We start from the raw sequence: 57,671 nt of genomic DNA on the forward strand, positions 1-57,671 counted from the left end.
AAAAACAATGATATTTGCCGTTTTAAGATAGGAAGTCACACGGTCTGTGTTCCTTAAGAACTAAGCTATGAATATCGACTAACAAACACTTCGCCTTAAAATTACTAGTATTAAGACGAAGTGCACACCCCTAATTAATCTAATGTAAAATTAGATTAGAGATAGATTTAATCATTGTGTTATTACGTTATAAGGGTAAATATTTTCGCGGTTTTGGAATGCCAAAATTGCCGTATTTTTAATTATTCCTTGCTCAATGTTTATTGCACGGCGAATGGTTTCATCTTTTTGCCACTGCAAAGCACCTTTGAGTATCGTTTGTAAATATACAATGAGCGCCGCAGAGATTGAACGCGTCGCGCTTTCCCATAAATAACTCGGTGTATGATCAACGCCATAATAATCCGTGTTGTTATATCGAAATAAAGGGTTTTTAAACGTTGTCGGCTTTGCAAAAAAGAATCCCATCCCCTCATCACAGCTAACATCAATAATTAAGCTGTTTGGTTTTAAGCACTCGGCTTCTGATTCAATGACAAAGTTAACCGGATGAGCTGTTTCTTGATAAGTCCCGTTCACTATAATATCGGCTTCGCTAATAAGATCGCTAAGTGGCCGATTAGTCCCATCATGCTCAACAACCATCATGCGAGACTCTCCTTCAATACCTTCTCGTACCTTAACATAGTGACAATCTAATATTTCTTCACGCACTTCGTGATCAGGACGCTGAATACAAATTGTAATATCTCTAAAGCCATGCGCTTTAAGAGCGTAAATAGCGCCTCTACTCACTGCACCAAAACTAAATATAATCGTTTTACGTTGATCGCCATAATGACCATCAATACCCTTAAGTTGCAAAGCATGTATTACTGCGCAATACCCTGCCATTTCATTGTTTTTATAAAAAGTATGGCGCCCTACATTTCCGTTTGGTGACCACACATACATATCTTCAAAAGCAATTAAGGTAAGTTTACGTTCAATTGCCGCTTGTGTTATTTCATGCTGTTGAACGCAGTGGGCATAACCCCAAATAGTGCCTCCTTCGCGCATTTCTTCTAAATCAGCAAGTACAGGCTTTGCAATAATGGCCGTTCCAATATGGGTAAGTATTTCGCTGCGCGATGCAATGCCACCCGTTAACGTTGCAATATATTCATCGCTAACATTAAAAGCGGTGCCATAGCCTTGTTCAAACACCATTTGTTTTCTAAGGTTTTCTGGAATTCGTAATAAGTGCTCTGGGTGAATAGGATACCGTCTTTCATCTGTCTTGCGGGATGTTCCGATAACGCCGATAGTTAATTCACTCATGCTAAGTCCTGTTTATAAAGTAAGTACGCTTGAGTTCACCAACGAATCATCATACTTCGCCAATAAACTTAGGCGGTGTTTTTATGTACGTTTTTGGCTCGGATGAACCAACTCTATTTTACAAAGGTGTAATTTTGGCAATAAATAATGAAGAGCAGTGAGTTAACTTGCATTAAGTTGCAAGCTGAAGACTATTACCTTTTGAGTAAAAGTGCTGACTGAGTATATCAGAAATAAATACTACTAACTTGAGTATCTCAAAATGAAATATAGAGAGTACTAGCCTGTAGAGCAGATTTAATCCACTTTAAATTGGGCTAGCTGAACGTTCAGCTTTTATATCAACTTCGGCTATGCCCATGAGCGAACGGTGGCACCAAAGTCACTTGTTATGTGATTTTTATCTTATATCATTGCTCTTCTTAAATTTTTTTACTTTAGCGCGCATATTTTTCATTGGTGATGAGGTATTAAGCTGGATCATTCTACCTAATGTATATTTTTTATACCAAGCAACACCGTAAAGATCATGCTCACTTAATGAACTAACTAGCGACAAAATATTATTTGTTGTTATTTTAAACTCAGAGATTAAGTCATTGTAGCTCCAATCACGATACTCAAAATAAAAACTTTGAGCTAGCCTTCCTAGTTCATTCCATTTATAACCAGTTGCAGGAAGCTCCACACATTGCTTAGCTGACGTAAGTTTATTCCACTGAATTACTAGCTTTCCCCAACCAATTAGATAAGCAAGCGTATCACTAACACTTATTTCTGTTCCTTTAACATTCCCTTCTACTCTAACAGTTCTAGATAGCTCTTCAGGAATGCTTGAGTAGTCCGCTAGAATTTTATCAAATATTAGTTGAATTGCTTGTTCCAATTCTTGTTTATTTTGGGGGACAGATGACAAGGGTGACTCCATTAACATAACGAGGCCGTAGAATAACTCCAACAGCCAAAATTAATTAAAAAACGAGCCCCAGCAATTAACTCTAAGCATTTTTAGAGCATTAGGTAATCCATTTGGATCCCATAAAACAGGCTGTTTTACTTCCATTTAAGTGCCTTGTTAACTGCTTTTTACTACGATTGCTAACGCAGCCACAATTAACGACGCAATAGCTGTAATCCAAGGGCCTAATTGCGCAATTTTATTGCGCCGTTCTTCGGCGGCCTTAAATATTACAAAGTCTAAAAGCTTAGTTAAATACTCCACTTCAAGCGGAGGTTTTTTAGAGTCTTCATTCTCATCGTCAGTTTCGTTTAGCCACTATTTAGCATGCCGAATTTGTAAGCTATAAAAATAGTCAGCAGTTTTTTTGCTTTTATTCTTCGATTTCCTAAATAGACCTTTAAAAGAACTAAGAACTACTTCAATTTCATCTTTATCTATTGATAGTGCTTTTGCTAAATTTGATGGAGTGCGTGCAGACCAACTGCTCATTGATAAATGTGTAACCAAAGCAATTAATGATTCTTGATGTTCTGAATATTTGGGATTCTGACTCATGGCTACCCTTGGCAGTTAACGAGCCTGTAGATTAACTCGTTTTTTATTTATTTTTATTGATAAATCAACCATAGCTGAGTTCCTATTTTGGTTCAATCGATTACTGTATTTTTCATAGAATATAAAAGCTGGTTTGGTATTGTTTTAACTGGCGTTTTGGAAGGGTTTACGGGTGTTTCAGTGGCTTTATTTTAAGTTAAAAGGGCTTACCCTTCTCAATGCATCGTGTTTTTCAGCTTTTCTATATTATGAACAAGGCAATACAGTTGCCGCAGCGTAAACTAAAGGCATTCACTTTCATTTTGTCTACATAGCTCAGCTTTTTACGTGATTCATTATTTATAACAATGCACTCTTCATACTGTTTTTGTTGGCTTTTTAGTAATAATTAGGATGAGTGTCATCCAAATTGAGCTTTAGCGCTTGCTGTCCACCTCAGGGCGTATTGTTATAAGTTTACTTTATATCCTGTCGGCTAATCTTAGGCACCAATGATTCAAACAATACGCTATCTGAATAAGCGATATATTCCGTGTGCCGTGAATAACTAAAACCTGGAATATTTGATTCTCTTGAAAAATAATGCATCATTGCACTTTCACATAGAACACCCAAGCATTTATTACTCATTCCTGCTTTAAGTTTTTCAAGTTTCTGCCTTATAAAGTTATTTGAAGCCCCTCGATGGATCGCTATTGTTGCTGACATTGAATCTGGGAAAAGCATATTCGTTTTTGGCAATAGATCTGTCACATTGATTGCAACCAAACCTTTTACTTTACTTGATTTGTGTAATTGAACTCTTTTAATAATTTGTTTGTTCGCTTTTTTTACATTTTTATCTATTCTGTTTTCAGATTTAATACGTTTACATTCAACAAACAATGTACCATCAATACCAAGATCTACGACTACATCACAAACCCCTGTTAATGAGACAGGAAAACCTGCTTTAATAAAGCGACACGCCACTGATAGTTCAAATAAAAAATCTCTAGCTTGATCATTATCACTGTTAGCTCGAAACTCTTGACCAGAAACAATTATTTTTATTTGTTCTATGAATTCTGAAGAGTTGATTGATTTTAAGTTATTGTAAATTCTTATTATTTCATTAACTTCAATGTATGCATTATCGAATTTTCTTTTAAATTTTATTAACTCATCTTTATCGTCTGGAACTGATGATGTTTTTGCCATTTCAATGAACTTATCAAAATGTCTTTTATACAAGCCATATCTATTTTTTGAATAAGAAAAACCCAATTCATTAAACCAGTCACATACTTCACCGTACATATCAATTACGTCTTCGAATTGATGTACAAAATTATCAGGGCGATTATCCACGAACCTTTCCTAAACTTATAACGAGCCTGTAGATTAACTCGTTTTTTTATTTATTTTTATTGATAAATAAACCATAGCTGAGTTCCTATTTTGATTCAATCGATTACTGTATTTTTCATAGAATATAAAAAGCTGGTTTAGTATTGTTTTAACTGATGTTTTGGAAGGAATTACGGGGATTTCAGTGGCTTTTATTTAGGATAAAAGGGCTTACCCTTCTCAATGCATCGTGTTTTTCAGCTTTTCTATATTATGAACAAGGCAATACAGTTGCCGCAGCGTAAACTAAAGGCATTCACTTTCATTTTGTCTACATAGCTCAGCTTTTTACGTGATTCATTATTTATAACAATGCACTCTTCATACTGTTTTTGTTGGCTTTTTAGTAATAATTAGGATGAGTGTCATCCTAATTGGTGATTTTGTTCAAAATTTAGGATAGGTGTCTTGTTAATTTTTATACATGTTGAATAAAAGCTTGATATCCTGACAGAGGGAGCCAAGCTTTTAAGATTACTTTGGTGAGTACAATTTATTTCTTGGCGTGATAGGCTTTTGAGATTGCGTAGCTATCCTCGAGCCAGTTCCAACTTTTAACCTTGCCATCCTCAACCTGAACGCGTACCGCCCAGCTGAATTTGCCAGTATCTACACCGGAATGGTTAAGAATTGCGCTCATGGTGCCCATAAATACGGCTTGGTTATCGTATGCAAAGCTGTAATCAGTCGTCCAGCTAGTGGTTTTAAGGGCTGCTCCAAATTCGGGAAAAAATTTATTTAGAACTGTGTCTTTTCCTTCCCAATTACCAATCCATGGCAATGACTTGTCGCCTTCGTTATGCCAAACAAAGTCATCGCTCATTAACGACTTAATTTTTTCCATATCACCAGAGCCCGCAGCCCATAAAAATGCTTGGGCCGTTTCAAGGGTTTTTGTTGAGTCAACAGTCTTTGCATCGCCTGCCTGTACAGCTGTTAGTTGGAACAAAGCAAAGAGGCTAGCGAGGCCAATGAGTAGTGTTTTTTTAGTCATTCTCTTTCTCCTGGTTGTCAGTATTCGAAGTCGAATGCATGAGAAGCAGGAACTTTTCGTCGCGTATGCTTAGGTTTCGCTCTCGCTCATTGCATTTGTCTAATAACTATACCTGTGCTAAATTTTAATAAAACTCGCTAATTAAACACATTAAGTATGCAAAAATGCACAACATAAGGTGGGGGGACCTTCAATACCTTCTCTCAGTTGCAAATGAGGGGTCGTTGTCTGCTGCTGCCCGGTCACTTGGGGTAAATCACAGCACCGTTTTGCGCCGGCTCGACACTTTTGAGCATCGCCACAAGTTAAGGGTATTTCATAAGCTTCCTACTGGATACAAATTAACGGTTGAGGGACAGAAACTCTTGGAGTCAGCAGTTGCGTTAGAGTCGACCGTGAAGGAGTTGGAGCGCAAGATTTTTGGACAAGAAATGAAGCTGGAAGGCTTGCTGCGCATAACCACAACAGACGCACTTTTCCGCTTAGTATTGGGTAATCATTTGGCTGCTTTTCACCAGCTTTACCCAAAAATTCAGTTAGATCTGAGTCTGACGTCACGTCGATTAGATATAGCCCATTTGGATGCAGATGTAGCGATACGCCCAGCTAGCGAGCTGCCAGATCCCTTAGCTGGTATGAAGTTGTGTGAGATTGCCTTTGGTGTATATGGAACTCCAAATTACATAAACAGCCTTCACGGTAAGCATCTGCTCGACTCAGCATCGTGGTTAGTCATGCACCAAAGTAAAGCATCGCTGCAGTTTTTTGAGCGCATATCGGAAGAAAAGATAGTGATGAAAACGGACTCTTTCGAGCCTCTGCTAATCGCGGCGGAGCAAGAGATGGGACTGGCGTTCCTGCCCCGATTTATTGGTGATAGTTCTGGCACTCTGCAAAAAGTTGATGTGGAAATAAAACAGCAAAGTATAGATCTTTGGATTATGACGCATCGCGATCTTAAGAAGTCTGCCAGAGTAGAAGCATTTTTTGATTTTATGAAAGAAGCAATTAAGCCAGATCATACTCGTTTGGCGGGTTTCGGCACTTAAACTCCGAGATTTCGGCACTCGATAATTTTTAACGTGTGCCTGCCCTACTTATTCAAGATTCGACGTCTCCCCGTCTTCAGTAGCAGATGGCTTTAGAGTCCTGGGTCAATGTAGCGGCTTTCGAGGCCAGTAGCTCTGTATAAGCCGATGGGATCATTTTAAAGCTCCTGTAAGTGTGCCACTCATCACTTGCGGCCTAACGAGGCTGTAGAATAACTCCAACAGCAAAATCCAATTAAAAATCGAGTTCCTGTAATTAACGCTAAGCGCTTTTAAAGCATTAGGTAATGCATCTGAAAACCATAAAATAAACAAGACAGCCACTTTAATTAAGCAACAAGATTGCACCATTAAATTTAATTTTTAGGTTAATAATTTATCTTTTATTACGGTAAAAATGGTCAAAAATAACATTAATACCTATTGACAGAGTTAAGGCTCATATATGATGTGAGTTTAGTTAGCAGTAGCCCCTAGTTTTGACATATCATTAATCCATTTAATTCTAGACTCTTTAGTAGAGCTTATAATAGGGCCAATCATTTTACTTTTCACAGAACCAAAACCAACGAATTTGAGTGTTGTTGTCTTTAATTGTTTGATAGCTGGGGCACCTTGAATCCAAAAGTAATACCATGGTGGGGTATCCATCGTCATCACAATTCGGGCTGTTTTCCCTTCCAGTAATTTTTTGGGAATAGATTTACCTTTCTCGTATTCAAATGCAAAACCAGGCAGAAATGTTCGATCAATAAGTCCTTTTAATTTTGCAGGTACTGCCCCCCACCAAATGGGTGTAAAAATAACTAAATGATCGCACCACTCAATATAGGCCTGAAATGACTTTAACGTATCTTCTAAGGAGGCTTTTTCATCATATCCGCTGGAAAGATCGATGTTGAACTCCATATCTGATATTTTTATCAGCTGGACCTCGTGTTTATTTTTAGCTGAATCTAAGTAAGCCTCAGCTAAAGAACTTACAAAACTATCTTTCTTAGGATTTCCCACCAGAACTAATACCCGCTTACTCATCTCATTATCCAATAATTAATTATGTGAGATGGAGTTTACCGTCTCCCCATTAGGGGAGAGTCAAATGTTTATTTAGGGATTTATCTGGTTATAGCATTTATCAATATTATTGACTTGCTTATTTATATCCTCAATTTTGCTAATTAATTCTTTTCTTATCTCGCTTAAAAATTGTTTAATTTTTTTCCAGTCAACTTTGTTATCATTGTAAACGATAACGCCTCTAAGTTTAGACAGCGTTATTCCTAAATCCTTTGCCTCTTTAATTAATATGAGAAGCTCTATATCTGTTTCATCATATACTCTATAGCGGCCTTTTCTTTCCGGCTGCCTTATCAATCCTTTTTCTTCATAGAATCGAATTGCCTTAATAGATAATCCTGTTTTTTTTGATGCTTCACCAATGTACATATAATACCGACTTATAACGAGGCAGTAGAATAACTTCAACAGCCAGATTCAATTAAAAAATGAGTCCTATAATCAACTTTGAGCATTTTTATTGACGTAATGCCGACTATCTATAAGACCTACTAGAAGCACTACTAGCCTCTATTTATTCTTTCACTTTACCTTTAGGAGGCCAAAAATGGAGGACACCTTCCCTATTTTAGCGCGAAAATATCCTTATTTTATAAGTTTTTATTAATACCAAAAAGTATAAGCTATTGCTATTAATAAATATTATGCTTGGGCTAGATTGTTTTATCATGTAAAGGTGAGTAAAGTTTCATTTAGCTAATGACAACTAATCCTCAATGACCGCTATTCGCTGAAGTACTGCTGGGTGCCATTAATGGCCATAAAAATCTTAGCCACTGGTTAGTTACCTTTGCTTTATTTAGAAATAGCTTTTTGAAGACCATAGGTTAATAACACTGCAAAAGCACTGCGGTGAGACAACCCTGCTAATACTTTGGATTGGATACTTAACCCTCGACAATTTCGTGACTTTAACTGAGTCTCAAATGCTAGCATTTCTTCAACCATGCTGCCCTCCTCACTACCAATGTATATAAACACTTGTGCTTTCATGGCCTTATTGCTTTTTGCATAGTTACTTTCCAGCCGAAACATCGCTTTATTGTCATACCAGAACGATGGACTACCTAAAATGTAATACTCAAACAATTCAGGATGAGTGATCAAAATGTTGGCGCCAAGCAACCCGCCATATGAGTAAACAACAAATATCTTTTTGTCCGGCTTAATTCGGTACATATGGTTAATAAGAGGTAAAACTTCATCTGAAATGAAACTTATGTACTGGTTGGCTTGACCAGAATGCTTTTGAGGTTGGAGCGAGTACCCCCTTCATTTGAGGCATATGTTGGTGTGTAGTCACTTGTACGACTAATCAAAGGGTCATGTCCTTTGGAGTATGAAATCCCGACTATAATGACATCCTTAAAATATCTGCCCCCATTAGATGTACAATGCCACTCGCCGCTGCAACGAAGTAGCCCGTGTCTTTCAATAATACCAGAGGGTACTTTTTATTGCTTTGTGAATAATTGTTGGGCAAGCGTATATAAAGCTCATATTCTAATCCACTTTTTTCAGATTTGATTCAAGGTATGCGTATTTCGAATTTTAACTTCTGTATTCTTCTTCGCACTTAACGCTATAGAGCAAAAAACAACAGCAAAGGCCAGCTTAAAAACATTCTTTCTTTTCCTTAAATGTGTAAGAACTAAATTTTTTGCTGCTTTTTATTCGAAAGATTTCTAATTTTATTTGCAATAGGCCTTTCGAAGAAAACATACGATACATACGCAAAAAACACACTTAAGCTCAGTGATAACAACAGCTTAAGTTCATTGTTTAAATTTAATTTATTAACTATTCCGATAATAGGCATATGCAATAAATAGAATGAGTAAGACACCTTCCCTAAAAAGTCACCAATTTTATTTGCTAAAACAATATTTTTATTTGGTACTAAAAAAACAACACAAAAGAATACTGTGCTCATAACAAATAAAACTTCATAACTAAGCCACATCTTTTTTTTGTCGCCCTCGTTAATAGGTGAAAACTCAGGATACAATAGAGGTATTAAACATAAAGCTAATATAAACCAGTTACTTTTCATATAACTTGTCACTTTAAGTGATTTGTAATGCAAACCAAATATAACGCCAATAAAAAAATACGGAAACGTTCTTAAAGTACTAAAAAAGTTGTAAGGAATACTTTCAATTTCACCAAATAACCTTGGGAAATCAGCTAAATACCAAAACATCATAAAGGCTACGATTAATAAATATATATACCCTTTCCTTTCGCCTGCTAAAGACCAGAAAGCTACAAATATAATATAAAATTGTATTTCTGGTGGAATTGACCAAAGCACACTTTCGCCATGTATAAACAAAAGGTGCCCTATTAACGAATTAAGATCAGTTATGTTGTATAAAATATCATAGTTATTTTGTGTTAATAAGTAAGAGCTAAATACAATTACAAGGTATAGGGGTAAAACTCGGCCAGCTCTGGCTAATAAGTATCGTTCAATATTTGCTCTGCTAAACTTAGTGTCTAAATAAAGAAGTGACATTAAAAACCCACTAAGAAGGAAAAATAACATTACACCATAGGCTCCAGAACCACCCCCTAGAGAGCCATTTAACCAATGAGTTATATCTGAAAAGTGGGTAACAAATACAATAAGGGCGGCTAAAGCTCTTAAAGAGTTTAATTTTCTAATTTCCATGAAGTTGATTTAATCCTTAGCTTATTACTTTTTAAGTTGTTCAAATTGAATTATCGGCTGTATGATCTTAGATCTTATACAATACTACTGAGGCTTTTTACGTTTTAACCAGGCTTTAACGGGTACTATCCATTCTTTTCTGGGGATAAAAAAAGCGCCATGTTCTTTACCCGTTGAAATCGAAACTTCTTTATAAGAACTAACAGTGCCAAGATTCCTAGCAACTACATTGTCACACGAACCAACAGAATCAGATGTTTCATATACTGATAATAAATGACCATAAATAGCGATTTCTGCTCTTTTAGCTAATCCGCTTGTACAAGCCGCTAAGATTACAAAGTTAATATCCATGTTTTTTAAATTACTCGATGCAATTGCCGTGATAAGCCCACCACGGGAAAAGCCAACTAAGGTTATGTTACTTGCAAGTACGCCATTTTTTAGTAATTTAGTTACTTGTTTAGATAGCTGTTCAGCATATTTAAAAGGATGGGTTTTCGCTGGTCGATGAGTAGCAATTAAATGATAGCTTGAGTCACCAAGTTCCTTTTTAATAGCTGGAAAATTATATTGCCCCCAGCGCTCATGGACAGGTTTAGGATCTATGCCCTCTACAATGAATCCGTGAGAATAAAAAACATATTTATCAGATGAATTTATTGTGTCTGGGAGGCTATCAAATATTTCACTGCCATAGCTAAATGAACTAAAAAGAATAGTAAAAATAATAAAACATTTTTCTTTAAACATATCATACCTTTATAAAGCTATAAGTGCCTGAAATAGAAGCTATTACCTTGTAGTTTTAGCGCCGAGCACTAAACTAGGATCAACTCTTTGATTGTCTTTAATTACTTCAAAATGAAGATGAACCCCTGTCGCTTTACCTGTATCACCAATAACGCCAATAACCTGCCCAGCTTTAACCCAAGAACCGACTTTGGCCTTACTCGATTCTAGATGTGCATATAACGTTTGGTAGCCATTCTTATGTTGAATTAATACAGTATTTCCATAGTTCGAATGCAAGGTTTTGTTATCTGAAATAACTATTATTCCATCAGCAGCAGACAGCACAGGGCTACCTCTTTCTCCAACATAGTCAACACCACGATGTGGCTTATAATCTCTAACCTTGCTGATGCTACGAAATGTTGAGCTTATCGTATGGTTATCTAGTGGGTGCTGCCAAGTTAGATTGCCTGTCATTGCGGAATCTTTTAAAAATATATGCAGACTAAAAATAACAAGTAACATTAAAAAGAACTTTAAAGTTAAAGTAAGTCGGCTTTTATTCGTTGGATAAGCAATGTGTGTAAGCCTCGCTTTGTAATCATCAGCGCAAAGCGCACCAGAATTAAATTGAGCGACTGGATTGTTGTTATCAAATTGAACGCTTTTTTTTAATGATTGCAACAGTGCCTTGGCATAATCATGTTTGTTAAAATTAAAGCGACATATTGTCAGCCTGTCACACTTGTGTTCCATAGCGCGAATAAACTGCCATTCCATCTTTTTAACAAATGGGTTTATCCATAAAAGGGTGCTTAAGACCCTCCATAAAAGAATTGTAATATGATCTTTGTTTGTAATATGCGTTAGCTCATGTTGGATCAAAATGTTTTGTTGATCCTTTTTTAGCGATGAAAAATAGTTAGGTAGCACGATATAGGGCGCCGCTATGCCAATGACAAAAGGGCTATGGTTTAGCGAGGAAATTACAACCTTCACTTTACTAGTCGACAGCTCATTTATTAACTCAGATGCTCTTGATAAGCTTTTGAGGTTTTGCCAAACAGCTAATAGTTTAATTAATTTTAAGCAGGTAAAACCAAAGTAACCAACAATTAGCGCTGTTGCGATTAAATCTACTTTCTGCAAACTTGCATGAGTAATACTGGCTTGTTTTACTATTTGTACACTTTCTAAGCTTGAGTTTATATAATCCAAATCAGCAATAGGTATATTAAGAGTGCCAAGAGACAAAGAGATAAAGGGTAAAAAGCTAGCTAAAAGCGCTGACCACCAAATACTTGGCGAGGTATTATCGTACTTGGTTATATAAGATGAGCAAGCATAAGCAAAGCCAGAAAATATAAGCCAAGGAAAAATACTATTTACTATGAATTGAATAATGAAAGAGTCCACTACTTTTGTTTTTCATCCTTTGAGAGTTGATTTAATAGTTCCTCTAATTCATCGATTTCTGCTTTATTTATTAAACGGCTATCAGCGAACATAGTGACAGGTAGAGGTTCATCTAACTCTAAGACATTGGTTGCGAACTCCTGCATGTAGGATGCAAGCGTCGGTATTTTCTCAATTAATGCCTTAAAGGTTTTTTTGTTGCCTGAGGAACCTACTTCTAAAATTCCCTTATTGCCCATTCTTTCCAAGGTTTTACGTGTAGATGAGTATGACCATCCATACTTTAATGCCAAGTGTTCATGGATTTCTTTGGCTGTGCGTGGCTGCTTTTTCCAAAGTAATTTCAGTATTTCTAACTCTGTTGAATTTGGCTTCATATAAAAACTTAAAAAGTGTGACTTGTGTCGCACTTTAACATTCGGTATGTTACAAAGCAACTTTGTGACACATGTCACACTTTGATTTTGGAAATTTATGAAAATTTATTTTAAAAATGTGATTTATAGCTTCCGTTTGAATTTTTGTAACCCTTCACTCGGAAGAATCAACTTCGAACAAGTTTTTGCAGACTGATTTAACTACTTTTTTAATCGCTAGATATACGGCTAAAAATTCCAATATTAAACTTATAAAGCAAAATTAAGGAAAAATATCAGATGAAACTGTTTTTTGTAAAATGCTTAACTTTTATTATTATGTTTAACGTAAGCTGCGACAATGCAGCAGTTGCTGAAGATCGTAGTTTTGAAATTGCTAGCAGCAAGGTTGTGACGATTGACTCTGAAGTACTGGGCAAGAAATATGATTTATTTATCAAAGTGCCCCGTAGTTACTTCTTGGAAGGAAATAAATCATTTAAGTATCCTGTACTTTACTTAAATGATGGTCCTTATACCTTCAAAGTTGCTGCTGGTGCAACTCATATGCGAAACATGGATAACGTCATTGTGGTTGGTATTTCATTTGCTCATGGAGAAAATGGCCAATTCAGTCGAGTTAGGGATTTAACCCCTGTAGTTAACAAGAGCTGGACACAATACACAACCGGTGGAGCAAACAAGTATTTAGAGTTTATTGAAAAAGAAGTCTTTCAATACATTGATCACAATTACCGAGTTAACGCTAAACAACGAATATTGTCTGGGCAATCATTGGGAGGTTTATTTGGTGCTTGGGTACTGTTAACTAGGCCGGAGCTGTTTTCTGCTTACATCTTAACTAGCCCTTCGCTTTGGTTTAAAAATGATTGGATATTTGAATTAGAAGATAAGTATGCCAAGAAGAATAAGTCCTTGAAGGCCAATGTGTTTATGGCAACTGGCGCATTAGAGACTTTAGATAATGGTATGAAAGAAGATATGGTCGCAGGTCATATGAAGTTTGCTAACCGTTTACGATCACGCAATTACCAAGGATTAAAACTAGAGGATGAAGTAGTAAAAGGAACAGATCACTACTCAACTTTTCCTGTTGGACTTTCAAAAGGGTTGGTACTATTTTACGAATCACAAAAATAACGCTAGTGCGATAGTCTGCTTTTCACTGCAGACTATTAGCTTTATGTGCTTTTTAGTTGCTTATTACACAAACTGCGCAACTACGTCTTTTTACAAAAACTACGTCACGTCTAATGTTATTCATTTTCACAACATGGCCGAAAGTTGATAACCCAGTTAACAACCAAAAACAATAAACAATAAACAAAGCAGTCACTCTAGTTACTAAAACCCTCACTTAACAAGCGAATTCAATTCTAAATTATGGTACGGAATGACAATTAAATCCCTACAAAAGTATTGATTCAGATCATGGTCGCATAAAAGAAAGGATAGTGACTTCATGCAACCAAATTGATTGGCTTATTGAATGGTAACGACTATATATCATAATTTATTCACTGCGATAAATTAAAAATCACTCTATTTTAGCTGTTTGTTAAACATCATGAAACGATTTAATGATAAGTATTAAGAAGGTGTTAGCAATTTGATTGCTAACACCTTTTATTTTTTCAGATTACAGACTAAGTAATAAACCTTTTTTTAATTACAAATTGTGCCCGTAACATTTATTGCTGGTGCTGCTGAACTACTCGTAGACTTAGAGTTCTGTGTACCAAACTCAATAGATTGTCCTGGTTGTATCGTGCTATCCCAGCTATTAGGTGTTGCTGTATATGGATTTGAACCTGTAACCCTTCCATTCCAGCTATTAGTAAGACCGTACCCTGAAGGATATGACCAGGTAACAGACCAATTGCCTGATACAGCAGTATCACCATTATTGGTTACTTTAATATTACCTGAAAAACCTGAATTCCAATCATCCCCTAATACAAATTCACAAGTCACACTGTTGCTTGGAGCTGGTGTAGGATCTGGATTAGGTGTAGTACCACCACCATTTTTAATGAACTTAAAGTAATTCACATTAAATAAGTAACCGCTACCCGTAAAATTAGTCCGAATAGTTTGATTACCCGCAGCTAAATCAACTGTTGTAGAAACCGTTTGATAGGTCTGCCATCCGCCAGTGTTTGATACGTTAATAGAACCAATACTGTTTGTTCCATTTAGTAAATACGTTAATGTACCACCATTAGAATCAGATGCTACACGCGCTTCAACGGTATAAGTACTCGCCTCTGCAACATTAACAGCAAAGTCTAAATAATCACCATTTTGAATATAGCCGACATTTAAACCACCACCTGAATCACCAGTATCTTCAGTTTTCGTACCACTTTCACGTACAAACGCTTCAGCTTGAACAGTTCCTGGAATAGAAAGGCGATCTGTTGGTGTAATGCCACCACCATCATCAGTAACACTAACCGTTACGGTTGCGTTGTTACTTGTTGTTGTACCATCGGTTATTGCATAGGTAAAGCTATCAGTACCGGTATATCCAGTATTTGGCGTATAAACTAAACTATTACCATTTTGGCTAACAGAGCCATTACCCGCTTGTGAGTAAGTAGTAATACTGATTGAATCACCATCTGCATCACTATCATTTGAAATCACATTTTTAGATACATTGGTATTTTTGGTTGTTGAAATTGAGTCGTTGTTGGCTACAGGTGCATTATTACCACCGTCTCCAGGTCCTGGATCAATTACGCTACCTTCACAGCCGTTATTTGGACAATAGATTCGGTAGTTACCACTCATCGCTAACATACCGAACATATATAGAGTTCCGTCATAATAACGATACTTTCCCTCCGGCACAGGTGTATTCCAAAATGCATCAACAAACTCCCAAGCATCTGACTTATTAGACGCTAAACTTGCTATCGCGTTCATAGCAACTAAACCGGGTGAATGGTCGGTATTATTTGGATCATATAATGAACCATTTAGGTTATATAAACCTGCGTAGGTATCAATCCCCTTGCCTTTAAAGAAAGATTGTAAACGTGTTGCCCACGTAACTTGCCACTCATCTTTTTTAAACCACGAATAATCCATTGCGGCATTGCTAATAGTACGCCATGCATCATATTGAAAAGTTTCTTTCCATTTTTGGAAACTGCCATGTGGACTACCATCAAAGTTGGCATAATCAGGTGATAAGCCGGTACTAGAATTTGCAGTTGTCTTAAAAAATTTACGACTTTCAACCGCCATTTCAGCCCATAAGTCATTATTATTATCAGCCCATCGAGCCCACAATTCATAAAAGGCAGGTAAATGATATGAAGGGTCGGTCCAGTTACGGTCAGTAGGGGTAGATGGCGAGAATACGATTTGTTTGTTCGCTTTATCAATTAAGGTATATTGTTCTAACTGCCCTTGATTGTTATAACGTGTTTCACCATTACCAACCATGTCTTTTAATATTTGGTTTGCGTGTGCTTCATAGTTATAAATACCTGAGCCATTACCCCATCGGTTAGCAGCAAAAAATAGTGCTGTTACAAAGTACTCTTCACCATCAGGCGCCGGCGCAGCATCTTGCACTTGGCCACTTGTACTTACTTTCCATGCAAAATAACCTTTATTGTTGCCTGATTTATTTAAAGAATAAGTATTGGCCCATTTCCATAATTTATTAAAGTCATCTTGGCGATCCATTTGAACAGCCGCCATCATACCGTATGACATACCTTCGGAGCGTACATCGTTATTACCCACATCCCAAATGTAAGCCATATCATTACCAGTAGGAATGAAAATCGCTTTATTAGCTGTATCGGTAGAATGGAATAATTGGTCATAAACTTTATTTAAACGCGCTGTTACTTCTGACGAAGAATAACCAAACTCTGGAACATACTACGATATTGACCAGAGTCGAATGCTCCTTGGCTTGGTAACGTAGGCGCTGCAGGCGCTGCAGGAATGTCGCCAACACGGTGTAATTCATAAAAATCTAAAAAGGTGTCATTGCCACCATTATCAGATTCTAAAACAAACTTAAGTTTTGTATTACTGGGTTGACTCGATAATTTAAAATCTATACTCGATACGCTAGCAGATGAACCACTAAAGCTGGTTGCGCCCACTTTTTTATCGCCAAGGTATACACTAATACCGGCAGCGCTGTTATCGGTACTTGCACCACGAATATCTAAACGAAATTTCCCCGGTATGCCACTCACTTGGGTATTTACTTCTACGCCATCATTGTTAGCAAATGCCGCGACACCGTTAAAAGGTGTATCTATAACACTAGAATAACCAGGTAGTAATGTACCGCCTTCTAATTCACCACTTGCCAATTGTTGAGCGTAAGCACTTGTTGTTAATATACTTATACCTAAAACCGGCAATAATAATTTATTAATTTTCATAACAATCCTATTTTTAATATTTGATTACTTTACGATCCATATTTTTTATTATTTAGAAATACATGAATGTAGAGCTACTTGCTAAACACTTGTAATAAACTCGTAAAACACTGCGTACAACAATCAACTCAAATATCACAACCAGCAAAACCAGATTTCACATATCACCTAGTTTATTTATGTTGTTTTTTTGAATAATTAACAATCAATGCACAGATGATTATAGATGTTAATGTCATTTTGACAATAACTTCTTAAATAAATAACATTTTTGTCATTAAATATTAACAATTAAGGGGGGACGGCGATGCAAGCAGATTAAATAGGAATAATAAAAATTGAAAAATGATGTTAAACGCTATTGCAAATCGTGATATTGGACAAGCGACTCACACTTTACTTAAGTGCATTAGTAATTTAACTATTGAGAAATGAGATAGTTGCTGCGAGTTTATAAAGTGTTTGGGTTTAGTAAAAAAAAAGCTTAACGAGTGAAGCAGTCAACAACGCCAAAACTATTGCTTTAGTTCTATTATTCTAGTTCTATTGCTTTAGTTTTGGCGCTTATTAAAGGGAGAATATTTACCCTTTCATTTGTTCAAGCTCTTTGCCTTTGGTTTCGTGTAAAAACTTAAATACAAATATAACTGAAACAAACGCGCAAAATGCGTAAAAACCATAAGCCCCAGCCAAACCTATACCGGTGAGCATAACAGGGAACGACCAAGTAATTAAAAAGTTAGCTATCCACTGGGCAAAGCCGGTAACTGCAAGGCCAGAGCCACGAATTTGGTTAGGGAACATTTCACCTAACATAACCCACATTACAGGGCCCCACGATAAGTTAAAAAAGAACACATAAGCATTAGCGGCTATTAAAGCAACTATGCCCTGCTCTCCTAGTTCTAAGTTACCTGTTGAGCCAATATCTGCGTTTAAAAAGGCATAAACAATAACCGAAAGCGTCACCGTCATACCAATTGAGCCGGTTAACAAAAAAGGTTTTCTGCCAATTTTGTCTATAAAATACATGGTAATAAACACCGCTAAAATACTTACAAAGCCGCTTATTATATTAATAAGTAACGCGTCAGATTCAGTAAAGCCTGCTGCTTGCCAAAGTACCGCGCCGTAGTAAAAAACAACGTTAATGCCGACTAATTGCTGAAATGTAGCTAAGCTAATTCCTATCCAAACAATGGGGCGTAAACGTTTTTTAGGTTTATCAATAAGATCAGATAATTTAGGTTGGTGTTTATCCCCAGCAAGAGACTCTGCTATTTCATTTAATTTAAGAGCGGCAGTTTCAGCACCATATAATGACGATAAAACACGTGCAGCAGCGTCTTTTTTACCAGCCATAATTAAGTATCGTGGGCTTTCAGGGATAAAAAATAAAGCGATTAAAAACAAGCATGCAGGTAATAACTCAACCCAAAACATCCAACGCCATGTTTCAAAGTCGAGCCAAAATATAGCCGTAGAGCCGCCAGCCGTATTTGCTAAAAAATAGTTACTCACAAATGCGCTAAATAAACCAAATATAATAGCCACTTGTTGCAGTGTAGAGAGCGTGCCTCTGTATCGTGCGGGGGCAATTTCGCTAATATAAGCTGGGGTCATAACCGATGCAGCCCCTACAGCTAAGCCGCCTAAAATGCGATAAATCACAAATTCAAACGATGTGACTGACACACCCGAGCCCCAAGCACTTATAATAAATAAAGCAGCGGCAAAAAGTAAAATTGGACGCCGACCAAATTTATCAGCCAATCGACCTGCGCAAAACGCACCAATGGCACAACCAATTAGCATGCTCGATACGTTAAATCCCGTACCCGCACTACTGGAGCCAAACGCCGTTTGTAATCCATCAACAGTGCCGTTAATTACGCCGCTGTCAAAACCAAATAAAAAACCGCCAATGGTCGCAACAAAGCAAACCAGTACTATTAAAAGTACATTTTCTTTCTCGTTCATAAGTATCCATATTGTGTGTTGTTGTTATTTTATATAGATTTTGAAGCTCAAAAGGGTGTGCTTATTTAGTTGTTTTTATTGGTTGAGCTTGATTCTCTTTCTATTAATTCAAAATCTAAAATATGTCTTAAGTCTAAGCTTTTTACATTGCTTAAATCGTTATACTGACCCGATGCAAGTAAAGTAATGGCAAGCTCAGCCATTTCATTAATAGGCTGTTTTACCGTAGAAATATTTGGCCAAACTATAGTTGCAAGTTGCGTGTCATCAAAGCCAACAACCGACAGTTCGCTTGGAATATTAATACCTTGTTTTTGAGCTATTGAGATTACAGCGGCCGCCATATCATCGTTAGCTGCAAAAATAGCTGTTGGTTTATCATCAAGCGAAAGTAATTTTATTGCCGCTTTCATACCCGATTGATAAGTAAAACTGCCCTGCTCTATATACTCAGGTGGCGTTATTATTTTATTAGAGCGCAGTGCATCTAAATAGCCTTGGTAACGCAAACGGCTAACACCTTGTTTAGTGTCGCCAATAATATGTGCAATTTTGCTATGCCCTTGATTTATTAAATGCTCTGTAACATCAAACGCCGCTTGATAATCGTCCATGCATATATAAGGGGAGCGATTTAATTTTGTATCTGGCGTTATTCTGACAAATGGCACTTGTGCTTTAGTAAGAACATCTAAAACCTGTTCGTTGTCGCACATAGGTGGCAGTAAAATCATGCCATCAACCTGTGTAACATCAATAAGTTGCTTTACCGATTCAATTGTTTTGTCAATATCGGTATGCGCTTCGTCAACAACAAGGTGGTAGCCCAATGCGCGGCATTTTTTAAGCGCTGCCAATAAAAATTGGCTTATGTAAGAGTCACTTGGGTTATCGTATAAAAGCCCTAAAAAGAATGACTTAGTACTAGCAAGGCGCCTAGCAGACACATTTGGCCTGTAATTTAATTGCTCAACAACCGCCATTACTTTTTCGCGGGTTTTGTCGCTTACTTTTTTGTCTTGATTGAGCACGCGCGAAACTGTCATCATTGATACACCAGCCTGCTCGGCTACATCTTGTATTCTTGCTCTTTTAGGATCGGCCATTACTGTTATTACCTACTCACAATCATGTGATTGTTATAATTAACTTTCTTAATTTTCATTATACATAATTGTAAAGCTTGATATTGTTTACAGCGCGTTTTATATGATTACTTATTGACAAAGTCTTATACTACACTGAAAATGTTAGCGCTAACAACAAATTTGTAATATTCATACCCAATAATATAAAAAACTTAAAAAGGCCTATATTATGAGCATGCTGCAAAACCCAATTCTAAGAGGCTTTAACCCAGACCCAAACATTGTCAGAGTTAATAACGACTACTACATAGCCACTTCAACATTTGAATGGTTTGGCGGTGTGCAAATTCACCACTCTACCGATTTAGTAAGTTGGCGAGTTATAGGCCAAGCACTTAACACCGTAGAGCAACTCGATATGCGAGGAGTGCCCGACTCTTGCGGCGTATGGGCACCGCAACTTAGTTACAATAATGGCCGTTTTTATTTGGTATATACCAATGTAAAAAGCTTTGATGGCCCTTACAAAGACACACCAAACTATTTTGTATCAACCACTGATATTACCGGTAACTGGTCACAAGCGACTTACTTAAATTCTAGCGGTTTTGATCCGTCTATTTTTCACGATGATGACGGTAAAAGCTATTTGCTAAACATGCTGGTTGATCACCGCAACAACGCACTATTTGGTGGCATAGTAATGCAAGAGCTTTGCCTAAAAACCAATAAATTAATAGGCGATGTTAAACCTATATTTTCAGGCACAAAACTTGGTTGCACTGAAGGTCCACATATTTTAAAACGCGGTGCTTACTATTATTTAATAACCGCTGAAGGTGGCACTGGGTATGAACACTGCATTAGTGTAGCGCGTGCTAAAAACGTATTTGGCCCTTACCAAGCACACCCACACAACCCCGTAATAACAGCAGTACATGAGCCGAGTAATGCGCTGCAAAAATGTGGCCATGGAGATTTTTTTCAAACGCAAACCGGTGATTGGTACACGGTATTTTTAACATCAAGACCACTGACTGAGCGTGGCCGCTGCATTACAGGGCGTGAAACAGGGATTGAGCAAATAATCTGGAAAGACGATGACTGGCCTTATGCCAAACACACAAATAAAGCCCCCAGAATACACGTACCCGTTGAAGGTTTAACGCTAAACCCACAGCCGCAACCCACAAAACATATTGATTTTAGTAACGATGATCTGACTGTTGATTTTCAGTCATTGCGTATACCCATGTGCAAAAGCTGGGTGTATAAAAATACTCAAAAAGCATCGCTTACCCTAGTAGGTAAAGAGTCTTTAAGCTCATTGCATCAGCAAAGTTTTATTGCCAGGCGTGTACAGGCTCATCATACTGTTAGCAGCACATGCGTTGATTTTGCACCAAGCAGTTTTCAACAAATGGCGGGGCTAGTATGTTATTACAATACCGCGCATTACTACTATTTGCATATAAGCGGCGGCGATGTAGGCGATGAAACCACACCGCGTTATTTAAATATAATAAGCTGCGATAAATACCAAACAAGCACGCCTATTGCACCGCTTTTGCTTAAAACAAACAAACCTGTTTACTTAAAAGCTGATTTTAATGGCGCGCAGCTACAGTTTTATTATGCCACCGAGAAAAACTGCTGGATAAAGTTTGGTCCAGTGCTCGATGGCAGTATTTTATCTGATGATTACGTGCAGCAATCACCACAAGGGTATCGCCCGTGTTTTACCGGTGCTTTTGTGGGGATGGCGTGCCAAGACTTATCGGGACAAAATAAAGAAGCTCACTATTCATTTTTTAATTATGACGAACCTAGCGGCGAATAAATCGCCGCCAGTTAAGTTTATTATTTGATTGAAAGCTTTTTGAAACTGCTTTAAAGCTCATTCAAAACTCTTTTAAAGCTCTATTAAAGTTCTCTTAAAACTATTTTAAAACAGGGCTTTAATACGCTCCATTTGCGATTGTAAAAGTAAACTCTGAGAGTGGCTCATAATGTCACTCTCTCGTTTGTTTTCGCTCAGTAAGCGCCCTACTTCTTGCGCTTCAAAGCTATAACCTTGTGACTGCCTGCCATCTTCAAAATGCTCAATTAAGTCATCAAGCTCATACAAAGAGCACTCGTAAGCCCTAAATGCATCGGGTATTTTTATATAACCTTTGTCGCCAATAATATACGCGCCATTTCCTAACCGGCATTGAAATGACGTTGCTAAGCTCACCATTACATCGCCACAATTAGCAGTAATAAGTACATCGTCTTCCACGCCTTTGTAGCGAATATTTGCTCTTACGTGTAAATTTTCTAAGTCGTTATTTAAAAAGTAATTAGCGATAGCCAGCGGATAAATTCCCATATCAAGTAAACAACCGCCCGCTAAATCTGGGTTGTATTCACGCCCATCGGGATTAAAAGGCACAGGATAGCCAAAGTCAGCTTTAACATGTTTAATAGTGCCAATTCGCCCTTGCTCTACCCATTGTTTTGCTTTTTGTATTGCAGGTAAAAAGTACGTCCACATGGCTTCCATTAAAAATACGTCGTGCTTTTTAGCCAGTAAAGACAACTGCTTGCACTCTTCAGCCGAAACCGTAATGGGCTTTTCGCACAATACATGCTTACCTGCTTTAATAGCATCGCTGGCATTTTTAAAGTGAAAGTTATGCGGGGTCGCAATGTAAACTACATCAACGTTTTTATCGTCAAATAATGCCTGATACCCTTCGTAGGCATTGGCCGCACCATACTTGCTCGCAAAAGCGGTTGTATCATCCCCATTTCTTGCTGCAACTGCGTACGCAACACCATTATTTGTATGTGCTAAGTCTTCACAAAATTGTGCGGCAATTCGGCCACAACCAACAATACCCCAGTTTATTTTTTTCATAGTGTTTCCTTATGATCTTAAAAAGAAATTTAAGTGAACTCCAACAACCAAGCAATAAACTTGCAAATTAATTGTTAAACATAGTTTAAAACTAGCTTGACTTAACAATATCAAATCATTAATGTTAGCGCTAACACTAAAACAACATTAAGTATCACATTTATGTTCCTTGGTATCGATTTAGGCACTTCAGGTGTAAAAGTAATTATTTTAGACGAGCAAGACCAATTGCTTGCTCAAGCAAGTGGCTCTTTAAGCGTTTCACGCCCAGCACCACTTTTTTCTGAGCAAAACCCTTCAGATTGGTGGCTTGCTACCTGTAGTGCAATCGAGGATCTTAAAAAGACTCACCCTGCATTACTAAAATCGGTAAAGGCTGTGGGCCTTTCTGGGCAAATGCATGGCGCAACGCTGCTTGATAAAAACAATAATATTATTCGCCCAGCCATTTTATGGAACGACGGGCGCAGTGCTGCACAATGTGTAGAGCTTGAAAAACGCGAACCAAATTCTCGTAATATTACCGGCAACATAGCAATGCCTGGTTTTACTGCACCTAAATTGGTGTGGTTAAAAGAGTTTGAACCAGAAAACTTTGCAAAAGTAGCCAAAGTATTATTACCAAAAGACTACCTACGCTTTTTAATGACCGGTGATTTTGCATCAGACATGTCTGACTCAGCAGGCACACTGTGGCTAGACGTAGAAAAAAGAGCATGGTCGCAAAAAATGCTTAGCGCTTGCGACTTAACAGAGCAACACATGCCTACCCTTTTTGAGGGCACACAAATTACTGGCAAATTAACAGCCCAAGTTGCTGCTAAATGGGGTATGGAGCAAGTGCCTGTTGTTGCAGGTGGTGGCGATAATGCCGCAGGCGCTGCTGGTGTTGGCGTAGTAAGGCCTAAACAAGCGTTTTTGTCATTAGGTACTTCGGGCGTTTACTTTGTTGCTAACGATAAATACCTGCCTAACCCAGAAGGTGCTGTACATACTTTTTGTCATTGCATTGAAAACACCTGGCACCAAATGTCAGTGGTGTTAAGCGCAGCAAGCTGTTTAACCTGGGTCACTAAATTAACCGGTTTTAAAAACGAAAGCGCATTGCTTGAACAAGTAAGTAAATGCGATTTTAGCAAACCAAGCTCAGTCATATTTTTACCTTATTTAACTGGCGAGCGTACGCCGCATAATAACCCCGATGCCAAAGGCGTATTTTTTGGTTTAGATAGCGATACCGATGCAGCAGCCCTTGGCCGCGCAGTACTCGAGGGCGTTGCTTTTGCCTTTGCCGATGGCCAACAAGTACTGCTTGATGCTGGTGCACAAATTGACGATGTAACCGTTATTGGTGGTGGCGCTAAAAGCCCACTGTGGGGAAAAATCATCGCAAGTGTACTCAACCGCCCCCTAATTTACCGAGAAGGCTCAGAAGTTGGCCCCGCATTTGGCGCAGCAAGGCTTGCCCGAATAGCAGTAACACAACTCCCTGCACAACAGGTGTGTGTTAACGGCAAAGTAACGCAAACAATTGAGCCAGACCCAGTCATGCAAAACTTTTACGCACAGCAATACACAACATACAAAGCACTTTACCAAAGTATAAAAACATACTTTTAATACACTATTATAAAATTAATGGAGCACATTATGAGCGAACAATTTTTTACAAACGTTGAAAAAATCAAATTTGAGGGTGAAAACTCTAAAAACCCATTTGCATTTCGTTATTACGACGAAAACCAAGTAGTGCTTGGCAAAACAATGAAAGAACATTTACGTTTTGCAGCCTGTTACTGGCATAACTTTTGTTCTACAGGGTTTGATATTTTTGGTGAAGGTACGTTTGACCGTCCTTGGATCCAACCTGTAGGCAATCAATTAGAACTTGCTGAACAAAAAGTAAAAGTAGCCTTTGAATTTTATGAAAAATTAGGCGTTCCTTACTTTTGTTTTCATGATGTTGATATTGCCCCTGAAGGCAAAACACTACAAGAAAGCCACGATAACGTAACGCACATAGCTAACATTATCGAAAAAGAAATGCAGCGCACAGGTGTAAAACTACTGTGGGGTACTGCTAACTTATTCTCAAATCAGCGTTTTTGTGCCGGTGGTGCAACAAACCCTAATCCTAATACGTATGCATATGCAGCAGCACAAGTTAAACATGCAATGGAAATTACGCATCGTTTAGGCGGCGAAAACTACGTACTTTGGGGTGGTCGTGAAGGTTACGACACGCTACTAAATACAGACCTTGCACAAGAAAGCGAACAGTACGCACGCTTTTTGAAAATGGTTGTAGAGCACAAGAAAAAAATTGGTTTTAAAGGCACATTATTAATTGAGCCAAAACCACAAGAGCCAACTAAGCACCAGTACGATTACGATACAGCAACGGTTGCAGGCTTTTTATACAAGCACGGCTTACAAGACGAAATTAAAGTAAACATTGAAGCAAACCACGCAACACTTGCGGGTCATAGCTTCCACCACGAAATTGCAGTTGCTTGCGCAGAAGGCATTATGGGTAGTATTGATGCTAACCGTGGCGACATGCAAAACGGTTGGGATACTGACCAATTTCCTAACGACGTAGCTGAGTGCACACTTGTTGTTTACGAAATTTTAAAAATGGGTGGTTTTACAACGGGCGGCTTTAACTTTGACACTAAACTTCGTCGTCAATCGTGTGAGCGTGATGACTTATTCATTGGTCACATTGGCGGTATGGATACGATGGCTAAAGCATTACTCAATGCAGCAGCAATGATTGAAGGCGGCGAGCTGACTGATTTTGTTGAAAAACGTTACGCTGGTTGGAAAGAAGACCTAGGTCAAAGCATTCTAAATGGTGAGCAATCACTTGAAAGCCTTTCAGCCTTAGTACACGAGAACAACATCGATCCTAAGCAAGTTTCTGGTCGCCAAGAACTGCTTGAGAATATTGTTAACCGCTACGTATAAGGACATCGCCTCGGTTTTAAAGCCGAGGCGTACATCATTATGAACTTGTTAGAACAACTCAAAAAAGTAACCACAGTCGTTGCCGACAGTGGCGATGTAGAGTCAATCAAAGCCCTACAACCGGTTGATGCAACAACCAATCCTTCGTTAATTTTACAAGCTGCAAAATTACCTCAATATAAACATTTAATTGAAGACGCTATACAAAAAGCTGGCAACAACGTTGACGCTATATGCGACCAACTTATTGTTAACTTTGGCTGTGAAATACTAAAAGTAATACCTGGGCGTATATCGAGCGAAGTAGATGCGCGTTTATCGTTTGATACCCAAGCAAGTATTGCCAAAGGGCGTAAGCTTATTTCACTTTACGAGCAAGCGGGTATTTCAAAAGACCGCGTACTTATTAAACTTGCTTCAACATGGGAAGGCATTAAAGCCGCCGAGCAGTTAGAAAAAGAAGGCATTAAGTGTAACTTAACGCTGCTTTTTTCGATGGCTCAAGCCATTGCGTGCGCACAAGCTAACGTAACGCTTATATCTCCGTTTGTTGGTCGTATTCTTGATTGGTACAAAGCCCGCGATAATAAAGAATACACCCCAAGCGAAGATCCTGGTGTGCAGTCGGTTACAGGTATTTATCAGTACTATAAAAAGTACGATTATAAAACCGTGGTAATGGGCGCAAGCTTTAGAAATACCCAGGAAATAATCGAACTTGCTGGCTGCGATTTACTGACTATCTCGCCATCATTACTTAATGATTTACAAAGCCAAGAAGGTGAACTGGTTACAAAGCTTGACGCTGCAAACATTGCCAAAGGACCGCAAAGCGACATAACCCCACTCACCCGCGAGCAATTTTTATGGCAGCACAACGAAGATCCAATGGCCAGCGAAAAGCTCGGTGAAGGTATTCGTAACTTTGCCAAAGATCAGCGTATTTTGGCTAAATTGGTTGAAGACTTACTAAACTAATTTCCCTCAAGCCTGCTACATAACGTGCGGGCTTTTTTAATTTTATTTGAGGTAATACATGACTCAACTTTCTTCTCGTGCGCCTTTTGCTAATGCCATTCGCGCACTCAGTATGGATGCGGTACAGCAAGCAAACTCAGGGCATCCGGGCGCACCTATGGGTATGGCCGATATAGCCGAAGTACTGTGGAACGATTTTTTAAACCACAATCCAACCGATCCAAATTGGCCAAACCGAGACCGCTTTGTACTTAGTAACGGTCACGGCTCTATGCTTATTTATTCTTTATTGCATTTAAGCGGGTACGAACTACCACTTAGCGAACTTAAACAATTTAGACAAATGCATTCAAAAACCCCAGGTCACCCTGAATACGGTTACACCCCAGGTGTTGAAACAACCACAGGTCCGCTTGGCGCAGGTTTATCAAATGCCGTAGGTATGGCTATTGCCGAAAAAGCCCTAGCAGCACAATTTAACAAAGAGAGTTTTGATATTGTAGATCATTACACTTACTGTTTTATGGGTGATGGCTGTTTAATGGAAGGCATATCGCACGAAGCATGTTCGCTTGCAGGCACATTAGGCCTGGGTAAACTTATTGCTTTTTGGGACGATAACGGCATATCTATCGACGGACACGTTGAGGGCTGGTTTACCGACGACACCGCTAAACGCTTTGAAGCGTACGGCTGGCATGTAATAAAAGATATAGACGGCCACGACCCAGAGCAAATTGCAAGCGCCATTGCACAAGCAAAACAAGTGAGCGATAAACCTACCCTACTGTGTTGTAAAACCGTGATTGGTTTTGGCTCGCCAAATAAATCAGGCTCGCACGACTGCCATGGCTCGCCATTAGGTAATGACGAAATAACTGCGGCGCGCAAATTTTTAAACCTACCAAATGAAGCATTTAGTATCAGTGATGATATTTACGCCCATTGGGACGCTAAACAAAGCGGTAATAAAAAACAAAAACAATGGCAACAACTGTTTAGCGACTACACCAAAAGCCACCCTGAGCTTGCTAAAGAATTTGAGCGACGCGTAATTAAACGCACCCTTCCTGACAACTTCGAAGCTATTGCAAACAACTATATTGCACAGTGCAACAATGACGCCGCTAACATTGCCAGCCGAAAAGCCTCGCAAAACACCATTGAAGCCTTTGCCCCGCATTTACCAGAGTTACTGGGTGGCTCTGCCGATTTAGCCGGTTCTAACTTAACGCTGTGGTCTGGCTCTAAAGGCATAAGCGCAGATGACGCCGGCGGTAATTACCTGTTTTATGGCGTGCGTGAGTTTGGTATGAGCGGCATTATGAATGGCATATCACTGCACAGTGGTTTTATTAATCACGGTGCTACATTTTTAATGTTTATGGAATACGCCCGTAACGCAGTAAGAATGTCGGCACTTATGGGTATTCAAAATATATTTGTGTATACCCACGACTCTATTGGTCAAGGTGAAGACGGTCCAACTCACCAACCTATTGAGCAACTAGCCAACCTACGTATGACGCCAAACCTAGTCACATGGCGCCCATGTGACGCAGTAGAAACTGCAGTATCGTGGAAAAACGCGATACAAAATCAGCAGCAACCTACGGCGCTTATTTTTAGTCGCCAAGGGCTCAACCACCAGCCACGTACCGCTCAGCAAATTAGCGACATAGAAAAAGGCGGCTATATTCTTAGCGATAGCAATAAAGCGCCTGAGCTTATTTTAATTGCAACGGGTTCTGAAGTTGATTTAGCAATGCAAGCCGCAAAAGAGCTTACAGCACAAGGCGTTGCAGTGCGTGTGGTATCAATGCCAAGCACCACATTGTTTGATCTACAATCAGACGATTACAAGCAAAGTGTATTGCCAAACTCGGTAGCAAACCGTATTGCAATTGAAACATCACACCAAGATTACTGGCTTAAATATGTTGGCTTACAAGGCAAAGTAATTGGTATGAGCACTTTTGGTGAGTCGGCGCCAGGTAACGTGTTATTAGAGCATTTTGGCTTTACCACCAAAAATGTAGTGAGCACCGCGCAGGCGTTAATTAAAGCCAACGCCTAATACATTTTGTACGCGTAATGCGCGCAATAATACAATTTTATCCAATTAATGCGCTAAGCCTTTCAAAGCTCGGCGCATTTTTATAATTAACTAACAAAGGTGAACTATGAAATACTTACTATTAATTATGCTTTTTAGTGCAAGTACTAGTTTTAACGCATGGGCAAGTGACGAGCAAAATGATGAACTAATGCTAACGATTTTTTTAAAGCACGACCAATCAAAAAACCTCTCTGAAATAAAAGAAATACTCAACAACGCTAACTTTTACAAGCACTTCCCGCCAGAAGGCGCTACAGTAGAATCTTGGAAAGTAATGATGGGTATAGGGCAAGTAGTTACCTTGCGCTTTCCGGCAGCGTTATTATCAAAAGTAAATTTATCGATTGAGCGCTATGGCTGGAAAGCCTACAGCACTGAGTTTTATCCAACATACGATCTGTACCCAATCGTAAAAGAAGAAATTAAAAAAGCTAGAGCGAACAATTAAAAGAGTAACCAACATGACAACTTCAATTGTTCAATACACACTAAGTAATGAAGCAAACGACACTATTTCTATTATTAACTACGGTGCCCGGCTTACCAGCTGGGTTACCCATGTTGATAGTAAAAAACGAAATATTATACTTGGCTATTCTAATATTAATGACTATTTAAATGACACATTTTACTTAGGCGCTGTAGCCGGCCCTTATGCAAACAGGCTAAGTAACGCCCAAATAAACATTGATGATAAAGCCTATGCACTTAATAAAAACGAAGGAGTAAACCAACTTCACGGCGGCCAAAAAGCATTAAGCGACTTATTTTGGCAGCTCGATTATCATCAAAAAAATGCGTTAAGTTTAAGTATTACTCTACCCGATGGATACAACGGCTACCCCGGTAAAACTATATTTAACGTGCTGTATACCTTTACCACTAACAGTAAAAACCAAAGTAATCTTGATATTAAATTTACGATTACCAGTAATAAAAAAACCATTGCTGGGCCTACAGCGCATCCGTACTTTAATTTAAATGGCATTACTAACAGCGCACAAGGGCATACATTAAAACTTGCCGCCGCGCATTATACCCCCATAGATACAAATGCCATTCCCACAGGTTTAATAGCCCCTGTAGCAAATACAACTTTTGACTACACAAATACGCGTGTACTTAATAAAACCGATAAACTCGATAAACTCGATCATAACTTTGTCACCGAACAAGTGCTTAATCTGCAAGCCAATAAGCAACACGCAGAGCTTACAAGCGCCGATGAAAAAGTAATGCTGAGTGTGCTTTCTAACTACCCTGCTATTCAAGTGTACACGGGGCAGCACTTAAAAAATCCGTTTAACCAATTTGACGGTATTTGCCTAGAGCCGCAATTTTGCCCCGACAGCCCTAATAACCCACACTTCCCATTTAGCTATTTAACACCACAAGTGCCTTTACAAACACTCATAAGTTATTGTTTAACTACTATGTAAACCAAAAAAGGATCGCTATTAAGCGATCCTTTGCGGGAGGTTAAATTTTTAGTGCGATTATAAATCGCTTACAAAGCTTTTAAGTTTTAGCTCACGGTCAATTAATAATGGGTAATCGGTGCGCCCTTGCATTGGCCAATCGTTGCGCCAAGTACGTGCATCGCTTATACCCCAAAAAGTAACACGGCTTACTTTATCGTCATGCTTTTTAAGTATGTCAAACACAGCTTTGTAGCGCTCGCCTAACTGGGTGTTTACTTCACTAGGTAAACCATTCGGGTATGGGTTAAATCGCTCTTGCAGCGCAATATCTAACGAAATATCAGCGCCTTGCTCTTCACCTTCAGGGAACGGTAATACCGAAATATCAAGCTCGGTTATCATCACATCAATACCCGTTGCAGCGTATGCCACAATAGAGTCTTCCATTAACGAAAGCTCTGGGTTATCAAGCGAATAATGCGCTTGCATACCAATACCATCTATTTCAATGCCTTTGCTTTGTAAATTTTTAATAAGCGCAATTGCACCGGCTCTTTTTTCTGGCTTATATAAGTTGTAATCGTTGTAGTATAGCTTGGCATTAGGCGCTGCCTGCTTAGCGTATTTAAAAGCATATTCTATAAAGTCGTCACCAATAATGGTGCTCCATTTAGATTCACGCAGTGTGCCGTCTTCGTTAAGTGCTTCGTTTACCACGTCCCATGCAAAAATGCGGTTTTTATAACGCCCTGCAACAGCATTAATATGGTTTTGCATGCGCATAAGTAATGCATCGCGGGTTAGCGGCTCGCCTTGTTCGTCTTCAAAAACCCAGTCAGGCGTTTGCGAGTGCCACACTAATGTGTGCCCAACTAATTCTTGGTTGTTCTCTTGTGCGTACTGAACTAACGCATCAGCGGCTTCAAAATCATAGGTTTCTAGCTCTGGGTGTATACGCTCCCACTTCATTGAGTTCTCTGGCGTAAAGGTATTAAATTGCGCTTTAGCCACATTTAAATCTTCAGGCAAAGCCCCTAATATTTGGTCGCGGCTAATCGCTGTGCCAATTTTAAAGTGCTCTTTAAATTGCGCTTTAAGCGTTAATTGCTCCGGCGCTTTTAATGTTGGTTTGCTTTGCTCTGCTGAGCCATTACAGCCAAGTGCGAGGCTCGACATTCCTAATAAAATAGCAATCGTAAATTTATTTTTATGCATGATGTACCTGTTGTGTGTTTTTTAGTGTGCAATCTAAACTTAACACCATATAGTCCTTTTGACAACAACGTTTTGTTAAAATAGACTGAACAAAAATAACACAGTACACATTCCTTAATCACACACTTTACTAGCAACAAAATTAGCAAGGACACACATGAAAAAAATAACAATAAAACGGCTTCTGTTAATTAGCGCATTTTTCGCCTCATTTATATTCAGCGCCCTAATTCGCGCGGAGCAAACCAGCACTCACGTGCCTATCTGGCATAAATTAAGCTTAACCCTTGAAGGCCCGCACACCAGCGAGCTTGCCACGCCTAACCCTTTTACCGATTACCGCTTAGACGCCACATTTACCAGCCCCACTAATAAGCAATATACAGTACCTGGATATTATGCAGCCGATGCAAACACTGCTCAAACACATGCAACAGCAGGCAACAAATGGCAGGTTTTGTTTTCGCCCAACGAGCTTGGCAAATGGCGCTATACACTCTCATTTGTTAAAGGCAGTAATATCGCAAGCGTGCCATTAAATACTGTTACAAATGAGCAATCAGCCGGATTTTTTGATAAACAAACAGGCGAGTTTAATGTTATCGCCGCCACTAAATCATCCAGCAGTAAAGACTTTAAAAGCAAAGGTAAGCTTGAATACGTTAATAAACCCTATTTGCAGTTTAATGGCTCAAAAGAGTACTTTTTAAAAGCCGGTGCTAACAGCCCCGAAGTGCTGCTTGGCTTTTCAGGGTTTGATGCCACTCCCACAAAGCGTAACTACCAAGCGCACATAAAGCATTGGCAAAATAGCGACCCTACATGGCAAACAACCAATACAGAGACTGATAATAGTAGTCATCAATCTTCTAAAGGCATTATTGGGCTAATAAATTATTTAGCGTCGCTTAACATTAACGCGTATTACTTTTTAACCATGAACGCCTACGGCGATGGCGACCAAGTTTGGCCATGGCTTAGCAAAACCCAAACCACACGCTACGATGTATCTAAATTAGCTCAGTGGGATATTGTATTTAGCCACATGCAGCAAAAAGGCATAATGACTCACTTTGTAATGAGCGAAACCGAAAACGAATCACTGTTTGAATGGAACGAAAGCCAGCTTAAAAACGACTTTGCTGTTAGTCGTAAAATTTACTATCGCGAGTTATTTGCCCGCTTTGGCTATCATTTAGCAACCACGTGGAATATAGGCGAAGAAAATGGCTGGCAAGATCCAAGCGGCGACAATAAACAACAAAAAGCTAATACCACAAAACAAAGAAAGCAATTTGCCGATTACTTTCAATCACTCACCTACTACCCTGAGCATATTGTGATACATAACGGCCCGTCGCTCGACTACCACATTTACGATAAACCAAACGACAACATTTTGGGCTACCCCGCCTACACAGGGGCAAGCTTACAAGGTGAACTTAAAACAAACACCACTTATAACGATGTTTCAAAGTACCGCCAGCTTACTCAAAGCAACCCTCACCCGTGGGTGATCACCATGGACGAAGCCTATATTTATGAGTATGCAAATAATGTAGATACGTGGCGTAAAAGTAACGTGTGGGCCACATTTATGGCAGGTGGCGCAGGTATTGAGTTTTATTTAGGCGGTGGCGGCGACCTTGTTGAACAAGATTTAACGCCTTATAAAAATTACTATTTAGCGATGACTAACGCTGTTGCGTTTTTTCAAAAATATGTGCCATTTACAAAGCTTACACCAGCACCTGAGCTTACAAAAACAGGCTGGTCGTTAAGTGATAACTCAGCGTTTTACTTATTTTATTTTAGTAACGCAAGCCAAGCTCAGGTCACATTACCAAACGCGTGTTATACCCTCGACTGGTTTAACCCACGAACTAACAACTACATAAACGGCAAACGCTTTTGTATAAATACCGCAACGAGTACACAACTGGCAACACCACCCAACACACCTAATAACGACTGGGTTTATTTAATTAACCTAAGCGCTAAATAATAAGGATAACAAACATGAATCATTTAACAGCTAAACATTGTGTAACCGGCGTATTACTTTCAGCCGCAGCCATCTTTGCATTGCCTGTAAACGCAGCTGATAAATCCATTCAACTTACATCAGCTATTGTGAGTCAAAAAGATGCGCACATTACTCACTACGAAGGCGGCGATTTTCATACTTACTTTTACGGCGATACACCACTCACCAAGGGCGCTATTACAGGCGTTGCGGTTATTAAACCTAATAACGAAATACACCCCGCCCACCAGCATCCTGATGAAGAATACTTAATGATTTTAGAGGGTTCAGGTACCTGGACGCTTAATGGCAAAAGCCAGCCTGCTCATACTGGAGATATCTTATTTGCAGCCCCTAACGACGTACACGGCATTTATAATAACGGCGATGTGCCGCTTAAGTTTGTGGTAGTAAGATATCAAACTAAGTAGGTTTTAGTGGCTTTTTTAGGGAAGTAATTTAAATACGTTTTTCACATATATGTAATTGTTATATCTGATAGTTTTTAAATTGCTCCCACACGGCCTCTCCTACAGGTCCCAACACTTCTCCCCTTTTCTTAATAATGTAATATTTTAGAGGCGTTATATTTTGCACATCACTAAGTGACAGCATTTTCAGAGTATTATTTGCAATACCTTCATCAGCTAAATAACCTGGTAATTTGCCCCAACCCATTGCACTTTCGATAAGCATTTTTTTAGTTGGAAAGTCATTTACATACCATCGTCGCTGACCTTGCTGTACACCCCACTCTATGTTTTTTGAACCAGTGCCTGAGTCCTGCACAATTATTTGGTATTCGTTCAACAAATCAGTGGCTTGCCTTAGGTTTGGATTTCGCTTTAACAACAAAGGGGAAGCTACATTGATTAATGAGCCGCTATTTAACAAATGCTTTTCAATTTTCTCTTCTTGTACAGAAAATTCCATTGTTGGTGTTATACACAGATCGGCACCGCCATCAAGTAAGGCTTCAATTGCACCTGTTATGTACTCTTGCCTGATTATTATTTGAGTTTCAGGGAACTGATTTTGCATATTTTTTAGTAATGGTAAAATACCTTTTAAATTAAATGATGCTTCAATTGCAATCGTTATACTTACCTCGTTCCCCTGTGCTATGTGGTGTGCAACTTGTTTAAGTTGTGCTGCATCATCTAGCAATTTCATAGCCTTATGAAACATAGTTTTTCCTGCACTAGTAAGCTCTAACCGATAACCATTACGACTAAATAAGGCAAAGTTAAGGGTATTTTCTAGTTGCTTAATACCTTGGCTTATAGCTGGTTGAGTTTTGTGTAAAAGAGCACTTGCTTCACTCAATGATCCAACCTGAGCAACAGTAACAAACATACTAAGCTGTTCTAATTTCATAATTTACGCCAAACATGTAAAGCTAAAGTTTATATCTTATAAAAAAACATTCAATATTAATTAATAAGAACTGTGATTATTCTAACGTCAAAAGCTAAGCATCTGCTTAAATCACTCTTATTAAAGTTGGGAATAACATGAGCACAAAAGTAAAAATAATTTTTATGTATACATCACTAGGATTAACAACACTTGCCTTTATAGCTGCAGGCTCTGCAAAACTAGCAGGAGTTGAGCAAATGCACTTATCTTTTGCACTCATGGGTTTACCTGCTTGGTTTGGCTATTTTATTGGTGCAAGTGAACTAGCAGGTGCTATTGCTATTTGGATAAAAAAACTAAGCATTTTAGCTGCAAGTGGTTTGTTAGTTATTATGGCTGGTGCAACATTTTTTCATGTAGTTTACGACAGTGTTGCCAATGCAATACCTGCCGTTATTTTATGTGCTTTTTTAATTAATATCATAATTAACCGAGTCAATGATATAAACGCCTTGGATAGTAAGTAACCTAGAGCTATTTTCAATACAATGAATAACGATATATTCGCTTCTATCGTTATTCAAACCCTCATTTACAAAATGACAAATGCTTTCACATCTCTAATTTAGCCTAAAGATAACAAACTCGATCTCTAAACAAACAAAGGCTAAGGTTGTTTTATTCATTAAATTTTAATTTTGAGTTCATACCCTGTATTTAATAATTAAATAGACGACGTACTAAAGTTTATTACTTGGGCTTTTAATATGCCTAATTAACTAAGGTGTAAAATATGAAAAAAACATTTTTAGGCATTTTCTCGATTACAGTAATAACTTACTTACTGAGCGGCTGCACAACGTCAAATAACGGTAATATTACAAAATTGAGTGAAGATAAAATAAGTACTAGATTAAATAAATTACCTTCCTCGCTAACCTCTAGTGATTTGTTCAATACCACTGTTGTTGAACCCACTCAGCTATTTGATAACCTTTATTTTGTAGGATATATCAGCGTAGGCACTTTTGTTATCACTACAACTGAGGGCATTATTTTAATCGATACCATGTGGACCCCGCACGATGCCAAACATGTGATTGTTCCTGGACTAAAAGAGTTAGGCTTAAATCCTGAAGATATTAAATACGTTATAGTTACTCACGGCCACAGCGACCATTATGGTGGCGCTCACTACTTTGAATCACATTATGGCGCTAAAATTTTAATGAGAAAAAATGAGTGGGACTACATCCATAATCCAAATGCACCTGTATTAACTGATCCTTTCGGTAACTTTTCTACCGAAATACCATTACCTAGCACTTACACCCAAGTTATCGATGGCGAAAAAATAAGTTTAGGTAAAACTAATTTGACGGTACTTGCTACACCAGGGCATACGCCTGGTGGGTTGTCTTTGATAATACCTGTTACAGATAATGGCATACCTCATACAGTTGCACTTTGGGGAGGTACCGGTTTACCGGATACTAAAGAAGCAAATCAAACTTATTTGCACTCTTTAAATTATTTTCAAAAAATTGCAAACAAAAACGATGTTGATGGAAGTATCTCAAACCACCCGTTTTCACATGATCTAATTAATCAAATTAATACATTAAAAAATCGTAAATCTGATCAACGAAACCCAGTGGTAACCGGTAATAAGGCATTTAATGAGTACATAGACGATGTATTACGAAATAACGTTCAAAAGAAACTTTCGTCATTTGAGTCAAACTAATATAGCTTTTCACGCACCGGCGTTATCGCACCGGCGTTATCGTGCTAATGTATTTATAATGACGGTATATGTCGCTTTAAAGCGATACTCATTACTAATATAAAAGCATAGTGCACTTCTTTTTATGAAAGCCCTCAAAAAAATAGTCTGTATAAAAATACAGACTATCAAATGTGGGGTTAATTACTTTTAGTTTGGTTTATTGTTCTACCAAAGTGACCGATACGTCGTCTACATAAAAATCAGCAGTCAGTTCGTTTGACTCAACATAAAGTAAAGCGGCGCTTTCCTCGGTTGTTATTGAATGGGTATAAGTGCCCGAAAGCTGTACCCAATCGCCTGCAACTACGTTTTTAACAGTGGTTAGCTCGAGGTATTCAGTGCTCGCATGCTCAATTTGCAGTGTGAGCTTAACTCCTGGCGATACCGCTGCATTATCGTCAGATAACTTAACCCACGCAGATACATTATAGGTTTTACCTGCTGTAAATAGGCCTTTTGCATCTTTTTGTAACCCATTCCACGTTTCAGTTCGCCCTTGTACTAAAGCACTATTATTTCCGCTGTGAGCTTGGGTTGTTTCAAGTGAAATAGTAGCACTGCCTCGTGATTGCCATGAATCAAGACCGGCTTCAAAGTCACCATTAGTTAGCAGCTCTGCTGAAGGCTCTGCTACTTCAATTAGCTCTTGCAGCGCATCGGCAACACCTTGCAAAGCCGGTTTTGGTGTATAGTCATTAAAGAATAACAGTGGCCATTCAGTTGTCGGTTCTGGCCAAGTTTGTAACCAACTATCACCATCAATTACACCCCAAATAGTAATACCACCGCGCTGATCTTCAGGTACCGTTTCTAGGTAGGTTTTAACAATATCGTAATAGTACTGCTTTTGTTCATCCGCTCTTTCACTTGTTAAGTAAGTTAGAGGAATGCCGCCTTCGTTGTTCATACGAACATCTAGCTCGGTAATTTTCACTTTTATTTTAGGGCGAATATCGACCACTTTTTGAAGGTGTGCCTGAATGGTTGAAATGTCAGGGCTGTTAAGTGAAATATGAGATTGAAACCCTATGCCATCAATAGGCACGCCGTTGTTGTGAAAATCGTTAACCATAGATATAACGGCATCTAATTTATCGGCGTTCCAAATCAGGTTATAATCGTTGTAATATAAATCAGCATCAGGGTCGGCCGCTCTTGCTGCTTTATAGGCTAACGGTAAAAATTCGGCTCCTATATTTTCAAACCATACAGATTCATCGGCGCTGTCGTTTGTGGTTTTTTCACCACGATATTTACCATTTTCCATAAACGCTTCGTTAACTACATCCCAGCTAACTACGGTATCGTTATCGCCTTCTTCTTCAAAATGAGTGGCAACTTGAGTGATGTGATTTTCCATCATGGTTATCCACGCGGCTTTATCACCTTGAAAACTTTGCATCCAAGGCGCAATTTGCGAGTGCCAAACAAAAACATGGCCATGTACCGTGAGTGAGTTCTCTTTGGCGTAGTTAACTAGCTCATCAGAATCATCGTAAAAAAATCCGCCTTGGGTTGGTTGTAAATAGGTAGGCTTCATAATGTTTTCAGCAGAGAGCTGATTAAAGTGTTGTTCAATAATCGCTTTAATCTCTGGTCTGTCTATTATGCTGTTACCAAAACCACCCGCTGGCACAGCCACACCAATATTAAAATTAGGTGCTAATGCTTTTAAACTTTGTGCAGTTACTTCGCTGTATTGAACATCGGGTATTTCTTCTGCTGGGACATCGTCTAAAATAAAGCCTGAAAATTCGTCTAGGTATATAGGCTTGTTAATGTTCTCTTTTTTTGAAAAGTGAATTGCCAGCCTAACTAAGGAGTCAGCTTCAGCTGTTGCGGCTGTTAATGTTATTTTTTGCCACTCGCCTGTGAGTGTTTCTTTTACTAGGCTAAGTTGACCATAATCTGGCGCAGGTGTTTGAATCCAAAAATCGGCACTGGTTCCTTCTTCCCCTTTGGCCCAAACACTAAACTCGTAATTTTTACCTCCAGTGATAGGAAGGTCTTCATAAGCTATTTCAATTCCCCAAGGGTTGTCACCCAATGTATTAACAATAACCTCAGCTGCTTTGGTGCCTTTGTAAGTATTAACGCCTTCTTGCGATTCAATTACCTCTATAGTAGAAGTAGCGCTTGATTCTTGATCTGGTCTAAATACCCAATTCCCGACGGGCGTTGTTTGCCCTGAAGTGTCTTCTTCAAACCCACCATTTGTTATTTCAGCTGCTATTGGCGCTTCAGGCGCTGGAGTATCAGGGGCTACTACTTCAGGTATGGGTTCAGGCACTGGTGTATCTTTATTATCCCCCCCGCACGCCATTAATAGTGATACTAAGGTCACTAATCCGGTGTTACGAAAAATCGATTTATTCATTTTTTATTCCTTAGACTAAAGCAATAAATGAGTCGTTTTTGAACTAGGTGCAGTAAAGCCATTTGAGTGAATAAAATATGATAGAGTCTTTCTACTGCACCATAAATTATATTATTCAATATGACTATAACTAATTATAAAAACAAACAGTCATTTATATTTATTATTTTAATATCTCTTCAAACGTTAATATTTACCTTGTACAAGAGCACAAATATAAAATTAAAATCATCGAGTTATAGTTAAGGTTTAAATTAAAATTTATTGTTTTATATTGTGTGTGTGAATATACAATTATTAAATTAACCTAAAACCAACATTGTTATAGTCTATTTAACAATAAGTATCAAGGCTAAAATTTAACCCGTTGCATATTGAGTATGCTTTGAGTTTGAGAAAAATAATTAAATAGAAGGTGTAAGTGATACTTGTGCTTGTATTACTTCGGTAAGATCAAGGTTTACCAGCTCATCGCTTAGTAAAATGACTTTTATTAGCCCCTATGTGGAAATTTGCAAACAAAAAAAGCCGAGTATTTAAAAATACTCGGCTTTGACTACACAATGCGGTTTACTGAACTACATCAGCAATTGTTTTAATAACTGGCTTAGGGTTTAAATTACGATCCCATAGTAATGGGTAGTTTGTTCTGTTTGGGATTGGGTAGTCGTTTTTCCACGACATACCATCGTGTAATCCCCAAAAGGTTACGCGGTCTATCTTGTCGCGCTTTGCATAAAACAATTCAAACAAGGCTTTATAACGGGCGTTTAGTTGCGCCTCTACGTCGCTTGGCAAGCCATTTTTGTATGGGTCGAGGTAGGTTTCAAACTCTTCTAGCTGAAATTGTGGTTTCATCATATCGGTGCCGGTAATTTGCCCCTCTTTTGTTAACGGCAGCACGTCTATATCAAGCTCGGTGATCATCACTTTTATACCCAGCGCGGCGTAGGCGTCAATGGCTTGTTCAATATATTGCATTTTAGGAAAATTAAGCCCCCAGTGCGCTTGTATGCCTATGCCGTCGATTCGAATTCCTTCTTTTTGCAGCATTTTGATCATACGTATAATGCCGTCTCTTTTTTCTGGTCGCCATGCATTAAAGTCGTTGTAATAAAGCTCAGTATTAGGTGAATACTGCTGGGCGTATTTAAACGCGGCTTTTACCATCGTATCACCATTACCTATGCGGTTAACCCACACAGTTGGGCGATAAGAGCCGTCATCAGCTATTACTTCGTTTACTACATCCCACGCATCTACTTTGTTTTTATAGCGCCCTGCTACCAGCTCTATGTGTTTGCGCATTTGCTCAAGCTGCTCTGCAGGGGTATTTGGCTCATTTTTGCTATTTGTAAAAAACCAGTCAGGCGTTTGGTTATGCCACACTAAGGTGTGCCCTACCGTAAACATGTTATTTTGCTTGGCAAAATCTATAAACGCATCTGCACCACTAAAATCAACCTTACCTTGCTGTGGGTAAATTACTTCTGCTTTCATAGCATTTTCAAGCGTCACTGTATTAAATTGCTTAGCAATAATTGACTGTGCGGCGGTGTTTTGACCTGTCACTATATCTTGATTTACAGCAACCCCCATTTTGAATGAGTCTGCAAAGGTGTTTTTAAGGGCTGGGTCTTGTGCAGCGTCTACGCTTAATGATCCTGCAAGTAAAAGCAGGCTAAGTGTGTATTTTTTATGCATGTGTGTGCTCCGTTGAATCGTTATTATTTTCGATAAATATCATACAACGAAAAAAATAAATGATATAGTCAATGTGACCATTAATTATAAATTAAACAAACCTGAGTAAACGTCCATGCTAAAAACACACAAAAAAACGCTAAGCTTAGTTATATTAATGCTCTGTATAAATAAAACAGCGCTGGCACAACAACTTCAAAACCCAGCTTTGTTAAACGCTGTAAACAGCCAAAGCAATGAGCAATCACCGCTAATAAAGGGCGTAATACCCACACTTGTTAGTGACGATTTTTTGTTTTTAGAAGGCCCAACGTGGTCAAGCCAAGACAATGCGTTTTATTTTTCAGAAATGAACTTTGCAAGCCTGCAAGCACTAGGCCCCGACTCCACCATTTATAAATTGCAATTGCCTAATACCATCACCACTTATTTAAAACACAGTGGTACAAATGGCCTGTATGCAAAAAGCGGCAACCTTTATAACCTTAACCACAATACGCAGTCGCTTTCTAAAATTAATATAAAAAGTAAGACCAATACCGTAATAGTCAATAAGTTTGATGGGTTAAGCTTTAGCTCGCCAAACGATATGACTATGCACAGAAATGGCGATATTTACTTTACAGATCCTAATTGGCAACTAGGCGAACGCACTCAGCAAATACCTTATACCGGTGTGTATAAGTTAAGTAATATGGGCGTACTTAGTTTAATTGACGCTACGCTTGAAAAGCCCAACGGTGTTGCACTATCCCCAGATCAGCATACCCTTTATATTGGTGATTTTAGTAACCGCGTAAGCAAATACACTATTGATGAAAACGGTGATATTTCACCACGCGAAGACTTTATTAAAGTAACCTCCCCCGATGGTATAAAAGTAGATTCTGCTGGCAATATTTACGTTAGCAGCCACAGTAAAGGCGTTATTAATATTTATACGCCAGAAGGTGCATTCATCGATAAAATTGAACTGGGCCCTAATGTAACTAACCTTGCGTTTGGTGGTAAAAACCGAAAAACATTATTAATAACTACCGCTAAGGGATTGTTTACGCTTGATGTAAAAGTAGCGGGTTTGGCTAATTAGCTAAATTAGTTAAGCAACTTATTAACGAGAAAAGTTAGCTTACTCGTTGTACATAAAAAACCGGTGTAACTTGGTTACACCGGTTTTTTGCTGCCTAAGTTTTTGCTGCTTAGGTATTGTTATTTAATTAAACGTGTTGTTATAAAACTTAAAATTGCCCGATACATGCAGCATAGCTAACATATACAGCGAACCATTGTAGTAACGATAATCACCTGTTGGTTGCGATAAAGACCAAAATTCGTTAAAAAACTCATTTGCTTGCCCAGCGTTTGTTGAAGCAAGTAACGCTACTGCATTCGCGGCTTTTTGACCTTCGCCTGCACAGCCTTTGTTTTGCGCTCCACCGTACGAATACACTTGCTCGTAACAGTTATTGCTGTTGTTAGTTTTTGCATAACTTAAAAAGCCCAGTGCTTTATTTACTGCGCTTTTATGCCACGCTTGAGCACCCATTAAATGCGCGTCTAAACCCACATTCATAATTACGCGCCATGCATCAAATTCATACCATTGACCTGGGTTTGCTTGGTCGTTAAAAATGTAGCCAATAACAGGGCTGCCATCTAAGCGCGATAAAAATGTAGGTAAGTTCCAATGCGGGCTACCACTTACTTTTGTAAAATGGTTTTTAAGTAAGGTTCTACTTTTTGTGGCTACTTGTCGCCAGTAAGTTTTGTCTGCTTGGTTAGTTACGTTATTTGCAAAGTAGTCATAAAACGCAGGTATGTGATAAGAAGGGTCTGTTAGGTTATCAATGTAAGGCGAAAAGCGGATTATTTGGTTTTGCATCAGCTTGTTTTTAATTGTGTTTAACATGGTAATGGCATCAGCATAATAATCAAATTCGCCCGAATTACCCCAACGAGCTGACGCATTAAGTAATGCAAAAGCAAAGTATTCTTCGCCATCGGGAGCGGGGCCCTCATCTACTTTATAAACAAAGCCGTTTTGATTAAGCTTTAGTTTCCACGCGTAAACACCTTGTTTTTTTACATCAGGGTGATTGTCTGGATTTTTTTGATACGCTTTAGCAAAGCGCCACAGGTTATCAAATTCTTCTTGTTTATTAAGCATGACAGCGGCGGTCATTCCCCACGATTGCCCTTCTGTTCTTATATCGTCGCCTTCATCTGGGTTAATTGCTTTTATGTAGTGTGCTTTATAAACACCGTTTTCGGTGTACGGGTAGTAAAGTTGTTGAGTGTTGTTATAGCCAAACATATTGTCAAAAGTACTATTCACCTTTTGCTGTATGTTCGTTTTACCCATTTCTTGTGCAAGGTTACGGTAAGTCCCAGAACTGTCGGCGCCTACACTCGATGGGTTATTATTGAATGCAGCAAGTGCTTGATAGCTTATTAGTGTTAACAATAAAGTTGTTATTTTAAAAAATACTTTCATGTTTATCCTCTTTATTTGGATTATATCAGCGTGCAAATTAAATATAGTCTTTTTGACCATTTGATCAAGCAATTCTCAAAAATATTTGTTTTATAAACTAAGTGAAGTGAGTGAGGTGTTTAAATAGTGCCTAAAATGCAAAAGGCCGCTTAAAAAGCGGCCTTGAACGATGTAAATAATACTAAAAAGTACATTTATGAGTTATTCATTAATTAATGCTTTTTAACCCTTTACCTGTTGCAGCCCAATAAATTCCGCCATAAATATGCTCGGTTAAAAATTCACTTTTATACACTGCATTAGTATGCCCAAGGGCTGTGTAAAATGATCGACCACCATCGTAATTGTGATACCACGAAATAGGATGAAACGCCCCCATACCCGAGCCTGTTTTGTTATTACCCCAATCGGCAGCTGGGTTGTAAGTTTGCTCATCAACCGTGAGTAAGTAGTTTAACTTAGTTAGCTCTGGCCCAAATTCGTACCACTCGTCGGTCCAAAGCATTTCCTGCGGCATATGGTTTAAGCCAATAAAGTGAGTATTAGGTACTTTACTTAGTACGCCAGTTTGAATAATAGGATGAATGTTAAAGGTGCGCCCCACCAGCTTTTGGTACCACGCCCAGTCGTATTCGGTATCTGATGCGCTATGAATACCAACAAAGCCTTTACCTGCTTTTACAAATCGCTCAAGCGCGGCTTGCTCTTTTGGGTTTAAAATATCGCCCGTGGTTGATAAGAATACCACTACATCAACATTTTTTAAGTAATCGTCGTTAAAATAATGGCTTTCTTCGTGCCAAATTAAGTTGAAAAAGTGCTTATCGGCTAAGCCTTCTAGCGCTTTAACGCCTTCGGTTTGCGACTTATGGTGCCACCCTGCGGTTTTTGTAAATAGCAGCACATTAAATTGCTTTTTAGGGAGGGTATCAAACCCTGTAGCATTACTTTTTTGCACTGTTGCCATACTCAGTGCCAATACAACAAAGCTTAATAGCCAACCTTTATATGCGAATCTAGATAAAGAAAAAGACATAGTATTCCTATTTAAAATGAACAAACATATTAGCCGTTAGCCGCCCTGTTTGTGGACACGACGAAATATCGGTAGACGTGTTAAGTAAACTGGTGTGCAGCAAATACCCAGGAAACACAATAAGCCTATTTGGCTTATATTCTATGTGCTTGTAGCACTCAAACTCACTGTGCTGCGTGGTGCAGTAACTAGGCTTTACCTTACTGTGTTCAAGGATGTGTTGAGCATACATTAAATACGTGTTTTTGCGCTTTGTGCTTATTGTTTCAAACCCTGTTTTTTTATGCCTAAAAAACCCAGTGCCGCCATGCTCGCCTTCGCCAAGGTAATGAATAATGGCAATTAAGTTAGGATCGTTTGTATCAAAGTGTGGCAAGGTTTGTATTGGTGATAGCTGCTTCTGCGTTTTAGTAATTAACGATAAGGTATTATCTTTTGGGTATGGGGTAAGTGTTTGCCCAATATTAAATACGTTATAAAACCCCTGTATAAGCGGCTTTAGGTAATCAACCACACATTGCTTTGGCAGCGGCATGCGTAAACCTGGGTATTGAGTGAGTTCGTCAGGTTTAAACTCTCCCTGATTTTGCGCATGATTTTCATCAGCACTTTGCGCTAAGTTTATAAGTTTTTGCGGCTCACTCAGGTAGTCGTCAATTATAATAATTGGCGTTTGCTCTTGCCCTATAAACTCATACTGCGGCTGTAAGTTATTGCCAAGTGTTAGCATAATACTTACTTAGCCTTGCAATAATGATTAATAAAATCAATGTGACTCGGTAAGCTATTTGCTTTTTTAGCCACATGATTTTTTATTGATTCTAAAAATCGTTTAAGCTCATCATCGCTCATGCTGTCTACAATGGGGTGATAATTTTGCGGCACTAGCCCTTGCCCTAACATCACTTGTAACCACGAGGCTTCACCAAATAGCTCTTGCTCTGCTTTATAAACATGCCCACTTTGCTTAAATAGCTCAATGCGTTTGGCAAGCGACTCTGGAATTGGCATGTTTTTACAGTAACGCCAAAAGTCGCTGTCGGTGCGCTGTGTTACATGGTAATGCAGCACAATAAAGTCGCGAATATTTTCGGCTTCAAAGCGCATTTTGTTATTAAAGTCATCTTGATAGCACGACTCGATTGCTTTGGTTGGCATGTTTTGCATTAATCTTATAATGCTTTGCTGAATTAAATGAATACTGGTTGATTCAAGCGGCTCAATAAAACCACTTGCCAAGCCAATAGCAACACAGTTTTTGTTCCAATGTTTACGCCGTGTACCGGTGCGGTATTTAATAACGCGCGGCTCATTAATAGGTTTGCCTTCTACGTTATTGAGTAGCGCTGTTTTGGCTTCATCATCGCTCATGTATTTACTACAAAACACTAAACCATTACCACGGCGGCTTTGCAGCGGTATTTGCCACTGCCAACCACATTTATGTGCCATTGCACGCGTATATGGCACTATTGGGCTTACTAATTCGGTTTGTACTGCTACTGCGCTGTCGCACGGGAGCCAATGGCTCCAATCTTCGTATCCGGTGTGTAGTGCTTGCTCTATTAATAAACCTTTAAAGCCGGTGCAATCTATAAATAAATCGCCCTCAATAATTTGCCCGTCACCTAAAGTAAGTGATTTTATAAAGCCATTAGTGGGCTCTAAGTTAACTTTGCTTATCATGCCTTCTATACGTTTAGCGCCGTTTTGCTCTGCAAAATTTCGTAAAAATTTAGCGTACAAACCGGCATCTAACTGATAAGCATGGTTACGGTCTTGATTCGGTATTACGGCAAATTTACCCAAGCGACTTGCTACGTGCTCTGTGCAATAATCACCAATATCGGCAGCTACACCTTGTTGCATACCTTTTAGCCAAAAGTGCTGAAAACCTGCAGCCCAACAACCTTGCCCCACATAACCAAATGAGTGAAAGTAGCTTTGCTGGTTTTGTTTCCAGCCCTCAAACGATATGCCTAATTTAAACGTGGCATTAGTGGCTGCCATAAATTCTGATTCGCTAATTTTTAGTAAATCATGAAATATATGCAGCGTAGGAATAGTTGATTCCCCGACCCCTACGGTAGGTATTAAATCGGATTCAACCAAGCATATTTCAATATTTTTACCTAGCAGTTTTGCCATTGCAGCGCTGCACATCCAACCTCCGGTGCCGCCACCTGCTATTACTATTTTTTTAATTGCATTTTGATTCATAATCCAAACCTTACAAGTACGCTTAGCGTCTTAATTTATTTTGTAATTCGGCTCTTAATTTACGCGCTGTTAGCTCATTCATCGGCTTTGTTAAAATAGCCTGTGCGGGCTCTGGTATGTGGGTAAATTCGTTATCAGCAAATACGTAGTAATTAAACAAACGTTGCCATGCGGCGCGCTCATGCTTTGGTAAGTTACGTATATTTAAAATTGCGTGGTGCAACGCATTAGTCGGCTGCCCATACACCGCTGGCGTATTTTTAAACCAATAATTAAACAGTATATTTAAACTGCCAAGCCCCTCTACTTGGTGCCACCACATGCTGGGTAATATAAGCGCATCGCCTGCTTCAAGATCAACGGTAATTGCCGCTTTTATTGCCTGCTCAAACTTAGGGTATTGCGTGAAGTTGGGCGCAGTTGTGGTAGTTAAGCTTATTGGCTGACCGCCGGGTGCTTTATCAAGCGGGCCTATGTATAAATTATCTATTTGATCGGGGGCAAATAAAGTAAAACGCCTTTTACCTGCAACGCAACATGCTAAATTTTGTGCTACGTCGTAATGTGCTGGTACGGTAACCTTTCCGCCTGCCCATACATTAAATAAACAGCCTTCGTTTAATGCGTTAACGTGGCAGTGATTAACCAAACCAGGTAAGCACTGTGCAATGCTAGTAGAGCCAATGTATAAAGTGTCGGCTTGTGGATTATTTGCAGTTTGCGTTATTTGCTCAAGCGCATTAATAAATGCCGCTTGCTGATTAGTAAAATTAAAACCACTCATATCGGGGTTATACCCTACAACCCCATTTTGACTGGCGGGTATTGTGCAAGTGTTAACTAAAAAACCTTCGTAAAACGGCGTTAAATAATCAATCGCTGCACTGTCTGACTTTTTAGCAGCAATAACTAAGGGCCAATCGCTCACAAACCCTTTCAGTACAATAGGCACAGGCGAGTTTAAAAGTTCCTTGGGTAACGTACTGGGAGTTAAGCCACTCAGGGTTTGAATATTATTTGCTAAATTTTCCATAGCTAATTACTTATACAGCGTGCTTTTGTAGCATAAGTTGCTCGTTTTTAAGCGCCACTAAATCACGCACATGTACTTGCGATGCAATGATCATGTATATAGACGCTAAATACCCTTGTGAGTGAAGCTGCGCAATTGCATCGCTACTTAGCTGGTTAAGCGAGTCTTCGTTTATGGTATAAAAACCGAGTAAGTTATGTTTAAGCCCGTTTAATAAATCAAGCTCTAGCGATACCGATTCAAGCAAACCATGTTTAATCAAAGTTTTAATAAATGGCTGATTTTCTTGCAAACCATGATGCAGGTTATCAAGCACATTTATTATGTTTTCGAGGTAATCGCTATTCCCGCCGTGTTCTAAAAATAAGTTAATACCCTGCTTTATTGACACTTTTGGCGAGTCTAAATCAATGCTAAGCATGCGCTCTTGCGTTGCCACACCGTTTTGCATTGTATTTTGAGTCGCTATAGCAAAAGGCAGTCGCTGCATACTTAGCGGAATGTAGTGTGCTTGCCATTGCTGCTGGTTTACTAAAAATAAGTTTTCGTCTTTATTTATGCCGTACAAACACACCGGCGAAAATGTATTTGTTGTATCGTCTTTGATAAAAAATATTGGGTAATGTGCTTGAGCGACTCTAAATTCGCTCACAAATGTTTCGCTATACCAAACCCCGTCACCTAAGTGTGTGCTGCGTGCAGGGTTTATTTTTAAATGCTGATGTTCAACATTATTTAATAATGCATGATTGGCCATGGATTGTGTGCTCCAATTGTTGTTGTGTGCCTTTACCTATTGCTACACATTAAATGTAACCAACAAGTTAAATTCATATTGACTATAACAGCTGGATATTATTATTACTAGGTTAATTTAGGCAAATAAAAAGCCGCAAAATGCGGCTTTTATAAGGTTACTACAAGTGTAATTTATTAAAAATTATAACGAACACCTAAACCGTAACGAGAGCCTGTTTGAGTGATGTTATAAATCAGCTCTTGCTTACGCCCGTACGATGTTACGTACTCGTCAGTAATGTTTATACCTTCAATAAATACGGTAAGTCCCTCTACTGCGGGTACTTCGTAACTTACGTTAAAGTCTATTTGGTAATACTCATCGGTGTAAATTGGTGCGGTTAAATCGCCATTTACACGACGCTCATTTAAAAACGAGTCGCGCCAGTTATACGCAATACGTGCTTGTAAGCCTTCTTTATCGTAAAAGAATACCACGTTTGCCGTGTCACTTAACCCGACAAGTGCTTCTGTATCCTCAAGTGAGTCATTGTCATATTCAAGACCCGAGTCAACCATGGTGTAGTTAAAAATACCACCAAAGCCTGACTCACCAAATAAGTGCTGAATATTAAATTCAAAGCCATCAATGGTATATTCTTGGTCGCCATTTACAGGCACGTTTATTCTAAAGTTAATTGGATCATCTGTTTCTGGGTCACCAACAATTGTGCCGCCGTCTAATTCACCATCTTCATCAAACTTAGGTTGCACATTTGGATCATCAGCAAAGTTTTCAAATATGTAATTTCTGATGTCTTCGTTAGATGCATTACCACCTAGTGCGCTTGATGCGGCTCTAAATTTTTCACCATTTAATGGGTCATATAAGTTAAATATATTTGAGTCGATAGTGCCTGTAGTTATCCAGTTTGTTACGTCTTTTTTAAAGTAACCAAACGAAATATAGCTACCTTCGCCGTAATACCATTCACTAGATAAGTCGTAGTTAATTGATTCAAGCGGTTTAAGTCCTGGGTTACCAGAGCCACCCGAATAACCACTTAAGCTACCACCGGTATTAATAGTTGTACCGCCTTGTAGTTGGCCGTAACCCGCTCTTGAAATAGTTTTGCTCGCTGCTGCACGAATCATTACATCTTCAACAATTTCGATATTAAAGTTAATATTTGGCAGGAACTGGCTGTAATCTGCAGATTGGCTTAGCGTTTCAATACCGGTAACACCCGTTACTGATGTGGCTGTATCTTCGTTCCATTCTACGCGGCTGTAACCGGGTGCAGTTGCTTTAGAAAATACATCTGTTTTTTCGTAGCGTAAGCCAATTTGCAGGTCGAAGAACATGCCACTCAATTCGCCTTTGTAATTTACTTGTGCAAAAGCAGACTGCGTTTTTTCTTCTGTAAAGCGGTTTGTTGCTGCATCCCAGTCGGTTGAGGCACAAAATTGTCCCTCGCCGTTTGGTCCTGCCGCTGCGCCGTCAGCTGCTTTACAATCACCGTAAAGGTTATCTACGTTGGCAATGGGATCTGCGTACTCTGCTGCATTTACAATCGCGTCAAAGTCGGCAAAAAAGATTGTATTAAATAAATCATATTCGCCTTGTGTTGCAGTGCCTTCAAAGTTGCCCGCCTTAGCTTGAAACTTATCTAAAATAGTATCTTGGCGCCAATCAATATCAGCAAAGTCGCCCTCAACACCAACTCCACCCCAATCTGGGCGCTGTACTTGCGTATGACGATAATGGTTATTTACTTTATTAACTGCAACACCAAAATCAATACTTAAACTGTCGTCAAAGAAGTACTTACCTGAGATTTGTGTTTGATCGATTTCTGAATCGTATTTGTCGTTTGCAAACCAGCTACCAGATAAACGCATGGTGCTCGGGTTAAAGTTTTCAATGTTACCAATAGCAATGCCGGGTAAGTCGCCGGTTAAATCAAGCCCGGTACGTGAACGTGTGTACGACGGTAACTGAATATTATTACGTGTACCGTGGCGTGGATCAGTTGCTTTCATTGATGCTTTTGAACTGTGATGATCAAACTCTAGATTAAGTTGATCCGATACCGCCCATTCTAGGTTAAAGCCTAATGAATCTGTTTTTTCTTCGCGACCCCAAGAACCTACCGTAAGCGACGTATCGCGGTAATCGGCATCACTTTGGATGTCATAAATTTCTGAGTAAATAAGTGGGTACGCGTTAGGCTCGCCCGCCCAAACAGATTCACTTCTGTCGCCAGCGTAGTTAAACCAAACTGAGGCATCAGTGTGCTGCTCTTCAACGGTTGTTTTAAAGCCTGTGTAATCAAGGGTTGCTGTAATGTTTTCAACAGGTTGATATTGAAATACCAACTGACCATTTACACGTTCACGTTGACGCTCTTCAAACACATAACGTGGTTGTTGCGGGTTTGAGTAAATACCTGATGTAGGTCTGTTTGCTCCGCCTTCTGCGCCTGCAGGTACACCACCCCATCCTGTATTTGTGTAATCAGATGCTCTGTAGCCTTGATCTTGTATAAACTGTTGCATACCGCTTTCACGGTCTTGATAGCTACCTGAAATAGATATACCAAATTTATCATCACCAAATGTTTGCGAATATAAACCGCTTAGCTCTGGTGTAATGCTGCCCTCGTCGGTTGATTGATCGTCTACAGCTTTTACGCCAAACGATGCTTTTATACCTGGGCTATTTAAAGGTCTGTTGGTTGTTAAGTTTATAGTTGCGCCAATGCCACCTGAGGTAACACTTGCGTCTGATGTTTTATAAACTTGCACGCCCGATACGCTTTCAGATGCGACATTTGCAAAATCAAATGTACGGTCACCTGTTGTATTTGGAAGTTGGCGGCCATTAATAGTAATTAAGTTATTAGCAGGTCCAAATCCACGTACTGTTACGCGGCTACCTTCACCACCCGCTCTATCAATTGATACGCCGGTAATACGTTGTAGCGATTCAGCAAGGTTGGTATCAGGAAATTTCCCCATGTCCTCAGCCGAAATAGCATCGACAATACCAGAAGAATCGCGTTTAACATCCATAGAGCGTTGCAATGAACCTCTAATGCCGGTTACTTGTATTATTTCTACATCTTCACCGACAATGGTTTCGGCAGCGTAGCTTTGGTGAGGAAGCGTAACGGTACCCATTGCAGCGAGTATGGCTGTTGAAATTATCTTTTTCTTAAACATCATGATGCCTTTTTCTTATTTAATTATTATTGACGTACTGCAAGACTTTAAGAATTACTCGAAACATAATTGTAAACTATTTGTTTCTATTTACGGTCAATTAATAATTATTGTGTGTGTATGTTTTAAACGTTTTACAAAGACCACAACCAGTTTTAAATATGTGCCACCTAACTAAAAACCGTTAAATAACAGCATGTTTATGCTAATTCTTTGTGCTAGTTTTTTGCTTTAAAATATTTTCATTTTGTCATATGCCCTCAACTTCCTCTTATTTAGACCATTAATAAAAAATTAATGGTCACATTGACTATATCTTTTTAATGCAAATAAAAGCTGTAGCGGTGCTTACGCAGATAATTTGCCTTGTTTATAACTATTTTTATTAAGCGTGTTCATATGGGCTTATTGTTTGAATTTTTCCGTTTGAGTCGTGTTCTAGCTTAGCCATTTTCATACTGCGTAAATGAGTTTGCCCGCCCGACAACGTACTGTCGTGATAAAATAAAAACCAATCATCATTGTGCTTAACAATTGAGTGATGCGTGGTCCAACCAAGTACTGGGTTTAAAATAACGCCCTGATAGGTAAATGGTCCGTATGGGTTATCGCCCGTAGCGTATACAATTTTGTGTGTATCGCCCGTTGAGTACGAAAAGTAATAAACACCGTTGTGTTTATGTACCCAAGGGCCTTCAAAAAAGCGGCGGTTGTTATCGCATACTGTAATTGGCGAGCCGCTTTCATCTAGTACAACAACCTCTTTTACGTCTTCGCTTAGGCTGATCATATCTTCCGATAATTTTGCAACGCGCGCAGGAATTGCAGGTTCACCATTTTTTGGATACGTGCTTTGTTCATTAAATTCGTTGGTTTGCCAATTTTGTAATTGGCCGCCCCACAAGCCACCAAAATACAAATAATGGCTTGAGTCGTCATCTTCAAATACAGCAGGGTCAATACTAAATGTCCCTTGAATGTAATCGTCTTCGGCTTTAAATGGACCTGTTGGACTGTCACTTTTTGCAACGCCAATTCTAAAAATGCCTTGCTGATCGCGCGCCGGAAAGTAAAGGTAATACTGACCAAGCTTATACGCGGCATCGGGTGCCCACATTTGCTTGCTTGCCCATTTTACGTCGTCTACACAAAGTGCTACGCCATGGTCTATGGCTTTGCCTGAGCTTTCGTCAAGCGAAAACACATGGTAGTCGCGCATTGCAAAGTGGTCGCCGTTATCATTAATTTCATTTTTTGATTCAATGTCATGCGATGGATAAATATACACTTTGCCGTTAAACACATGTGCAGACGGATCGGCGGTATACATGTGATCAACTAACACATTGTGGTTTTGTATTAACGAGTTGGCTCGTTGTAGGTCTTTTAACTGTTTAAGTTCAGCGTCACTTAACCCATTAGATGGGGGTGCTACTTGCGCTGTATTTTGCATTTTTACTCCTAGTATTGCCTGCCCACTTTGCACTTTTAAAAGGTGCAAAATGGACTGCTAAATTAGTTTATAGTTTTGTTATCAGCCAGCTGCGTTTGAATGCGCTTTACTTCAGGCTCGGTAAGTTTGTAACGTGTTATAAAAATTAAACATGCCACGGTACAAATTACTGGAATACCAGCAAAGGCGAGTAAAATGCCTGATAACGTGTATTCTGATTGCTCTTGATTAGGCACGTATGCATAGCCAGATAATATCCACCCTGCAATAGCACCGCCAATTGCAAAGCCTAGTTTTATTGCCAATAAATGACCAGAAAACGTAACAGCGGTTAATCTGCGACCAATTTTTAATGCCCCGTAGTCAACCGTATCTGCCACCATCGAAAACATAATTGGGGTAATTATCATGTGGGCAAAGTTAGCAATAAAGTAGACGATAAAAATGGTGACTATGGCGTCGCTCTCAAGTACGTAAAACATGCTGTGAGAAATAATTACGACCACTAAAGCGACTATAAATAATGTCTTTTTTTCAATAAATTTGGTTAAAAAGTTGGTAGACACAGCGCCTAGTACTGAGCCAATTGCTGAGAGTGTTAAAAAGTTAGAAGTAAGTGAGGCTTCTCCTACGTAGTACTTAATATAATGCGGTGCTACAGAGGCTCTAACGCCAATTAATATTAATGTTGCTAGACTTATAACGGCTATTACAACCCATTGATCGTTTTTAAATAAGCTTAAAAACTCAAGAAAGGCATTCTTTTTACTTTGCGCGGGTTTAACTTGTTTGGTTTCTTTGGTCATTTTAAAACACAGTAAAAAACAAGCCGCTGCAAGTCCGCCTAAAAACACCATGGCTAGCGGGTAACCTACTACATCGTCGCCGTCACCAAAAAAAGCAACCAGCTTAGGCAGTGCCCATACAATTACAAGCAGTGCTGCCATTGCCATTGCAAATCGGTATGACTGAAGCGATGCACGCTCTTTAGGATCGTTTGTCATTACTGCACCAAGTGCGCCGTACGGTATATTAATGGCGGTATAACACGTCATTAAAAGCCCGTAAGTAAAGTAGGCATATATAAGCTTGCCCGTAGAATCAAAATCTGGGGTTATAAATGCTAAGCAAGCAAACACACCGTAAGGCACGGCTAAAAATAATATATATGGGCGGTAAGAGCCCCAACGGCTGCGCGTTCTATCGGCAATACTGCCCATTATTGGGTCGGTAATACCATCAAATAAACGAACCGCTAATAATAAGGTGCCCGCAGCGGCTGCAGATAAACCGTAAACATCGGTATAAAATATCAACATAAAGTTAGCGACCATTTGAAATACAATATTACTGGCTGTATCACCAAGGCCGTACCCTATTTTTTCTTTAATTGTGAGTGTGTGTTTTGTGTTGTTCATGTGTGCTCAATTTTCAATGCAAATCGATATAGTCAAAAATACTATATGCATTTTTGGCGCATGTAAACATTTATGTTACATTTTCAATCTACTGGTAATTTATTTAATACATGGCGCTAATTAAGCGTTAAATTTACTAACATACAAAGGCATTATTCGTTCAATAAAAAACCAACACCAAACCTAAGTCGAATATCGGCGTTAACGCGTAAAAACAGGTACAGTGTATAAAGTGATTAATTAAATAGATGTGATTGTTTTAAATAGGAATTATAAAAGCTTTTTATTTGCGCTTTACCCACCTTTTATATACCCTTAATAGTCTTTATAACAATATCTTCGTATAGCTTTGGCTGAGTAATTTATGCACTATAAAACATCAAACATTTCTAACAACATCGACGAAGAATCGATTCCTGATGACTGCATTAGCAATCTAACCGTAGATAATATAGTATTTGCTATTCATGAAGGTAAATTAAAGGTGTTGCTGGTTAAATATAACCGCGGCCTTGCAACAAGCCAGTGGGGTTTAATTGGTCATTGGGTTCGTAAAGATGAAAACTTAGACCTTGCAGCTCTGCGTGTTGTTAAAAGTACGACCGGTGTTGAAAACCTGTACTTAGATCAGTTAGGTGCGTTTGGCAACGTAGACCGCTACCCTGCTAGACGTATTATTACTATTGCTTATTATTCGCTCGTTCGCTTTGAAGAAACCAACCTTGTGAGCGGCGACAATGCCTTAGAGTGTGAATGGTTTGATGTGAATAGTGTACCGGCTTTAATGTTTGACCACGCCGATATTTTAAAAAGTGGCTTAAACTACTTACGCTATAAAGTAAGGCACGAGCCGATTGGTTTTAGCTTACTTCCAGAAAAATTTACCCTGCTTGAGCTTCAAGAAATATACGAGTCGATTTTAAATAAATCACTCGATAAACCTAACTTTAGACGTAAGTTTCAAAAAATGAACTTACTAATAAACTGCAAAGAAAAACAAACAAATGTAGCTCACAGAGCCGCGACTTTGTATCGTTTTGACATAAACGTGTATGAAAAATTAAGAGAGTTTGGTTTTACGTTTGAGTTTTAAGTATGCAAATATTAGTCAAAGCAATTAATTAAACAATCTTGATAAATTCTCTTAGGGAAATGAGCTTTGAATAACGACCTAATAGCTTTGTTATTCATTGCTTTGTTAAACAGGGGTAAAGCGCCACCCTTTGAAAACTAACTTACTTGCAGATCCATTACCACCAGATGAAGAACCACCAAAGCTTGCTTCATTTAATGCCGTGTCAAAGTGAATACCACCGGCGCCGCTTACAATAACGGTGTCTCCTAAAATAGACCCTTTAAAACCGACAGCCGAAGTAACTTTTACTTTTGTAAGTGGTGCGTATATAACAGCGTAAAGCTCTCGTGTACCGCCTGAAAACTCTATCCCAGTGTCATTTCCATTGTATGAACTATAAATACTAAAAACGGGTCGGCCTTCATTTGTAACTCCATTGTCAGGTACGTAAACTTGTGCCCCATTTCCTATCTTAAGCTTTCCTTTAATTATGATAGTTAAGCTACTGTTATCAGGGATCGTTAGCGAACTTGCGCCACTCATTGTAAAATCGCCAGCAACAAACATAACTGCATTATGATTACTTTTTACCTGCATTCGCCCTTTAATTGTCACATCATCAAAATAAAATATTTGAGTTGCTGAATCAAGAAAAGTAGCAGTTTTAGCATTGATGGCACCATTTGGAGTGCTACCAAAATCTACTAAAAAGTTAGCCGTGTTAGTTTCTAACTCGAGTAAGTCACCAGCTCTGCTATTGTTATTTATAAAAAGGTCAGGGCTTGTTGTATTAACTGACACGCCATCAATTGCTGTTGCAATACCAAGTGGATCACACGCAGTTAACCCTCTATTATTTTCACTCTCTGGTGTTATTTTTTCAACCGGCTCAATAGTTGGCATTGATATTTCTGTACTTGATACCCTGTAAGGTGAAAAAGCATATTCAGGAGTATCACCTTTAAAAGAGCCACGACCTGCATACCTTAAATCTTTACCTGCAATAGTGCTGCCCCACTGTTTAAGCGTCACATTGCCTTGAACACGCACTCCACCGTAGACACTGCCACCTGTTTGCTCATAATTACCTGATGTATAAACGCCGTTACGTATTGTTGTTTGATTAAGAGCGACTAAATCATATGAGCGAACAGTTCCCAGAATGGTATTACCTGTAATAGAAATTGGACCTGATGAACTAATATCACCACCAACCTGAGTTTGCTTTACTGATATAGACTGGTTTGCTGAAATACTACCCGAGACAGTACCACTACTTTGTGTGAAGCTTAAATATGCTGATGCATCCCCCCCAATGACCACGCCACCAGAGAGTATTAAATTTCCATTACTATGAATATTGCCTGTGACATCTGCGCCTTGCCTAATTGATAAGTTACTAGAGGATAAAACATCACCTTCAATTGTACCGCTACCATTTAGAGTAATATCACCAGTATCGTTAACTGTATTGACGAAAGACTCTTCTGAAGTATTTTTACTGCCATCATCTAGAGTGTCGTTATAATCCCCTAAAGACGAATCATAACTATCAATTAAGCCACTACCAGTAATTGCAACACCAGAGCACCCTGTAACCCCTTGGGAGAAAACAGAATCACTGGTGGTTCCGCCTTGACCTGCAACAAATTCGAATATGGCTTGCATTTGATCCTCGCCTTCAAAGCGAGTACCTTCACTTGAAATTAGTACATCACCGTTGCTATCAATTTTGATAGTTGCGTTATAAGTACTAGATTCAAGTGAACCAGTGCCTGAAACTTGGGTATTGTTAGCAATTAAATCATTAATAGTTATAGTAGGGTCTGCAAGTATTTCTGCTTCAAGTTTCTCTATGCTTGAAAATACCCCTTTTTCAGACATTAATCTTGCGTTTAGTTTTTTTTGAAAGTTACCACTCAAACGCTCTTGAATAACACTATCCCTAATCGTGCTCAGTACAACAATTGAAGCCATTGATGTTAAAATAAGTACAGTAACAAGCGTAAAGCCGGATGTGTTTTTCATTTATTGAAACGCCTTATTCATTACTATCTGTGAAAGAGATATATCAATAACTAAA

The 57,671-nt window shown here is 38.9% G+C and carries 47 protein-coding genes (1 of these 47 running past the window's edge); 15 read left to right on the forward strand and 32 right to left on the reverse strand.

Annotated elements, in window-relative coordinates:
- Window positions 1–171 precede the first annotated feature (171 nt).
- The 5 genes from DC53_RS15485 to DC53_RS0120375 all read right to left on the reverse strand — a co-directional run bounded on the left by DC53_RS15485 (window position 172) and on the right by DC53_RS0120375 (window position 5,219).
- Window positions 172–1,320 (reverse strand): N(5)-(carboxyethyl)ornithine synthase, encoded by a 1,149-nt coding sequence (locus DC53_RS15485; RefSeq protein ID WP_033022886.1) that lies wholly within the window; start codon window positions 1,318–1,320, stop codon window positions 172–174.
- 400 nt (window positions 1,321–1,720) lie between these two features.
- Entirely contained in the window at window positions 1,721–2,236 is a 516-nt protein-coding gene (locus tag DC53_RS15480; protein ID WP_007375148.1) for a ClbS/DfsB family four-helix bundle protein, read from the reverse strand.
- Between the two features lie 360 nt (window positions 2,237–2,596).
- Complete coding sequence (locus DC53_RS15475; RefSeq protein ID WP_033028777.1) at window positions 2,597–2,836, reverse strand: hypothetical protein; 240 nt, start codon at window positions 2,834–2,836, stop codon at window positions 2,597–2,599.
- Between the two features lie 456 nt (window positions 2,837–3,292).
- Window positions 3,293–4,186, reverse strand: coding sequence for a hypothetical protein (locus DC53_RS15470; protein ID WP_045984455.1), 894 nt, complete (start codon window positions 4,184–4,186; stop codon window positions 3,293–3,295).
- Between the two features lie 532 nt (window positions 4,187–4,718).
- Complete coding sequence (locus tag DC53_RS0120375) at window positions 4,719–5,219, reverse strand: nuclear transport factor 2 family protein (protein ID WP_007375151.1); 501 nt, start codon at window positions 5,217–5,219, stop codon at window positions 4,719–4,721.
- Between the two features lie 164 nt (window positions 5,220–5,383).
- On the opposite strand from DC53_RS0120375, the gene DC53_RS15465 reads away from it, so the two are divergent.
- The gene (locus tag DC53_RS15465; protein ID WP_033028778.1) at window positions 5,384–6,268 is read left to right on the forward strand and encodes a LysR family transcriptional regulator; all 885 of its coding nucleotides are present in this window, start codon (window positions 5,384–5,386) and stop codon (window positions 6,266–6,268) included.
- A gap of 456 nt (window positions 6,269–6,724) precedes the next feature.
- Here DC53_RS15465 and DC53_RS15460 read toward each other — a convergent pair whose 3' ends face one another.
- The 7 genes from DC53_RS15460 to DC53_RS15435 all read right to left on the reverse strand — a co-directional run bounded on the left by DC53_RS15460 (window position 6,725) and on the right by DC53_RS15435 (window position 12,547).
- Window positions 6,725–7,303: an NAD(P)H-dependent oxidoreductase gene (locus DC53_RS15460; protein ID WP_033028780.1), complete on the reverse strand. Its 579-nt coding sequence runs from the start codon at window positions 7,301–7,303 to the stop codon at window positions 6,725–6,727.
- A gap of 72 nt (window positions 7,304–7,375) precedes the next feature.
- Complete coding sequence (locus DC53_RS15455) at window positions 7,376–7,714, reverse strand: MerR family transcriptional regulator (protein ID WP_008138200.1); 339 nt, start codon at window positions 7,712–7,714, stop codon at window positions 7,376–7,378.
- Window positions 7,715–8,140: 426 nt separating this feature from the next.
- Window positions 8,141–8,566: an alpha/beta hydrolase gene (locus DC53_RS22525; RefSeq protein ID WP_338108972.1), complete on the reverse strand. Its 426-nt coding sequence runs from the start codon at window positions 8,564–8,566 to the stop codon at window positions 8,141–8,143.
- A gap of 430 nt (window positions 8,567–8,996) precedes the next feature.
- Entirely contained in the window at window positions 8,997–10,019 is a 1,023-nt protein-coding gene (locus tag DC53_RS15450; RefSeq protein WP_033028781.1) for an acyltransferase family protein, read from the reverse strand.
- A gap of 84 nt (window positions 10,020–10,103) precedes the next feature.
- Window positions 10,104–10,772: a hypothetical protein gene (locus DC53_RS15445; RefSeq protein ID WP_033028782.1), complete on the reverse strand. Its 669-nt coding sequence runs from the start codon at window positions 10,770–10,772 to the stop codon at window positions 10,104–10,106.
- Window positions 10,773–10,814: 42 nt separating this feature from the next.
- A complete protein-coding gene (locus DC53_RS15440) occupies window positions 10,815–12,170 on the reverse strand; it encodes a M23/M56 family metallopeptidase (RefSeq protein WP_033028783.1) in 1,356 nt (451 codons plus the stop codon).
- Window positions 12,170–12,547 carry a BlaI/MecI/CopY family transcriptional regulator gene (locus DC53_RS15435; protein WP_033016230.1) on the reverse strand — a complete coding sequence of 126 codons (378 nt, stop codon included), beginning with the start codon at window positions 12,545–12,547 and terminating at the stop codon, window positions 12,170–12,172. Before DC53_RS15435 ends, DC53_RS15440 begins: the two co-directional genes overlap by 1 nt.
- Window positions 12,548–12,826: 279 nt before the next feature.
- On the opposite strand from DC53_RS15435, the gene DC53_RS15430 reads away from it, so the two are divergent.
- Window positions 12,827–13,687 (forward strand): alpha/beta hydrolase, encoded by an 861-nt coding sequence (locus DC53_RS15430; RefSeq protein ID WP_033028784.1) that lies wholly within the window; start codon window positions 12,827–12,829, stop codon window positions 13,685–13,687.
- A gap of 525 nt (window positions 13,688–14,212) precedes the next feature.
- Here DC53_RS15430 and DC53_RS0120390 read toward each other — a convergent pair.
- The 4 genes from DC53_RS0120390 to DC53_RS15420 form a co-directional block, all read right to left on the reverse strand.
- A complete protein-coding gene (locus DC53_RS0120390) occupies window positions 14,213–16,327 on the reverse strand; it encodes a glycosyl hydrolase family 8 (RefSeq protein WP_239462860.1) in 2,115 nt (704 codons plus the stop codon).
- Window positions 16,328–16,413: 86 nt separating this feature from the next.
- The gene (locus tag DC53_RS22530) at window positions 16,414–16,968 is read right to left on the reverse strand and encodes a carbohydrate-binding protein (protein ID WP_239462861.1); all 555 of its coding nucleotides are present in this window, start codon (window positions 16,966–16,968) and stop codon (window positions 16,414–16,416) included.
- Between the two features lie 582 nt (window positions 16,969–17,550).
- On the reverse strand, window positions 17,551–18,954 hold the full coding sequence (locus DC53_RS15425) for a sugar porter family MFS transporter (RefSeq protein WP_370597200.1): 1,404 nt from the start codon (window positions 18,952–18,954) through the stop codon (window positions 17,551–17,553).
- 59 nt (window positions 18,955–19,013) lie between these two features.
- On the reverse strand, window positions 19,014–20,054 hold the full coding sequence (locus DC53_RS15420; RefSeq protein ID WP_033028786.1) for a LacI family DNA-binding transcriptional regulator: 1,041 nt from the start codon (window positions 20,052–20,054) through the stop codon (window positions 19,014–19,016).
- A gap of 211 nt (window positions 20,055–20,265) precedes the next feature.
- Here DC53_RS15420 and DC53_RS15415 point away from each other — a divergent pair, with 211 nt between their 5' ends.
- Window positions 20,266–21,876 (forward strand): glycoside hydrolase family 43 protein, encoded by a 1,611-nt coding sequence (locus DC53_RS15415; protein ID WP_033028787.1) that lies wholly within the window; start codon window positions 20,266–20,268, stop codon window positions 21,874–21,876.
- A 105-nt stretch (window positions 21,877–21,981) separates the two neighbouring features.
- Here the strand turns inward: DC53_RS15415 and DC53_RS15410 are convergent, their stop codons facing one another.
- On the reverse strand, window positions 21,982–22,938 hold the full coding sequence (locus DC53_RS15410; RefSeq protein ID WP_007375165.1) for a Gfo/Idh/MocA family protein: 957 nt from the start codon (window positions 22,936–22,938) through the stop codon (window positions 21,982–21,984).
- A 162-nt stretch (window positions 22,939–23,100) separates the two neighbouring features.
- Here DC53_RS15410 and xylB point away from each other — a divergent pair, with 162 nt between their 5' ends.
- The 6 genes from xylB (at window position 23,101) to DC53_RS15380 (ending at window position 30,444) form a co-directional block, all read left to right on the forward strand.
- Complete coding sequence (xylB, locus tag DC53_RS15405; protein ID WP_033028788.1) at window positions 23,101–24,558, forward strand: xylulokinase; 1,458 nt, start codon at window positions 23,101–23,103, stop codon at window positions 24,556–24,558.
- 30 nt (window positions 24,559–24,588) lie between these two features.
- Window positions 24,589–25,908 (forward strand): xylose isomerase, encoded by a 1,320-nt coding sequence (xylA, locus tag DC53_RS15400; RefSeq protein ID WP_007375167.1) that lies wholly within the window; start codon window positions 24,589–24,591, stop codon window positions 25,906–25,908.
- Between the two features lie 36 nt (window positions 25,909–25,944).
- Complete coding sequence (tal, locus tag DC53_RS15395) at window positions 25,945–26,886, forward strand: transaldolase (RefSeq protein ID WP_033022893.1); 942 nt, start codon at window positions 25,945–25,947, stop codon at window positions 26,884–26,886.
- Window positions 26,887–26,944: 58 nt separating this feature from the next.
- Complete coding sequence (tkt, locus tag DC53_RS15390) at window positions 26,945–28,963, forward strand: transketolase (RefSeq protein WP_033028789.1); 2,019 nt, start codon at window positions 26,945–26,947, stop codon at window positions 28,961–28,963.
- A gap of 106 nt (window positions 28,964–29,069) precedes the next feature.
- Complete coding sequence (locus DC53_RS15385; protein WP_007375170.1) at window positions 29,070–29,453, forward strand: hypothetical protein; 384 nt, start codon at window positions 29,070–29,072, stop codon at window positions 29,451–29,453.
- A gap of 13 nt (window positions 29,454–29,466) precedes the next feature.
- A complete protein-coding gene (locus DC53_RS15380) occupies window positions 29,467–30,444 on the forward strand; it encodes an aldose epimerase family protein (protein WP_007375171.1) in 978 nt (325 codons plus the stop codon).
- Between the two features lie 57 nt (window positions 30,445–30,501).
- Here the strand turns inward: DC53_RS15380 and DC53_RS15375 are convergent, their stop codons facing one another.
- Window positions 30,502–31,641 (reverse strand): endo-1,4-beta-xylanase, encoded by a 1,140-nt coding sequence (locus tag DC53_RS15375; protein WP_007375172.1) that lies wholly within the window; start codon window positions 31,639–31,641, stop codon window positions 30,502–30,504.
- A gap of 157 nt (window positions 31,642–31,798) precedes the next feature.
- Here DC53_RS15375 and DC53_RS15370 point away from each other — a divergent pair, with 157 nt between their 5' ends.
- Together DC53_RS15370 and DC53_RS15365 are read left to right on the forward strand one after the other, a co-directional pair.
- Window positions 31,799–33,646, forward strand: a complete 1,848-nt coding sequence (locus DC53_RS15370) for a DUF5060 domain-containing protein (RefSeq protein WP_007375173.1) — start codon at window positions 31,799–31,801, stop codon at window positions 33,644–33,646.
- A gap of 14 nt (window positions 33,647–33,660) precedes the next feature.
- Entirely contained in the window at window positions 33,661–34,098 is a 438-nt protein-coding gene (locus DC53_RS15365) for a cupin domain-containing protein (protein ID WP_007375174.1), read from the forward strand.
- 58 nt (window positions 34,099–34,156) lie between these two features.
- Here the strand turns inward: DC53_RS15365 and DC53_RS15360 are convergent, their stop codons facing one another.
- Window positions 34,157–35,044, reverse strand: a complete 888-nt coding sequence (locus DC53_RS15360) for a LysR family transcriptional regulator (RefSeq protein WP_007375175.1) — start codon at window positions 35,042–35,044, stop codon at window positions 34,157–34,159.
- A 137-nt stretch (window positions 35,045–35,181) separates the two neighbouring features.
- On the opposite strand from DC53_RS15360, the gene DC53_RS15355 reads away from it, so the two are divergent.
- Together DC53_RS15355 and DC53_RS15350 are read left to right on the forward strand one after the other, a co-directional pair.
- Window positions 35,182–35,553, forward strand: a complete 372-nt coding sequence (locus tag DC53_RS15355; protein WP_007375176.1) for a DoxX family protein — start codon at window positions 35,182–35,184, stop codon at window positions 35,551–35,553.
- A gap of 266 nt (window positions 35,554–35,819) precedes the next feature.
- Complete coding sequence (locus DC53_RS15350) at window positions 35,820–36,773, forward strand: MBL fold metallo-hydrolase (protein WP_007375177.1); 954 nt, start codon at window positions 35,820–35,822, stop codon at window positions 36,771–36,773.
- Between the two features lie 199 nt (window positions 36,774–36,972).
- Here DC53_RS15350 and DC53_RS15345 read toward each other — a convergent pair whose 3' ends face one another.
- Together DC53_RS15345 and DC53_RS15340 are read right to left on the reverse strand one after the other, a co-directional pair.
- Window positions 36,973–39,192 (reverse strand): endo-1,4-beta-xylanase, encoded by a 2,220-nt coding sequence (locus DC53_RS15345; RefSeq protein ID WP_033028790.1) that lies wholly within the window; start codon window positions 39,190–39,192, stop codon window positions 36,973–36,975.
- 570 nt (window positions 39,193–39,762) lie between these two features.
- The gene (locus DC53_RS15340; protein ID WP_007375179.1) at window positions 39,763–40,896 is read right to left on the reverse strand and encodes an endo-1,4-beta-xylanase; all 1,134 of its coding nucleotides are present in this window, start codon (window positions 40,894–40,896) and stop codon (window positions 39,763–39,765) included.
- 115 nt (window positions 40,897–41,011) lie between these two features.
- Between DC53_RS15340 and DC53_RS15335 the strand changes: the two genes are divergently transcribed.
- Window positions 41,012–41,986, forward strand: coding sequence for an SMP-30/gluconolactonase/LRE family protein (locus DC53_RS15335; protein ID WP_007375180.1), 975 nt, complete (start codon window positions 41,012–41,014; stop codon window positions 41,984–41,986).
- A gap of 123 nt (window positions 41,987–42,109) precedes the next feature.
- Here the strand turns inward: DC53_RS15335 and DC53_RS15330 are convergent, their stop codons facing one another.
- From DC53_RS15330 to DC53_RS15290, 9 genes are all read right to left on the reverse strand, one after another.
- A complete protein-coding gene (locus DC53_RS15330) occupies window positions 42,110–43,390 on the reverse strand; it encodes a family 8 glycosyl hydrolase (protein WP_007375181.1) in 1,281 nt (426 codons plus the stop codon).
- Window positions 43,391–43,598: 208 nt separating this feature from the next.
- Window positions 43,599–44,426: a ThuA domain-containing protein gene (locus tag DC53_RS15325; protein WP_007375182.1), complete on the reverse strand. Its 828-nt coding sequence runs from the start codon at window positions 44,424–44,426 to the stop codon at window positions 43,599–43,601.
- Window positions 44,427–44,433: 7 nt separating this feature from the next.
- On the reverse strand, window positions 44,434–45,156 hold the full coding sequence (locus DC53_RS15320) for a DUF6445 family protein (protein ID WP_033028791.1): 723 nt from the start codon (window positions 45,154–45,156) through the stop codon (window positions 44,434–44,436).
- A 5-nt stretch (window positions 45,157–45,161) separates the two neighbouring features.
- Window positions 45,162–46,646 carry a tryptophan halogenase family protein gene (locus tag DC53_RS15315; RefSeq protein ID WP_033028792.1) on the reverse strand — a complete coding sequence of 495 codons (1,485 nt, stop codon included), beginning with the start codon at window positions 46,644–46,646 and terminating at the stop codon, window positions 45,162–45,164.
- A gap of 22 nt (window positions 46,647–46,668) precedes the next feature.
- Entirely contained in the window at window positions 46,669–47,679 is a 1,011-nt protein-coding gene (locus DC53_RS15310) for a cupin-like domain-containing protein (protein WP_007375185.1), read from the reverse strand.
- Between the two features lie 10 nt (window positions 47,680–47,689).
- Window positions 47,690–48,436 (reverse strand): SapC family protein, encoded by a 747-nt coding sequence (locus DC53_RS15305; RefSeq protein ID WP_007375186.1) that lies wholly within the window; start codon window positions 48,434–48,436, stop codon window positions 47,690–47,692.
- A 176-nt stretch (window positions 48,437–48,612) separates the two neighbouring features.
- The gene (locus DC53_RS15300) at window positions 48,613–51,642 is read right to left on the reverse strand and encodes a TonB-dependent receptor (protein WP_007375187.1); all 3,030 of its coding nucleotides are present in this window, start codon (window positions 51,640–51,642) and stop codon (window positions 48,613–48,615) included.
- A 385-nt stretch (window positions 51,643–52,027) separates the two neighbouring features.
- Window positions 52,028–53,095, reverse strand: coding sequence for a glycoside hydrolase family 43 protein (locus DC53_RS15295; RefSeq protein WP_033028793.1), 1,068 nt, complete (start codon window positions 53,093–53,095; stop codon window positions 52,028–52,030).
- Window positions 53,096–53,157: 62 nt separating this feature from the next.
- Window positions 53,158–54,513, reverse strand: coding sequence for an MFS transporter (locus tag DC53_RS15290; RefSeq protein WP_007375189.1), 1,356 nt, complete (start codon window positions 54,511–54,513; stop codon window positions 53,158–53,160).
- Between the two features lie 364 nt (window positions 54,514–54,877).
- On the opposite strand from DC53_RS15290, the gene DC53_RS15285 reads away from it, so the two are divergent.
- On the forward strand, window positions 54,878–55,606 hold the full coding sequence (locus DC53_RS15285) for an NUDIX hydrolase (protein WP_007375190.1): 729 nt from the start codon (window positions 54,878–54,880) through the stop codon (window positions 55,604–55,606).
- A gap of 105 nt (window positions 55,607–55,711) precedes the next feature.
- On the opposite strand, the gene DC53_RS0120395 is transcribed toward DC53_RS15285, so the two are convergent.
- Window positions 55,712–57,616 (reverse strand): DUF7305 domain-containing protein, encoded by a 1,905-nt coding sequence (locus DC53_RS0120395; protein ID WP_033028794.1) that lies wholly within the window; start codon window positions 57,614–57,616, stop codon window positions 55,712–55,714.
- Window positions 57,617–57,671: the 3' portion of a PilW family protein gene (locus DC53_RS15280; protein WP_007375192.1), read on the reverse strand. 458 nt of this gene lie beyond the right edge of the window; the window shows 55 of its 513 coding nt (coding positions 459–513); its start codon lies beyond the right edge, outside the window; its stop codon occupies window positions 57,617–57,619. It abuts the gene before it with no gap.

The organism is Pseudoalteromonas fuliginea (assembly GCF_000690055.1).
GTDB classification, from domain to species: domain Bacteria; phylum Pseudomonadota; class Gammaproteobacteria; order Enterobacterales; family Alteromonadaceae; genus Pseudoalteromonas; species Pseudoalteromonas fuliginea.

Excerpts from the sequence above, each read along its gene's own strand:
- DC53_RS15485 (WP_033022886.1), bottom strand. The coding sequence starts at position 1,320 with ATGAGTGAATTAACTATCGGCGTTATCGGAACATCCCGCAAGACAGAT.
- DC53_RS15475 (WP_033028777.1), bottom strand. The coding sequence starts at position 2,836 with ATGAGTCAGAATCCCAAATATTCAGAACATCAAGAATCATTAATTGCT.
- DC53_RS0120375 (WP_007375151.1), bottom strand. The coding sequence starts at position 5,219 with ATGACTAAAAAAACACTACTCATTGGCCTCGCTAGCCTCTTTGCTTTG.
- DC53_RS15465 (WP_033028778.1), top strand. The coding sequence starts at position 5,384 with ATGCACAACATAAGGTGGGGGGACCTTCAATACCTTCTCTCAGTTGCA.
- DC53_RS15460 (WP_033028780.1), bottom strand. The coding sequence starts at position 7,303 with ATGAGTAAGCGGGTATTAGTTCTGGTGGGAAATCCTAAGAAAGATAGT.
- DC53_RS15455 (WP_008138200.1), bottom strand. The coding sequence starts at position 7,714 with ATGTACATTGGTGAAGCATCAAAAAAAACAGGATTATCTATTAAGGCA.
- DC53_RS15450 (WP_033028781.1), bottom strand. The coding sequence starts at position 10,019 with ATGGAAATTAGAAAATTAAACTCTTTAAGAGCTTTAGCCGCCCTTATT.
- DC53_RS15445 (WP_033028782.1), bottom strand. The coding sequence starts at position 10,772 with ATGTTTAAAGAAAAATGTTTTATTATTTTTACTATTCTTTTTAGTTCA.
- DC53_RS15435 (WP_033016230.1), bottom strand. The coding sequence starts at position 12,547 with ATGAAGCCAAATTCAACAGAGTTAGAAATACTGAAATTACTTTGGAAA.
- DC53_RS15430 (WP_033028784.1), top strand. The coding sequence starts at position 12,827 with ATGAAACTGTTTTTTGTAAAATGCTTAACTTTTATTATTATGTTTAAC.
- DC53_RS0120390 (WP_239462860.1), bottom strand. The coding sequence starts at position 16,327 with ATGGCTTACATTTGGGATGTGGGTAATAACGATGTACGCTCCGAAGGT.
- DC53_RS22530 (WP_239462861.1), bottom strand. The coding sequence starts at position 16,968 with ATGAAAATTAATAAATTATTATTGCCGGTTTTAGGTATAAGTATATTA.
- DC53_RS15420 (WP_033028786.1), bottom strand. The coding sequence starts at position 20,054 with ATGGCCGATCCTAAAAGAGCAAGAATACAAGATGTAGCCGAGCAGGCT.
- DC53_RS15415 (WP_033028787.1), top strand. The coding sequence starts at position 20,266 with ATGAGCATGCTGCAAAACCCAATTCTAAGAGGCTTTAACCCAGACCCA.
- DC53_RS15410 (WP_007375165.1), bottom strand. The coding sequence starts at position 22,938 with ATGAAAAAAATAAACTGGGGTATTGTTGGTTGTGGCCGAATTGCCGCA.
- xylB (WP_033028788.1), top strand. The coding sequence starts at position 23,101 with ATGTTCCTTGGTATCGATTTAGGCACTTCAGGTGTAAAAGTAATTATT.
- xylA (WP_007375167.1), top strand. The coding sequence starts at position 24,589 with ATGAGCGAACAATTTTTTACAAACGTTGAAAAAATCAAATTTGAGGGT.
- tkt (WP_033028789.1), top strand. The coding sequence starts at position 26,945 with ATGACTCAACTTTCTTCTCGTGCGCCTTTTGCTAATGCCATTCGCGCA.
- DC53_RS15385 (WP_007375170.1), top strand. The coding sequence starts at position 29,070 with ATGAAATACTTACTATTAATTATGCTTTTTAGTGCAAGTACTAGTTTT.
- DC53_RS15380 (WP_007375171.1), top strand. The coding sequence starts at position 29,467 with ATGACAACTTCAATTGTTCAATACACACTAAGTAATGAAGCAAACGAC.
- DC53_RS15375 (WP_007375172.1), bottom strand. The coding sequence starts at position 31,641 with ATGCATAAAAATAAATTTACGATTGCTATTTTATTAGGAATGTCGAGC.
- DC53_RS15370 (WP_007375173.1), top strand. The coding sequence starts at position 31,799 with ATGAAAAAAATAACAATAAAACGGCTTCTGTTAATTAGCGCATTTTTC.
- DC53_RS15365 (WP_007375174.1), top strand. The coding sequence starts at position 33,661 with ATGAATCATTTAACAGCTAAACATTGTGTAACCGGCGTATTACTTTCA.
- DC53_RS15360 (WP_007375175.1), bottom strand. The coding sequence starts at position 35,044 with ATGAAATTAGAACAGCTTAGTATGTTTGTTACTGTTGCTCAGGTTGGA.
- DC53_RS15355 (WP_007375176.1), top strand. The coding sequence starts at position 35,182 with ATGAGCACAAAAGTAAAAATAATTTTTATGTATACATCACTAGGATTA.
- DC53_RS15350 (WP_007375177.1), top strand. The coding sequence starts at position 35,820 with ATGAAAAAAACATTTTTAGGCATTTTCTCGATTACAGTAATAACTTAC.
- DC53_RS15345 (WP_033028790.1), bottom strand. The coding sequence starts at position 39,192 with ATGAATAAATCGATTTTTCGTAACACCGGATTAGTGACCTTAGTATCA.
- DC53_RS15340 (WP_007375179.1), bottom strand. The coding sequence starts at position 40,896 with ATGCATAAAAAATACACACTTAGCCTGCTTTTACTTGCAGGATCATTA.
- DC53_RS15335 (WP_007375180.1), top strand. The coding sequence starts at position 41,012 with ATGCTAAAAACACACAAAAAAACGCTAAGCTTAGTTATATTAATGCTC.
- DC53_RS15330 (WP_007375181.1), bottom strand. The coding sequence starts at position 43,390 with ATGAAAGTATTTTTTAAAATAACAACTTTATTGTTAACACTAATAAGC.
- DC53_RS15325 (WP_007375182.1), bottom strand. The coding sequence starts at position 44,426 with ATGTCTTTTTCTTTATCTAGATTCGCATATAAAGGTTGGCTATTAAGC.
- DC53_RS15320 (WP_033028791.1), bottom strand. The coding sequence starts at position 45,156 with ATGCTAACACTTGGCAATAACTTACAGCCGCAGTATGAGTTTATAGGG.
- DC53_RS15315 (WP_033028792.1), bottom strand. The coding sequence starts at position 46,646 with ATGAATCAAAATGCAATTAAAAAAATAGTAATAGCAGGTGGCGGCACC.
- DC53_RS15310 (WP_007375185.1), bottom strand. The coding sequence starts at position 47,679 with ATGGAAAATTTAGCAAATAATATTCAAACCCTGAGTGGCTTAACTCCC.
- DC53_RS15305 (WP_007375186.1), bottom strand. The coding sequence starts at position 48,436 with ATGGCCAATCATGCATTATTAAATAATGTTGAACATCAGCATTTAAAA.
- DC53_RS15300 (WP_007375187.1), bottom strand. The coding sequence starts at position 51,642 with ATGTTTAAGAAAAAGATAATTTCAACAGCCATACTCGCTGCAATGGGT.
- DC53_RS15295 (WP_033028793.1), bottom strand. The coding sequence starts at position 53,095 with ATGCAAAATACAGCGCAAGTAGCACCCCCATCTAATGGGTTAAGTGAC.
- DC53_RS15290 (WP_007375189.1), bottom strand. The coding sequence starts at position 54,513 with ATGAACAACACAAAACACACACTCACAATTAAAGAAAAAATAGGGTAC.
- DC53_RS15285 (WP_007375190.1), top strand. The coding sequence starts at position 54,878 with ATGCACTATAAAACATCAAACATTTCTAACAACATCGACGAAGAATCG.
- DC53_RS0120395 (WP_033028794.1), bottom strand. The coding sequence starts at position 57,616 with ATGAAAAACACATCCGGCTTTACGCTTGTTACTGTACTTATTTTAACA.